At 57.7% G+C, this 57,671-nt stretch carries 46 protein-coding genes, 2 tRNA genes and 1 riboswitch (2 of these 49 running past the window's edge); of the genes, 25 read left to right on the top strand and 23 right to left on the bottom strand.

The genetic code is table 11. The features are described from left to right. The 3 genes from rfbB to GbCGDNIH8_RS00490 all read right to left on the bottom strand — a co-directional run. On the bottom strand, positions 1-1,005 hold the 5' portion of the coding sequence (gene rfbB / locus GbCGDNIH8_RS00500) for a dTDP-glucose 4,6-dehydratase (RefSeq protein WP_072571690.1). The gene continues 45 nt to the left of window position 1, outside the view; the window shows 1,005 of its 1,050 coding nt (coding positions 1-1,005); the start codon lies at positions 1,003-1,005; its stop codon lies beyond the left edge, outside the window. 323 nt (positions 1,006-1,328) lie between these two features. Next, a complete protein-coding gene (locus GbCGDNIH8_RS00495; RefSeq protein ID WP_072571689.1) occupies positions 1,329-2,003 on the bottom strand; it encodes an RluA family pseudouridine synthase in 675 nt (224 codons plus the stop codon). Beyond that, positions 2,000-2,470: a PH domain-containing protein gene (locus tag GbCGDNIH8_RS00490; protein WP_072571688.1), complete on the bottom strand. Its 471-nt coding sequence runs from the start codon at positions 2,468-2,470 to the stop codon at positions 2,000-2,002. Before GbCGDNIH8_RS00490 ends, GbCGDNIH8_RS00495 begins: the two co-directional genes overlap by 4 nt. 75 nt (positions 2,471-2,545) lie before the next feature. On the opposite strand from GbCGDNIH8_RS00490, the gene GbCGDNIH8_RS00485 reads away from it, so the two are divergent. From GbCGDNIH8_RS00485 to GbCGDNIH8_RS00470, 4 genes are all read left to right on the top strand, one after another. After that, on the top strand, positions 2,546-3,574 hold the full coding sequence (locus GbCGDNIH8_RS00485) for a zinc-dependent alcohol dehydrogenase family protein (RefSeq protein ID WP_072571687.1): 1,029 nt from the start codon (positions 2,546-2,548) through the stop codon (positions 3,572-3,574). 121 nt (positions 3,575-3,695) lie between these two features. Then, positions 3,696-4,613, top strand: coding sequence for a cation diffusion facilitator family transporter (locus GbCGDNIH8_RS00480; protein WP_072571686.1), 918 nt, complete (start codon positions 3,696-3,698; stop codon positions 4,611-4,613). 127 nt (positions 4,614-4,740) lie between these two features. Beyond that, positions 4,741-5,520, top strand: coding sequence for an energy transducer TonB (locus GbCGDNIH8_RS00475; protein ID WP_072571685.1), 780 nt, complete (start codon positions 4,741-4,743; stop codon positions 5,518-5,520). A gap of 27 nt (positions 5,521-5,547) precedes the next feature. After that, positions 5,548-6,123: a cob(I)yrinic acid a,c-diamide adenosyltransferase gene (locus tag GbCGDNIH8_RS00470; protein WP_072571684.1), complete on the top strand. Its 576-nt coding sequence runs from the start codon at positions 5,548-5,550 to the stop codon at positions 6,121-6,123. A 108-nt stretch (positions 6,124-6,231) separates the two neighbouring features. Here the strand turns inward: GbCGDNIH8_RS00470 and GbCGDNIH8_RS00465 are convergent, their stop codons facing one another. Then, positions 6,232-12,066 carry a Hint domain-containing protein gene (locus tag GbCGDNIH8_RS00465; protein WP_072612668.1) on the bottom strand — a complete coding sequence of 1,945 codons (5,835 nt, stop codon included), beginning with the start codon at positions 12,064-12,066 and terminating at the stop codon, positions 6,232-6,234. 655 nt (positions 12,067-12,721) lie between these two features. Between GbCGDNIH8_RS00465 and GbCGDNIH8_RS00460 the strand changes: the two genes are divergently transcribed. Next, on the top strand, positions 12,722-13,579 hold the full coding sequence (locus GbCGDNIH8_RS00460) for an SDR family oxidoreductase (RefSeq protein WP_072571682.1): 858 nt from the start codon (positions 12,722-12,724) through the stop codon (positions 13,577-13,579). 473 nt (positions 13,580-14,052) lie between these two features. Here the strand turns inward: GbCGDNIH8_RS00460 and GbCGDNIH8_RS00455 are convergent, their stop codons facing one another. Together GbCGDNIH8_RS00455 and GbCGDNIH8_RS00450 are read right to left on the bottom strand one after the other, a co-directional pair. After that, positions 14,053-14,562, bottom strand: a complete 510-nt coding sequence (locus GbCGDNIH8_RS00455) for a YciE/YciF ferroxidase family protein (RefSeq protein WP_072573470.1) — start codon at positions 14,560-14,562, stop codon at positions 14,053-14,055. Positions 14,563-15,540: 978 nt separating this feature from the next. Further along, positions 15,541-15,614, bottom strand: a tRNA-Gly gene (locus GbCGDNIH8_RS00450). A 56-nt stretch (positions 15,615-15,670) separates the two neighbouring features. After that, positions 15,671-15,750, top strand: a riboswitch (SAM riboswitch). A 51-nt stretch (positions 15,751-15,801) separates the two neighbouring features. Between GbCGDNIH8_RS00450 and metZ the strand changes: the two genes are divergently transcribed. The 3 genes from metZ (at position 15,802) to folE (ending at position 18,336) form a co-directional block, all read left to right on the top strand. Then, positions 15,802-17,007, top strand: a complete 1,206-nt coding sequence (gene metZ, locus GbCGDNIH8_RS00445) for an O-succinylhomoserine sulfhydrylase (RefSeq protein WP_072573469.1) — start codon at positions 15,802-15,804, stop codon at positions 17,005-17,007. Positions 17,008-17,136: 129 nt separating this feature from the next. Beyond that, positions 17,137-17,547: a Co2+/Mg2+ efflux protein ApaG gene (apaG, locus tag GbCGDNIH8_RS00440; RefSeq protein ID WP_072571681.1), complete on the top strand. Its 411-nt coding sequence runs from the start codon at positions 17,137-17,139 to the stop codon at positions 17,545-17,547. A 135-nt stretch (positions 17,548-17,682) separates the two neighbouring features. Beyond that, the gene (folE, locus tag GbCGDNIH8_RS00435) at positions 17,683-18,336 is read left to right on the top strand and encodes a GTP cyclohydrolase I FolE (RefSeq protein WP_072571680.1); all 654 of its coding nucleotides are present in this window, start codon (positions 17,683-17,685) and stop codon (positions 18,334-18,336) included. A 90-nt stretch (positions 18,337-18,426) separates the two neighbouring features. Here folE and choV read toward each other — a convergent pair whose 3' ends face one another. Genes choV through GbCGDNIH8_RS00420 form a run of 3 tightly spaced genes read right to left on the bottom strand, consistent with a single transcriptional unit; the run spans position 18,427 to position 21,516 of the window. Further along, a complete protein-coding gene (gene choV / locus GbCGDNIH8_RS00430; RefSeq protein WP_081368753.1) occupies positions 18,427-19,695 on the bottom strand; it encodes a choline ABC transporter ATP-binding protein in 1,269 nt (422 codons plus the stop codon). Next, positions 19,692-20,543, bottom strand: a complete 852-nt coding sequence (gene choW / locus GbCGDNIH8_RS00425; protein ID WP_072571678.1) for a choline ABC transporter permease subunit — start codon at positions 20,541-20,543, stop codon at positions 19,692-19,694. Before choW ends, choV begins: the two co-directional genes overlap by 4 nt. A gap of 19 nt (positions 20,544-20,562) precedes the next feature. Then, complete coding sequence (locus tag GbCGDNIH8_RS00420) at positions 20,563-21,516, bottom strand: choline ABC transporter substrate-binding protein (RefSeq protein WP_072573468.1); 954 nt, start codon at positions 21,514-21,516, stop codon at positions 20,563-20,565. A gap of 527 nt (positions 21,517-22,043) precedes the next feature. Between GbCGDNIH8_RS00420 and GbCGDNIH8_RS00415 the strand changes: the two genes are divergently transcribed. The 14 genes from GbCGDNIH8_RS00415 (at position 22,044) to GbCGDNIH8_RS00350 (ending at position 39,870) form a co-directional block, all read left to right on the top strand. Continuing rightward, a complete protein-coding gene (locus tag GbCGDNIH8_RS00415; protein ID WP_072571677.1) occupies positions 22,044-23,297 on the top strand; it encodes a sarcosine oxidase subunit beta family protein in 1,254 nt (417 codons plus the stop codon). Positions 23,298-23,330: 33 nt separating this feature from the next. After that, a complete protein-coding gene (locus tag GbCGDNIH8_RS00410; RefSeq protein WP_025285666.1) occupies positions 23,331-23,600 on the top strand; it encodes a sarcosine oxidase subunit delta in 270 nt (89 codons plus the stop codon). Then, the gene (locus GbCGDNIH8_RS00405) at positions 23,597-26,584 is read left to right on the top strand and encodes a sarcosine oxidase subunit alpha family protein (protein ID WP_072571676.1); all 2,988 of its coding nucleotides are present in this window, start codon (positions 23,597-23,599) and stop codon (positions 26,582-26,584) included. Before GbCGDNIH8_RS00410 ends, GbCGDNIH8_RS00405 begins: the two co-directional genes overlap by 4 nt. Then, positions 26,577-27,125 carry a sarcosine oxidase subunit gamma gene (locus GbCGDNIH8_RS00400; RefSeq protein ID WP_072571675.1) on the top strand — a complete coding sequence of 183 codons (549 nt, stop codon included), beginning with the start codon at positions 26,577-26,579 and terminating at the stop codon, positions 27,123-27,125. The genes GbCGDNIH8_RS00405 and GbCGDNIH8_RS00400 overlap by 8 nt, the downstream gene beginning before the upstream one ends. Positions 27,126-27,143: 18 nt before the next feature. Then, positions 27,144-28,508 (top strand): L-serine ammonia-lyase, encoded by a 1,365-nt coding sequence (locus GbCGDNIH8_RS00395; protein WP_072571674.1) that lies wholly within the window; start codon positions 27,144-27,146, stop codon positions 28,506-28,508. After that, complete coding sequence (locus GbCGDNIH8_RS00390; RefSeq protein WP_253736056.1) at positions 28,477-29,553, top strand: GlxA family transcriptional regulator; 1,077 nt, start codon at positions 28,477-28,479, stop codon at positions 29,551-29,553. Before GbCGDNIH8_RS00395 ends, GbCGDNIH8_RS00390 begins: the two co-directional genes overlap by 32 nt. A gap of 219 nt (positions 29,554-29,772) precedes the next feature. Then, positions 29,773-31,050, top strand: coding sequence for an aromatic ring-hydroxylating oxygenase subunit alpha (locus GbCGDNIH8_RS00385; protein ID WP_072571672.1), 1,278 nt, complete (start codon positions 29,773-29,775; stop codon positions 31,048-31,050). Further along, positions 31,047-32,135, top strand: a complete 1,089-nt coding sequence (locus GbCGDNIH8_RS00380) for an FAD-binding oxidoreductase (RefSeq protein WP_072571671.1) — start codon at positions 31,047-31,049, stop codon at positions 32,133-32,135. The genes GbCGDNIH8_RS00385 and GbCGDNIH8_RS00380 overlap by 4 nt, the downstream gene beginning before the upstream one ends. Next, positions 32,132-33,106 carry a GlxA family transcriptional regulator gene (locus tag GbCGDNIH8_RS00375; protein ID WP_072571670.1) on the top strand — a complete coding sequence of 325 codons (975 nt, stop codon included), beginning with the start codon at positions 32,132-32,134 and terminating at the stop codon, positions 33,104-33,106. The genes GbCGDNIH8_RS00380 and GbCGDNIH8_RS00375 overlap by 4 nt, the downstream gene beginning before the upstream one ends. A gap of 60 nt (positions 33,107-33,166) precedes the next feature. Continuing rightward, on the top strand, positions 33,167-35,206 hold the full coding sequence (locus tag GbCGDNIH8_RS00370) for an oxidoreductase (protein ID WP_072571669.1): 2,040 nt from the start codon (positions 33,167-33,169) through the stop codon (positions 35,204-35,206). A 24-nt stretch (positions 35,207-35,230) separates the two neighbouring features. Further along, on the top strand, positions 35,231-37,210 hold the full coding sequence (locus GbCGDNIH8_RS00365; RefSeq protein WP_072571668.1) for a (Fe-S)-binding protein: 1,980 nt from the start codon (positions 35,231-35,233) through the stop codon (positions 37,208-37,210). Next, positions 37,207-38,481: an electron transfer flavoprotein subunit alpha/FixB family protein gene (locus tag GbCGDNIH8_RS00360; protein WP_072571667.1), complete on the top strand. Its 1,275-nt coding sequence runs from the start codon at positions 37,207-37,209 to the stop codon at positions 38,479-38,481. The genes GbCGDNIH8_RS00365 and GbCGDNIH8_RS00360 overlap by 4 nt, the downstream gene beginning before the upstream one ends. Further along, positions 38,478-39,299, top strand: coding sequence for an adenine nucleotide alpha hydrolase family protein (locus GbCGDNIH8_RS00355; RefSeq protein ID WP_216634465.1), 822 nt, complete (start codon positions 38,478-38,480; stop codon positions 39,297-39,299). The genes GbCGDNIH8_RS00360 and GbCGDNIH8_RS00355 overlap by 4 nt, the downstream gene beginning before the upstream one ends. A gap of 7 nt (positions 39,300-39,306) precedes the next feature. Beyond that, complete coding sequence (locus GbCGDNIH8_RS00350) at positions 39,307-39,870, top strand: histidine phosphatase family protein (protein WP_072571666.1); 564 nt, start codon at positions 39,307-39,309, stop codon at positions 39,868-39,870. On the opposite strand, the gene GbCGDNIH8_RS00345 is transcribed toward GbCGDNIH8_RS00350, so the two are convergent. Both GbCGDNIH8_RS00345 and GbCGDNIH8_RS00340 read right to left on the bottom strand, forming a co-directional pair. Next, a complete protein-coding gene (locus tag GbCGDNIH8_RS00345; RefSeq protein WP_072571665.1) occupies positions 39,848-40,552 on the bottom strand; it encodes a glutamine amidotransferase-related protein in 705 nt (234 codons plus the stop codon). The two genes, GbCGDNIH8_RS00350 and GbCGDNIH8_RS00345, sit on opposite strands and share 23 nt — an antisense overlap. Before the next feature lie 27 nt (positions 40,553-40,579). Next, positions 40,580-41,005 carry an organic hydroperoxide resistance protein gene (locus tag GbCGDNIH8_RS00340; RefSeq protein WP_072571664.1) on the bottom strand — a complete coding sequence of 142 codons (426 nt, stop codon included), beginning with the start codon at positions 41,003-41,005 and terminating at the stop codon, positions 40,580-40,582. A 79-nt stretch (positions 41,006-41,084) separates the two neighbouring features. Here GbCGDNIH8_RS00340 and GbCGDNIH8_RS00335 point away from each other — a divergent pair, with 79 nt between their 5' ends. Next, on the top strand, positions 41,085-41,864 hold the full coding sequence (locus GbCGDNIH8_RS00335; protein ID WP_157692499.1) for a 4'-phosphopantetheinyl transferase family protein: 780 nt from the start codon (positions 41,085-41,087) through the stop codon (positions 41,862-41,864). A gap of 5 nt (positions 41,865-41,869) precedes the next feature. Here the strand turns inward: GbCGDNIH8_RS00335 and GbCGDNIH8_RS00330 are convergent. From GbCGDNIH8_RS00330 to rho, 8 genes are all read right to left on the bottom strand, one after another. Further along, positions 41,870-41,945 (bottom strand) — tRNA-Ala (locus GbCGDNIH8_RS00330). 64 nt (positions 41,946-42,009) lie between these two features. Further along, entirely contained in the window at positions 42,010-42,360 is a 351-nt protein-coding gene (locus tag GbCGDNIH8_RS00325; RefSeq protein ID WP_157692497.1) for a hypothetical protein, read from the bottom strand. Positions 42,361-42,731: 371 nt separating this feature from the next. Continuing rightward, on the bottom strand, positions 42,732-44,042 hold the full coding sequence (gene ahcY, locus GbCGDNIH8_RS00320; protein WP_072573466.1) for an adenosylhomocysteinase: 1,311 nt from the start codon (positions 44,040-44,042) through the stop codon (positions 42,732-42,734). A 102-nt stretch (positions 44,043-44,144) separates the two neighbouring features. Then, positions 44,145-44,636, bottom strand: a complete 492-nt coding sequence (gene rraA / locus GbCGDNIH8_RS00315; RefSeq protein ID WP_253736055.1) for a ribonuclease E activity regulator RraA — start codon at positions 44,634-44,636, stop codon at positions 44,145-44,147. A 101-nt stretch (positions 44,637-44,737) separates the two neighbouring features. Continuing rightward, entirely contained in the window at positions 44,738-45,547 is an 810-nt protein-coding gene (locus GbCGDNIH8_RS00310) for a glycosyltransferase family 2 protein (protein WP_072571661.1), read from the bottom strand. Positions 45,548-45,764: 217 nt separating this feature from the next. Continuing rightward, positions 45,765-47,393, bottom strand: a complete 1,629-nt coding sequence (locus tag GbCGDNIH8_RS00305) for a hypothetical protein (RefSeq protein WP_072571660.1) — start codon at positions 47,391-47,393, stop codon at positions 45,765-45,767. A gap of 19 nt (positions 47,394-47,412) precedes the next feature. Beyond that, positions 47,413-49,350 (bottom strand): glycosyltransferase family 2 protein, encoded by a 1,938-nt coding sequence (locus tag GbCGDNIH8_RS00300; protein ID WP_081368748.1) that lies wholly within the window; start codon positions 49,348-49,350, stop codon positions 47,413-47,415. Between the two features lie 4 nt (positions 49,351-49,354). Beyond that, positions 49,355-50,629, bottom strand: coding sequence for a transcription termination factor Rho (gene rho, locus GbCGDNIH8_RS00295; protein ID WP_072571658.1), 1,275 nt, complete (start codon positions 50,627-50,629; stop codon positions 49,355-49,357). 282 nt (positions 50,630-50,911) lie between these two features. Between rho and GbCGDNIH8_RS00290 the strand changes: the two genes are divergently transcribed. Continuing rightward, on the top strand, positions 50,912-52,150 hold the full coding sequence (locus tag GbCGDNIH8_RS00290; protein WP_072571657.1) for a multidrug effflux MFS transporter: 1,239 nt from the start codon (positions 50,912-50,914) through the stop codon (positions 52,148-52,150). On the opposite strand, the gene fabG is transcribed toward GbCGDNIH8_RS00290, so the two are convergent. Next, on the bottom strand, positions 52,131-52,871 hold the full coding sequence (fabG, locus tag GbCGDNIH8_RS00285) for a 3-oxoacyl-ACP reductase FabG (RefSeq protein WP_253736054.1): 741 nt from the start codon (positions 52,869-52,871) through the stop codon (positions 52,131-52,133). The genes GbCGDNIH8_RS00290 and fabG overlap by 20 nt on opposite strands. Before the next feature lie 77 nt (positions 52,872-52,948). Here fabG and GbCGDNIH8_RS00280 point away from each other — a divergent pair, with 77 nt between their 5' ends. Then, the gene (locus tag GbCGDNIH8_RS00280; protein WP_072571656.1) at positions 52,949-53,626 is read left to right on the top strand and encodes a carbonic anhydrase; all 678 of its coding nucleotides are present in this window, start codon (positions 52,949-52,951) and stop codon (positions 53,624-53,626) included. An 80-nt stretch (positions 53,627-53,706) separates the two neighbouring features. Here GbCGDNIH8_RS00280 and GbCGDNIH8_RS00275 read toward each other — a convergent pair whose 3' ends face one another. The 3 genes in view from GbCGDNIH8_RS00275 to sucD are tightly spaced (at most 37 nt apart) and all read right to left on the bottom strand, a layout consistent with a single transcriptional unit that may run on beyond the window. Further along, a complete protein-coding gene (locus GbCGDNIH8_RS00275; RefSeq protein WP_025285643.1) occupies positions 53,707-54,678 on the bottom strand; it encodes an HpcH/HpaI aldolase/citrate lyase family protein in 972 nt (323 codons plus the stop codon). A 37-nt stretch (positions 54,679-54,715) separates the two neighbouring features. After that, entirely contained in the window at positions 54,716-57,466 is a 2,751-nt protein-coding gene (locus GbCGDNIH8_RS00270; RefSeq protein WP_253736053.1) for a phosphoenolpyruvate carboxylase, read from the bottom strand. A gap of 33 nt (positions 57,467-57,499) precedes the next feature. Then, a protein-coding gene (gene sucD, locus GbCGDNIH8_RS00265) for a succinate--CoA ligase subunit alpha (RefSeq protein ID WP_011630761.1) crosses the window boundary here: on the bottom strand, positions 57,500-57,671 show its 3' end. 725 nt of this gene lie beyond the right edge of the window; 172 of the gene's 897 nt are visible here — the last part of the coding sequence; its start codon lies beyond the right edge, outside the window; it ends in the stop codon at positions 57,500-57,502.

The following is a 57,671-nucleotide window of genomic DNA, read 5'->3' as shown; positions in this document are numbered from 1 at the left end:
AATCCCTTCCCACCACGCCCGATGATCCAGATACCATTGCACGGTACGGCGGATGCCTTTTTCGAAATCATGCGGCGCTTTCCAGTCCAGCGCGGCCTCTGCACGGGAGGGATCGATCTCATACCGGAAATCATGGCCGGGCCGATCCGTCACGAACCGGATCAGGCGTTCACGCTTTCCGCCCACATCAGGGACCAGTTCATCCAGCACGGCACAGATGGTGCGCACGACCTCCAGATTACTACGCGGCTGACGGGCACCGATCGCGTATGTGCCGCCCGGTTCGCCCCGCTCCAGTGTCCGGACCAATGCCTCGGCATGGTCGTCCACATAAAGCCAGTCACGCTGGTTGGAACCATCGCCGTACACCGGCAGCTCCTTCCCTTCCAGCGCATTCAGCGTCACCAGCGGGATCAGCTTTTCCGGGAACTGCCAGGGGCCGTAATTATTGGTGGTGTTGGAAACAAAGGTCGGCATTCCATAGGTATGATGCCAGGCACGGACCAGATGATCCGACCCCGCCTTGCTCGCCGAATACGGGCTGCGAGGATCATAGGAAGTCGTTTCCGTGAACGGAGGATCGCCATTTTCCAGCGCTCCGAACACCTCATCAGTGGAAATGTGATGGAAGCGACCACCCCCTTCAGGGCGGTGTGCCGCCCAATGTTCACGGGCGGCCTCCAGCATGACGAGTGTGCCAACCACGTTGGTCTGCACAAACTGGGCCGGGCCATCGATGGAGCGGTCAACATGGGATTCCGCCGCCAGATGCATCACTGCATCCGGACGATGCGTTGCGAACACCTGTGCAATGGCCGTTGCATCACAGATATCGGCCTTCACCAGCGTATGGCGAGGATCGGTCAGAGCCTCCTCCAGCGCATCCTCGGAGGCAGCATACGTCATCTTGTCGACGTTCACCACGCTGTGGGCGGTATCACGGATCAGATGCCGTATGACGGCCGAGCCAATAAAGCCGCATCCACCCGTAACCAGAATCCGCATGAAGCCCGCACTCCTGAAAAGCCTTATTTAAACGGTTCTAGTCATTGCAGCCCTGACGGTCCCCGGCAAGCGAGCTTTTGCATTTTTTCATGATCTGAACGCAAACAGTCATGACAGTTCCAAATTTACAGCTCATAATCACTGAATGGTTTAAAAGTCTGACAGGCTTTTTCGTCTCTAGTATTCTTGCGTTTTTCAGAATTTGCATCCGGCGCCAAATGCTGAAAATCACAGAGTGCTTTGAAAGAGACGGATGTTATTGTAAATGATGTTAATGTTGCAGAGAGAAGGCTTACCAGGAATTACGTAATACTGTCTTACCTTTACGGAAAACTTAATCCGTACCGCCGCATATGCGCCGGCACAGGTGCCCGCACTATTATGACCGGATCCAGGGGCAGACGAATTTCGCATGCCAGCAAACAAAGCGGTGCATCCCTACCGTCGCCATAAACAGGATCCCCCAGAATCGGGCAGCCAAGCAGGGCGCAATGGACACGCAGCTGATGCGTCCGTCCGGTCAAGGGCGACAGTTCCAGCCAGCTAAGACCATGCTGCTGCTCCATGACACGCCATGATGTGGAGGCTGACTGACCCTGTGCGTCCTCCACCATACGCCAGCGCCCGCGCCCGGCTTCTCCACTCTCGCTACGACGGCTCAGCTTGCGGTCGATCCGGCCCTCTGCTGCCGGAGGAGCCCCCCGCACCACCGCCCAGTAGCGCTTGCCGGCCTGACCTTTCGTGAACATGGCCTGCGCCTCCAGCAACGGCGTCTTGCGCAGTGCGATGATCAGGCAGCCACTGGTATCCGTATCCAGCCGATGCGCCAGCCATGGCCCCTCCCGTCTGCGGGAAAGCAGGGGAAACCAGTCCTCCACACTCGGGCCGCCCGAAGGACCGGCATGCGCGGGCAGCCCGGCAGGCTTGTTGAGCACCACGAAATGCTGGTCCTGATAGAGAATATCGGGCCCCGCCCGGAGCAAATCCTGGGGTGTCATTCCGCCAGCGCCGCGTTACGCAGATCAAGCGGCCTCGCGACACGGCGGATGGTCTCCATACCGCCACCGGTGCCGCGTAACGTCACATCGCCATAGCCCAGCCAACGGCCCAACAGCCCCTGCTCCACATCCACGGATTCAATCCTGACGACATTGATATCAACGGTACGACGGACCAGAACACCCTGCTTGTGGATCACGCGACGATCCGTCACCACGATTTCCGTACCGAAACGCCTCCACCACGCCTTCAGCGCGGCATACAGGCCGAGTATCATAAGAACCAGACCGCCCCCCAGCGCGAGCGTACGCACACCCTGACTCTCCACTGCTCCGGCCAAGGTGCCCGACAGAAGTGGAGCCGCCATGATACAGACTATGGCCCGTGCATAGATCACCCAGTGCAAGCGGGTGACGAACAGCACATATTCGTCATCCTGCAGAATTGACCTGACATAAGTCGCCATTATCCGGCCCGCCTGCCATACTGCCCGATTGCCATACCGTCCCCTGCATGTCACCGCGAGAATCGGAGACGTCTTATGAAGCTATACCGCCTGCCCGGCCCGCACGGAATTGTCCCTCAGGGCGTTGACAGCCTTTACATGACCGAGGCTCCGGAACCGAAACCACGTCGAGGACAGGTACTGGTACGGCTGCGGGCGGCCTCCCTGAACTATCGTGATCTTCTGGTCGCACGCGGACAGTATTCGCTCAGTCCGGTACCGCCTGATCTGATCCCCCTCTCCGACGGGGCGGGCGAGGTCGTTGAAACCGGGGAGGATGTCACCCGCTTTCAGCCCGGCGACCGGGTAGCCGCCTGCTTTTTCCAGAGCTGGCATGATGGCCCGATCACCGAACGGGATAGGGCCAGCGCACTCGGAGGCGCCATTCACGGCGTGCTGACGGAATATGCGGTGTTCGAACAGGATGGGCTGGTGCGCATCCCGGACCAACTCTCCTGGGAAGAAGCAGCCTGTCTGCCCTGTGCGGCTGTAACGGCATGGCACGCCCTGTTCAGCGGCACGCCCGTTCAACCGGGCCAGACCGTCCTGACGCAGGGCACCGGGGGTGTCTCCATCTTTGCGATCCAGTTTGCCAAAGCCGCTGGTGCGCGCGTGATTGCCACCTCCTCCTCTGACAAAAAGCTGTCGCGCGCACAGGCTCTGGGGGCCGATGAAGGCATTAATTACCTCAGCCGGCCCGACTGGCATAAGGCCGCAACTGCCCTGACCGGAGGTCTCGGCGTCGATCACGTTGTGGAAGTCGGTGGCTCCGGCACGCTGCCGCAATCCATCCGCGCCACACGGCTGGGCGGGCAGATCCATCTGATTGGGGTGCTCACCGGTCAGAACGAGATCAATCCTCTGCCCCTGATGGCCCGGTCCCAGACCCTGCGCGGCATCTATGTCGGCTCCCGCGCGATGTTCGAGGCGATGAACCTCGCTATCAGCCAACACCGGATCAGGCCCGTGATCGACCGCGTCTTTCCTTTTGCCGAGGCAGTGGCAGCCTATCGCCATCTGGAAAGCGCCACCCATCTGGGCAAGGTCGTCATCCGCCTTGATTGAACAGCCGCCGCCGGTCACGCCCTCCCCTGCGTCAAGGTTGCACCCGCCACCTGTCCGCGATCGTTGATACAGAACAGAGGCGTCTGCTAAGGCGCTGCCCAAGGAGCAGGGGAAGCAGCTGATGGATCAGGCGGCGCATAACGAGGCTTCAAGCCGCCGGACGAAAATGGTCGCCTCTGGCACCATCGTGATCGGGATTGTCGTCCTGAGTCTGAAACTGCTCGCCTGGCGCATGACGAACAGCACGGCACTGTTTTCCGATGCCGTGGAAAGCATCGTGAATGTCGCCGCCTCCCTGATGGCCTTCGCGGCGCTGGTCTATGCACAGCGCCCGGCCGACGACAACCATCCCTATGGTCACGGCAAGATCGAATTCTTCGCGGCGGTTGGGGAAGGGGCACTGATTCTAGTCGCAGCCATGGCCATTTTTCAGGAAGCCTGGCAAGCGCTTCAGCAACCACGGAGTCTGGATGCTCCGTTTTCCGGCATAGCCCTGAACGGTGCCGCCACCCTGCTCAACGGCCTGTGGGGCTGGGTATTGATGAAAACGGCACGACGCACCCACTCTCCTTCGCTGAAGGCGGATGCCTCCCACCTGTTGAGTGACGTGGTCTCCTCCTCCGGTGTGGTGGCCGGATTGCTGGGGGCATGGCTGCTGGGGCAGCCGATTCTCGATCCTCTGTTGGCCGGACTGGTAGCCATCTATATCCTTTGGTCCGGCTTTCGACTGATCAGGGAATCAGTCGGAGGATTGATGGACGAGGCCCCCACCCCGGATGTGCTGGAGCGCATCCGATCCGTCGTCAGCCTGCATGCGGAAGGCGCGCTGGAAGCCCATGACCTGCGCACAAGACGCTCGGGACAGAGGACATTCCTCCAGTTTCACCTCGTTGTACCGGGCGATATGACGGTTTCCGAGGCGCACACCATATGCGACAAGGTGGAGGCCGCACTTCAGGCGGAAATCGCGCATCTGGTTACCACGATTCATGTCGAACCTGACAGCAAGGCAAAGCATAACGGCATCCTCGTCCTTTAGGACGGGGGCCTCATCGTCCTTTAGGACGGGGGCCTCATCGTCCTTTAGGACGGGGGCCTCATCGTCCTTTAGGAGGGAGGAATCGTCATTCTTTAGGCTGGGGACATCATCATCCTTCAGGACAAGGATGGGCTGGGCGCTGCTGGCCGGGCTGCTGCTGCATCTGCTGCTGCTCGCGGCCCTGACTGCGCCGGAATGGCTGCCGGCCGGCTGGATGGCTGCACTGGATCAGACACCGAAAACGCCCCCTTCACAGGCCCAGATTGAAATGGTGGTGCAGGACACGCCCAGCGTCGGCGATACCGCCCAGAAGGCTGGCGGTGCTCCACAACCCCCACCTCAACAGACATCGGATAAAACGGCTCCCGCGGCTCCGCCGCCTCCCCCTTTGGCAATGCCGCAGGCTGATCTGGCCGGTGATGTTCCAGAACCTCCTGCTGCCGTACAGGCCCCTTCCCCCAAGGATGCGCTGAAACAGCCTCAGAAAACCGCCAGCGCCCCTCCCTCCGCAACGCCGCCCCCGTCTTCATCCCCATCTTCGTCGCCATCATGGGAACAAACCGATCTCGGCAGCACAGAAGTCCGGCTGGGTGATCCTGACAGCGGTACCGGAATCGTGACAGGGCCGGTCATTCCTGCAAAACCGGATGCGAAGTTCCACAACAAACCCCCGGCCTATCCACGTGAAGCCGCGTTGAGGGGAGAACATGGTACGGTCGATACCATCATCCACATTCAACCGGATGGTTCGGTTGGAGAGGTCGAGATCGTCTCCAGCTCCGGTTACGCGATGCTGGATGTAGCAACCTTACAGGCCCTGAAGAAATGGCGGTTCCATCCTGCCATGCAGGATGGTCACCCTATTGCCGCCATTTTCCCTTTTTCCGTCAATTTCGTGACGCATTGAAGCCTGTATAAGCAAGGGAGAACGACCATGAGCATTAGAATAGACCGGGTCACGACACGCGGCGGTGATGGCGGCATGACCTCGCTCGCCGATGGCAGCCGCCTGCCAAAAGACGCAGCCAGAATCGAGGCTCTTGGCGCGGTCGATGAACTCAACGCCGTGCTGGGCGTGCTGGCGCTGCATGTGCCGGAAGCAGAGCGCACCATCTTGCAGATTATCCAGAATGATCTGTTCGACCTTGGAGCTGTGCTATGTTTTCCTTCACCCGAGAACAATGCATCCCCCGCACGAGGCATAGGCGAAGACGCAGTCACCAGACTGGACACATGGTCCACGGACTGGAACCAGAGCCTGTCTCCTCTTCGCAGTTTTATCCTGCCGGGTGGTACAGAGGGGGCAGCTCATGCTCATCTCGCCCGCACGGTGGCCAGACGGGCTGAACGGCGGGTCATGAGTCTCACCAGAACCGAGACCGTGGATGGAGACATCATCCGCTATCTCAACCGTCTTTCCGATCTTCTTTTTATTCTGGCGCGCCGCCTGAACGCAGGCACTGATATTCTGTGGCAGCCGGGCGATCGACCACAGAAAACAGGTTTGTAAAAAACAGGCAAAAAGAAAACAGGCTGACCAGACAATCAGCCTGTTTCAGAAAGATCAGCAGGGCCGAACATGATAGCCACTCTTTTCTGTTGATCTGATCACACAGGATCAGGCACTCAGACTGACTGTATTCTGACGATTTACCTGTGCCATGATTTTCTGCCGGATACTTTCCAGCATCATTCCATCGATGACACGCCGAGCACAGTAGCGTGCAGTAACAACACCGTTCCGCTTTCTGAAAGGTTTCCTGATCTGCGAGGCCACCTCACCAGCGTAGGTGTGCGCATTGTGGAACATGTTCCGGTTGTTGTCCTCCACATAGGTTTCGGAGGCAGCACCCTCGGCCAACACCACATCATGCGTATCCAGCTCGATATGCACGTAGCTCAATGTCTCCACATGCTGTTCCTGAATGATGGAGACACCGTTCACCAGACGCCCCGCCGGAACCAGAACACCCTCAATGAACATCGCATGCAGCGGCGACACCAGCAGGTCACGCTTCGGCAGAACCCCGTCCAAAGCTCCCTGCCGGATACGAACCGGCAGCACATCCTGACGACCCTGAATGAAGCGACCGTTGTAGCTCCGGCGCCCAAGCCAGCGGATCGGACGAACCGCCCCACTCGCCGTGATCACGTTGTCACCGATCTTCAGATATTCAACCGGAACTTCGCCACGATCCGTCAGGATCAGCGTGCCATGCACATAGCAGGGTGTGCCGTCATCATAGATCGTCACGCCGTTTGCGCCTGAAGACTGATAAATCGTCGCGCGGTTGCTGCCTGACGCCTGACGTATCTTGTAGTTCTGATCATACGCGTTGGGGTCAAGCTTGATCGAATAATACTGGGTCTTTGTCCCGTCACTGGCCACATGAGACAGTATCAGAAAGACATTCCCGCCATTGTCCACCACATTCGCCACATCGGAAGCCTGATAGGCCAATCCGGTCAGGGTGATGGATTGACCATTGCCAAAATTGGCAACGGTTGCAGCCAATGCCGTGCCCGGCGTGCTGATGATGATATTTCCTGAGGCAGTACCGGCAGAGCTGGTTCCACCCATGGTGATGGTATTGGATGCATCCAGCGTCTGCGAGATCGTCAACGTGCCGGTCGTCTGCATCAGGATATTAGTGTTGGTCAGCGTATCGGCCAACACCCAGCCATTACCCTTCACGTTGATGGTCTGGAAGCCGGTATATTGTGTACCAAACCCGCTCAGCGTGGTGCCAGCGCCATCCAGCTCCAGCACGTTGCCAGTACCAGCCGCGCTAACCTGACCAGTTATACTGCTGCTGCCGCTGATGGCCAGACGGCTGTTTCCAGCCGAAAAAACAATCGCTTTGGCATTGCTTCCACCAGCATCAATCGTGCCGGTATTGATGACGGTTCCTCCTGCAGCCAGATTGATTCCTACCCCAAGAGATCCAGCGGCACTAATAATTCCAGAATTGGTTACCGTCCCGCTCTGATCAAGACGAACACCGACTGCTGACGTATTGACGACACCGATGGAGCCGCTGTTGACAACAACGCCACCTTTGCCAAGGCGCACTGCCGCCAGACTGCCGGCACCCACATCAGTTCCGGTTTCCAGGATAGTGCCAGAATTACTCAGATAATCTGCAGTATCAGCGTTCAGATAAACACCGTAAGTGGCCGCTGAAGTCCCGCCATGATCAATGATCAGGCCATGATTGATAACAGTGCCCGAGAAAATCGAACCAGACGCATACAGGTTGGTGACCTCAACCCCACAACCATTCCCGGAGATCGTGCCACCACCAAGGTTCGTGATGGCGCCGCCAACACCAAAAAACACCCCGATACCGCTATCACCAGATGCAATGACAGTACCGCTATTAACCAGAACGCCTGTGTAATTGTTGGCACCAAGCTGCACACCAACACCATTGGGACCATCGGCAATAACAGTACCAGCATTATTGACTGTGCCGCCGCCGTATATGCCAATCCCTGGGAAATTACCCTTGATCAATCCGCCTGCGGTATTCGTAATAACGTTCCCGCCACCAAGCAGGTACAAACCACCCATATTGCTGTTCGTCGACAGGATCGTTCCGGAATTCACCACGGTGAGACCGGTCCCGTCTATGCCATCCTCGGCAGAACTGATGAGACCAGAGTTGAGGATGACCGCACCGCTGCCCGCACTGATACCACCCGCAGCATCACCACCCGCAGTATTGATCAGCGTGCCTGCATTATTGATCGTCACGCGATCGCCAGAAGCAGCAGAAACAGCATACGCGTTCATGCCGGCAGAGATGATACCGCCAGCAGCGTTGCTCACCGTCCCGCTGCCCGACAGCACAATCCCCGCGCCTTCACCACTATTGCCAATACTGCCAGCATTGAGGATGAAAGCATTGGTACCGGAAGCAGATACAACCGCACTGCTATTATCGGCCAGGATCACCGCATCTGCCGCATTCGTCAGCGTAGCGGCATTGGTATTCAGCGTTATGCCACTATCCGCACTCAACGTGCCGGCATTCACCAGCTGGCTGAAAAGACCCGTCCCCTGCATCGTCCAGATCGCACCGGAATCAATCGAACCACGCTGGAAACCAATGAACTGATCAATGTTCAGAGTGCCAGTTGAGCTCCCCGACAGAAGCTCAAGAGTATTCGTGCCGGCGCTGTTCGCCACCGCCAAACCGCTCATCGACGCGTTGACACCAACCTGCAGCAGGTTTGCAGCCGTACCGTTCAACGCAATTGCCGTGCCGGTTGCAGACACCGTGCCAGAATTGGTTACCGTCCCGCTCTGATCAAGACGAACACCGACTGCTGACGTATTGACGACACCGATGGAGCCGCTGTTGACAACAACGCCACCTTTGCCAAGGCGCACAGCCGCCACACTGCCGGCACCAGCATCAGTTCCGGTTTCCAGGATAGTGCCAGAATTACTCAGATAATCTGCAGTATCAGCGTTCAGATAAACACCGTAAGCGGCCGCTGAAGTCCCGCCATGATCAATGATCAGGCCATGATTGATAACAGTGCCCGAGAAAATCGAACCAGACGCATACAGGTTGGTGACCTCAACCCCACAACCATTCCCGGAGATCGTGCCACCACCAAGGTTCGTGATGGCGCCGCCAACACCAAAAAACACCCCGATACCGCTGTCACCAGATGCAATGACAGTACCGCTATTAACCAGAACGCCTGTGTAATTGTTGGCACCAAGCTGCACACCAACACCATTGGGACCATCGGCAATAACAGTACCAGCATTATTGACTGTGCCGCCGCCGTATATGCCAATCCCTGGGAAATTACCCTTGATCAATCCGCCTGCGGTATTCGTAATAATGTTCCCGCCACCAAGCAGGTACAAACCACCCATATTGCTGTTCGTCGACAGGATCGTTCCGGAATTCACCACGGTGAGACCGGTCCCGTCTATGCCATCCTCGGCAGAACTGATGAGACCAGAGTTGAGGATGACCGCACCGCTGCCCGCACTGATGCCACCCGCAGCATCACCACCCGCAGTATTGATCAGCGTGCCTGCATTATTGATCGTCACGCGATCGCCAGAAGCAGCAGAAACAGCATACGCGTTCATGCCGGCAGAGATGATACCGCCAGCAGCGTTGCTCACCGTCCCGCTGCCCGACAGCACAATCCCCGCGCCTTCACCACTATTGCCAATACTGCCAGCATTGAGGATGAAAGCATTGGTACCGGAAGCAGATACAACCGCACTGCTATTATCGGCCAGGATCACCGCATCTGCCGCATTCGTCAGCGTAGCGGCATTGGTATTCAGCGTTATGCCACTATCCGCACTCAACGTGCCGGCATTCACCAGCTGGCTGAAAAGACCCGTCCCCTGCATCGTCCAGATCGCACCGGAATCAATCGAACCACGCTGGAAACCAATGAACTGATCAATGTTCAGAGTGCCAGTTGAGCTCCCCGACAGAAGCTCAAGAGTATTCGTGCCGGCGCTGTTCGCCACCGCCAAACCGCTCATCGACGCGTTGACACCAACCTGCAGCAGGTTTTCAGCCGTACCGTTCAACGCAATTGCCGTGCCGGTTGCAGACACCGTGCCAAAATTGGTTACCGTCCCGCTCTGATCAAGACGAACACCGACTGCTGACGTATTGACGACACCGATGGAGCCGCTGTTGACAACAACGCCACCTTTGCCAAGGCGCACAGCCGCCAGACTGCCGGCACCAGCATCAGTTCCGGTTTCCAGGATAGTGCCAGAATTACTCAGATAATCTGCAGTATCAGCGTTCAGATAAACACCGTAAGCGGCCGCTGAAGTCCCGCCATGATCAATGATCAGGCCATGATTGATAACAGTGCCCGAGAAAATCGAACCAGACGCATACAGGTTGGTGACCTCAACCCCACAACCATTCCCGGAGATCGTGCCACCACCAAGGTTCGTGATGGCACCGCCAACACCAAAAAACACCCCGATACCGCTGTCACCAGATGCAATGACAGTACCGCTATTAACCAGAACGCCTGTGTAATTGTTGGCACCAAGCTGCACACCAACACCATTGGAACCATCGGCAATAACAGTACCAGCATTATTGACTGTGCCGCCGCCGTATATGCCAATCCCTGGGAAATTACCCTTGATCAATCCGCCTGCGGTATTCGTAATAACGTTCCCGCCACCAAGCAGGTACAAACCACCCATATTGCTGTTCGTCGACAGGATCGTTCCGGAATTCACCACGGTGAGACCGGTCCCGTCTATGCCATCCTCGGCAGAACTGATGAGACCAGAGTTGAGGATGACCGCACCGCTGCCCGCACTGATGCCACCCGCAGCATCACCACCCGCAGTATTGATCAGCGTGCCTGCATTATTGATCGTCACGCGATCGCCAGAAGCAGCAGAAACAGCATACGCGTTCATGCCGGCAGAGATGATACCGCCAGCAGCGTTGCTCACCGTCCCGCTGCCCGACAGCGCAATGCCCGCGCCTTCACCACTATTACCAATGCTGCCAGCATTGAGGATGAAAGCATTGGTACCGGAAGCAGATACAACCGCACTGCTATTATCGGCCAGGATCACCGCATCTGCCGCATTCGTCAGCGTAGCGGCATTGGTATTCAGCGTTATGCCACTATCCGCACTCAACGTGCCGGCATTCACCAGCTGGCTGAAAAGACCCGTCCCCTGCATCGTCCAGATCGCACCGGAATCAATCGAACCACGCTGGAAACCAATGAACTGATCAATGTTCAGAGTGCCAGTTGAGCTCCCCGACAGAAGTTCAAGAGTATTTCTACCCAAAGAATTCGCAGCTGCCGTACCAATAATTTGAGAATGCACACCCATTTGCAGCAGATTCGTACCTGCACCCGCCATATAGATGGCAGCACCATTCATACCATTACTAGCATCTGCTGTACCGGCCGCCGAGACAGTACCAAAATTGGTTATGGTCCCACCGTAGTAAATACGAATACCAAAAGCAGAACCATTTCCACCGATAAATCCAGAATTGAGAATACTACCACCTGAAACAATATTGACAGCAGCGCGCTGAGCATTGTTGTCAACAATATTGCCAGTTTCCAGAATAGTGCCGGTATTCTGGAGATAGTTAAATCCAGGCGTGTTAGCATCGCCCATATAGATGCCGAAAGCCGAGTCCTGCTCAGGGGCCCCTCCAGTGGTACCGCCTTGATCAGTGATCAGCCCATCATTGATAATAGTCCCTGTCGGAGCATTGAAGGAAATACCTTTATAGGTGCCCGAAATCATCCCGCCTGAATGATTGATGATTGCACCGCCACCCAACATCCGTACAGCAGTGCCTTGCGGGCCAATGGATTGAATAGTCCCTGTATTATCAATGGTCGCACCAATGCTGATATCGAGACCAGCATCATATCCACTGATAAGGCCGCCGGACATATTGGTGAGAGAACTGCTCCCGGCGAGGCTGATTCCCTCAGAAGAACCCTCAATAACGCCTCTGTTGCTGATTGCCCAACTATAGTTAGTCAACGAGCTTTGAATTCCAATGCCATTCGTGTTCGCAACCCTAACACGAGTGTCAATTATAATTGGATTGGAATAATCAGCTGTGTTGAGAATAACACCAGAAACTGTAGAAGTGAGAGTTGTCATATCATCAATTGGTTAAAAATAATTCAGGAATTTGTAGGCAAACATTCATTCTGACTTAGCAACGCTTTAAAATGCGCCGGTATCCCTATCAAAAAATTTATGCAAAATGTAGCAAAATTTTCAAAATATGCCATTTTTAATGTTAAATTCATTAACTCGATAAAATTCCAATTTCTGACACACGCCACGAAATCTCTGTCATCGCCTCCAGGCAGAGGAAAGTAGGAGGAAGGCTGTAACAATTGTTTGACACCTCATGGAATGAATGGTGCCTTTTCCCGAAAAATTTTCAATTAACAAAACTATCCTGATCTTTCCGTGTTAACTGAACTGGTCCGTCGCGTGCCATCCGTCATGGATGGCTCACGGCATACACAGTGTCGGCCCCTTTATATTCAAATTTATGGCCGGACTTATTCTCACCTCCATGGAGAGACCAATGACCGGAAACAGCCAAGACTCATTTGCCGTACAGACGCAGGAACCACCGGGTCGGACTGATGCCATGCAGCCAAAACCCGACCACGGTGAAACCACCTACAAAGGTTCGGGACGACTAGCCGGTAAAAAAGCCCTGATTACAGGAGGAGATTCCGGAATTGGTCGAGCAGTCGCGATTGCCTTCGCACGCGAGGGAGCGGATGTCGCCATTTCCTACTATAACGAACATGATGATGCGAAAGAAACAGCATCATGGGTGGAGCAGGCCGGGCGCAAGGCACTCTTACTCTCTGGTGATGTGGCAGACAGGCAGCATTGCCTCACGTTGATTCAGAGGACGGTGGATGAGTTAGGCGGCATTGACATTCTTGTCAACAACGCTGCCCATCAGAAAAGCATCGAAAAACTCGATGACATTGATGAAACTGAGTGGGACACTACGTTCCGCACTAATATCTATAGTATGTTCTTTCTTTCACAGGCCGCGGTAGCACATATGAAACCGGGCTCCTCCATTATCAACACCACCTCGATCAATGCAGATTCTCCATCTGCTCATCTGCTGGCATATGCAACAACCAAGGGTGCCATTGCAAATTTCACAGCAGGTCTTGGAGAACTCCTTGCTGCACAGGGTATCCGTGTCAATGCTGTGGCCCCCGGGCCAATCTGGACGCCGCTGATCCCCTCGACAATGCCTCCAGAAGCCGTGCGGACATTCGGGCAGAATACACCGATGGGACGAGCAGGACAGCCGGCTGAGGTTGCTCCACCTTATGTTCTGCTGGCATCTGACGAAGCGAGTTATATCACCGCTGCCATTATCCCTGTCACTGGCGGCAGACCCATGCTGTAAATCAGCATGCATGTCTCATACTACCACCATACCTCCTGTAACAAACAAATAAATCACGAAAGCATTTGTATAGTAGGGCAAAAGTAAAATCCTCTATCAGCGCATTCCCAAACCGGTTGTACAAAGACAACCGAAAATGTGGCGGCTTTGAAAGCGTAGATCGTATCACCCTCCTGCGTACAATGCTTTCCCTATCAGAAGAATTTTTATTTTGGGTGAGACCTGAATGGGGGCTATTTACCAGCCCGTTGAATTCCGTGATGGATGACAGAACTCAAGCCAGTATTTGGCTTATGGTCTGTTTCAGGCCTTGTATGAAGGTTTTATGAAGGCGCAATGAAACCTGTTGGAATGGCAATTTTAGCTTTCCTTTATTCGTTCACTCCGTCGTTGGCTTTTTCTATAAACTGGCGCTGTCAAACTGGCTATTGACAAAATTTCCTACAGCGCCAGTTGTTTTTCTTCTTTACATACTATTTCGTTGGCTGGGAATTGGCCCGTTGATTGCTAAGCTTATTGGCAATTTCGGTAAGCAGGGAATCAGTCCTCTTTTCTTCTTCTAGCGTTTTATCTAACAATTCCTCTGCTTCAGAAAGACCAAGATTAGCTGCCCATGTTTTTAGCGTGCCATAGCGGGTAATTTCATAATGCTCAATTGCCTGAGCAGTGCCAATCAACACTGCGTCGGAAGAATCTGATCCACCAAATTCTTCCAAATCCTCCTCCATCTCGGCAAGGATACCTTGTATTGCTTCACAAGTTTTGGAGCGTGGGGACTTACCGATAAGCTCGAAGATCTGATTGAGACGCTCTATTTGCTGCATCGACTCACCTCGATGCGTTTCAAAGGCTCTCTGCAACTCTGCTTCCTGCGCTACTTGCTCGGATTTTTTGAGCGCCTTTACAATCTGCTTTTCAGCAAAATAGACATCTTTCAGCGTTTCATAAAACGCATCAGACAAAGTCTTTTCCTTTGTCGGCATGATTTTCTCCATTTCGCTTTTTCGATTTAAATCGTAACGGCGGCCAAACTCTGCCCCGATTGCACCTGCTTTCTCACCAGAGAGAAACAGGGCCCGCGACTCCTAACAACCCCGTCCGAGCGAAGTTTCGTCGCGGCAACCCTTTAGTTTCCATTCCCTGAAACGGGAATCCAAAAAATGCTGTATATGTAACTATCCTGCTTGTGGCAGGCATCTTTTCCTTCTTATATCTTTGATTATTTTCATAAAATCATGTCAGCTTCTGGAATATTTTTACATTGTGCACGTCTTTTGTCCGGCGATGATACAGATCGACTGCCTTGTGTGACTTCCAGGTAAATTGCGGCAAAACCGTTGCAAAGGAATCTGGACCATGAGCAAGACACTCCATTCAGACATGCATGCCCTGCACAACGTGAAATGATAAGGACGTTTCTGGCCCGTCACAGCACACAAACCGGCACTGCAAGACAATAAGCTTAATCCTGCCGCCAAAGCAGAACGCCAGAACCATGCAGGATAGGGTCAAAACGGCGCTGGACAAAAACCGAACCCTGATCCTGGGGTCACAGACTCTGCCTGGCTTCCAGTGTTGGGTCGCCTTTCAGGATCGGCGAACCGGATTCCATTTTCGGCAACATGGTGTTGGAACAGTTCGGGTACCAACAGCGAATTTGCGACAGTCATGGAATCTCTGGTGGCCCGGTAATGCTGGACCCACGGCCCCTGCAATGGCCACTGCTCGGCACATCTGCAAAAATATAGCTGACCAGCGCCACAGCAGGACCAATCCTAGTGAAGGCACCTGTGCAGGCTCAGCAATCATCGCCTTCTTTTCCCGCGGAACATCTCGTAAGCACGATGCTCATTGGAGAAAGCGCTTGCCACGTCCCTGAAACAGTCTTTGGAACACCAGAACAGATTATGGCGGCAACGGCCGCCCCGGCGCACACATGCTATTGATTTATCAGGAAATTTTGGAGCGGGTGAAGGGAATCGAACCCTCGTATGCAGCTTGGGAAGCTGCCGTTCTACCATTGAACTACACCCGCCTCTGTCTTTCCTATACGGCGGAGACGTTGACGACGCAATCCGGTGGGCATTAAGAAGTCTCCTCCCTCGCGATTTGTCCGGCCAGCTTGCGGCGAGGTTAAATAATCGCGCTAAAGAGGCCTGGGGAGCGTTGTTCGCACCCCTATGGCTGTCGAGGCCGGGCCAATGAAGGAGGCCCGCAAGGTCATGACACAGTTCAAAAAGCAGTCTGGATCTCATCCCGCATGGCGTCCCGCCACCACCCTTGTGCATGGCGGCACCGAGCGCAGCCATTTCGGGGAAACGGCGGAGGTTCCTTTCCTCAGCTCCGGCTTTGTCTATGACAGCGCAGAGCAGGCCGAAAACACCTTTCTGGGCACCGAGCAGCATTATCAGTACTCCCGCTTCGGCAACCCGACCATTTCCGTGCTGGAAAAACGTCTGACACTGCTGGAAGGCGCTGAGGCCTGCCGGGTCACAGCCAGCGGTATGGCCGCGGTCAATGCAGCCCTGCTGAGCCATCTGAAAGCCGGTGACAGGGTTGTCGCCAGCCGTGCCCTGTTCGGCTCCTGCTACTGGATTGTCGCCAATCTCCTGCCTCGTTTCGGGATCGAGGCCGTGTTCGTCGATGGCGGAGACCTCGATCAATGGCGCGATGCGCTGGCCACACCGACACAGCTGGTTCTGCTGGAGACCCCCTCCAATCCCATGCTGGATGTGCTTGACCTGCGGGCCATTGCCGATCTGGCCCATGCATCCGGCGCCATCGTTGTGGTGGATAATGTCTTTGCCACGCCATTGCTGCAAAAGCCGCTGGAGCTGGGGGCAGATGTCGTCGTCTATTCCCTGACCAAGCACGCGGATGGACAGGGGCGCGTGCTGGGGGGGGCTGTGCTCGGCAGCAATGACTGGGTGGAAAACGTGTTGCAGCCGTTCACCCGCAATACCGGCCCTACCCTGTCCGCTTTCAATGCATGGGTGATCACGAAGGGGCTGGAAACGCTGTCACTGCGTGTCCATGCAGCCTCCGCTTCCGCTGCTCGCGTGGCGGATTTTCTGGCCACCCGTCGGGAGGTGGCACGGGTGCTCTATCCGTTCCGCGAGGATCACCCGCAAAGCACATTGGCCCGACAGCAGATGAGCGCGGGCGGCACGCTGGTCACCGCCGATCTGGGAGATAAGGAAACCGCCTTCCGGGTGCTGAACAGGCTGCAACTGATTGCGATCTCCAACAATCTGGGCGACAGCAAATCTCTCGTTACCCATCCGGCCACCACAACCCACATGCGGATCGGAGAGGCAGAACGGGCCCGGCTGGGAATCGGGGAGGGCGTCATCCGCCTTTCTGTCGGACTGGAGGATGCAGAGGATCTGTGCGCCGATCTGGCTCAGGCCCTGGACGGGGCTGCATGAAAGCCCACCGCGCCTAGCGAGCAGGCCGGATTGTGCCGCCCCAATCCGGCCTGCCGCCATTGCGATCAGAGGCAAGCCTCCTCATTCTATAGGCATGTCTGCAAGCACCACACGATTGATGATCCACTCATGAGCGATGACAACGCCTATGTCTGCGTGACCCGGCACATCCGCGTGACTGTGCAGCCAATCTATCTGGCCGATCAGTCCCGCCCTGATGACCACCATTTCGTATGGGCCTATCGGGTATGTATTGCCAACGAGGGTTCTTCCACGGTTCAACTGCTCCAGCGTACCTGGCACATCACCAATGCGCTGGGCCATACCCAGCATATTCATGGTGACGGCGTGGTAGGAGAACAGCCTGTGCTGGAACCCGGGGAAGAATTCAATTATACTTCCGGCACGCCTCTCGATACGCCCTCAGGCTTTATGCACGGAACGTATCATATGATCGAAACATCCTCCGGTGAGGCCTTCGATACCACCATTCCGGCCTTCAGCCTCGACAGCCCCCATCAGAACACAAAGCTGCATTGATATGACTGCCTGACTGAAAGCCCCGTTCCGCATCTTCCGGCATTGGCGTAACGCCCTCATCATCCCATAAACGATCATGACCGCGTGTCATCGCGGTGCCGACATCCCCTGCCCTTCCGCAAGAGGACTACCGAGTTGACCGATGCGCCTTCGCTCCGCCCCTCTGATCTCCCTGCCGAGACGGACAGGCCGGAGACCAGTCGCCCGAGCCGCCAGGAAGCCGAACAGGCTGTACGTACCCTGCTGCGTTGGACCTGTGATGATCCAGACCGCGAAGGGCTTCAGGAAACTCCTTCCCGCGTGGTTCGTGCGTATGAGGAGTGGTTTGCAGGCTATCACGATGATCCGGTGAAAGTGCTGGAACGGACATTCTCGGAAACCGAGGGATATGATGAGATCATCCTGCTTCGGGGTATCCGTATCGAGAGCTTCTGCGAACATCACATGGCTCCGATCATCGGCCGTGCCCATGTTGCCTATCTGCCGCGCCATCGCGTCGTGGGCATCAGCAAACTGGCGCGGGTGGTGGAGGCTTTCTCCAAGCGCCTGCAAATTCAGGAAAAGCTGACCGCCCAGATCGCCAATACGATCGACTCAGTTCTTCAGCCGCACGGCGTGGCCGTTATCGTCGAGGCTGCGCATCAATGCATGACGACTCGTGGCGTACACAAGACCGGCGTCAGCATGGTCACCAGCCGCATGCTGGGTGTGTTCCGCACCAATCCCGAAACACGGCGGGAGTTGATGGCAATGATCAATAATCCGGTCCAGCCCAGCGCCCTCGGCTGATCGCGCGCACCAATCCCGAACATAAAACGGGCCCCCTGATAGTCATCAGGGGGCCCGTTTTATGTTGAAAGAAGCCACGGATCAGGCAGATCAGACCAGTTCCGGCAGGACGCCCTGATTGCTGCGTCGCTCCAGCCCACTGAACGCCTTGAGAATTTCACCATCATCGCACACACCCCGCAGATGGCCCTGATCCACCAGCAGCACGGGATAACCGGTTGCCTGACGCAGATTGACGACCATCCGCAGCCCGGCCGACAGCGGCACAGCCGCGATTCCTTGCGGTACCTGTCCATCATTCTCCGGATCGAAGGACTCAATCTCGTGGACGGGAACCTGGACGTCATTCAACGAAGCAGAGAGAATGACATCGCCCCCACCCAATGCGACTTTCAAAGTGCGGGCGCCATCCAGCAGCACTCCATCGCCTTCCCGCGCGAATGTCGAGAGCGGCCGCATCAGCGTCTCGGCACACAGCACATTCAGCGGGTTCATGTGCCGAACGAATTCCTCGACATAATGGTCAGCAGGACGCAGGACGATATCCTCCGGCGTACCGGTCTGCACGATTCGACCACCTTCCATGATTGTGATGTGATTACCAAGCTTCAGTGCCTCATCCAGATCATGACTGACGAACACAATGGTCTTTTTGACGCGGCTTTGCAGCTGAAGCAGCTCATCCTGCAATTTGGCGCGGATCAGCGGATCCAACGCGCTGAACGGCTCATCCATCAGCAGGATATCAGCATCGGTGGCAAAGGCGCGGGCCAGCCCCACACGCTGCTGCATACCGCCGGACAGTTCATGGGCATAGCGATCAGCCCATGCGCTCAGACCCACCAGTTCCAGCTTCTCATCCACCACCACCCGGCGATCGGCAGTGGAAACACCACGTAGTTCCAGACCGATGCCGACATTTTCCCGCACTGTGCGCCAGGGCAACAAAGCGAATTGCTGAAAGACCATTGCTACCCGTTCCATACGGGCCTGACGAAGTGTTTTGGCATCGCAACTGGCAATATCGATCACGTCGTTATCGCCATGACGCAGCAGGACGGAGCCGCGGGTTACCTTGTTCAAACCATTGGCGGCGCGCAGCAGGGTAGACTTGCCGGAACCCGACAAACCCATCAACACACTGATTTCACCGTGACCGACCTTCAGATTAGCCCCTGCGACACCGACGACAACCCCGGTGCGTTCCAGAATATCTGCCCGGCTGACACCGGAATCGACCAAACCGATCGCCTCGCGCCGGGTTTGCGTCGATCCGCCGAAAAGGATGTCAACATCCCGAAACTCGACGGCCGGAACGGAAACAGCATCCAGGCTGTCCTGTTTATCGCTGCTCATCATGATTGATCCTCAGACGGGCGGAACACACGGTCCAGCATAATGGCCAGCAGCACAATCGCCAGCCCGGCTTCAAACCCGGTATCCACACGCACCGTATTGAGTGCCCGCACGACCGGCACACCAAGACCGCCGGCACCCACCAGCGCCGCGATCACCACCATGGACAGACTGAGCATGATGCACTGGGTCAGACCGGCCAGAATCATGGTCTTCGCCCCCGGCAATTCCACTTTCCACAGCAATTGCCACCGTGTTGCGCCAAACGCTTCACCGGCCTCGATCAACGGTCTCGGCACGGAGGAAATGCCCAGCTGCGTCAGACGGATTGGAGCCGGCAGTGCGAAAATCACTGTGGAAATCAAACCTGGCACCGCCCCCAGCCCGAACAGAACCAGAGTCGGAATCAGATAAACGAATGTCGGCAGGGTCTGCATCAGATCCAGCACCGGCCGCATCCCCTGCGCCAACCATGGGCGATGCGCCGCCGCAATACCCAGCGGCACCCCGATCAGGGTGGAGACCAGCGCGGAACTCAGGACCAGCGCCAGAGTCTGCATCGTCTCATCCCAATAGCCCTGATTCAGAATGAAAAGCAGGGCCGCTGCAGTGAACACGGCAATGGAAACAGATCGTCGCATCACATAGGCCAGCACCGCCAGCAGCACGATCATCAGCGGACCGGGCACACTCAACAGCAGAGAAGAAAAGCCATTGATAACAGCACTGACCGCGATAGAGATCGCGTCAAACAGGCCCTGACTATGCTGCTTTAACAGGTCGATCAGACGGGCAATCCATGCGCCGACAGGAATTTTCCTGTCGCTGATCCAGTCGGTAATCCATTCCATCGCCGCGTTTCCTTACTGATCAGTCGCCCAGTTTGGCCTTGACGGCTTCCCAGCCCGGCGAACCATCATAAGTCGTAACGCCATCCAGCCATGTTTTGACAGTGTCGGGATTGCTGCGGAGCCAGGCTTTCGCAGCCTTCGGTGGATCGACATGATGATTCATGATCGCATCCATCATTTTATTCTCACCATCCAGTGAGAAATGCATATTGTGCAGCAGCTTCCCGACATTCGGGCATTTTTCTGAATAGCCCTTCCAGGTGTTGGTGAAGATCTCGGCACCACCGTAATTCGGGCCGAATTCCTTGTCACCGCCGGTCAGATATTTGATCTTGTAAAGCGTGTTCATCGGATGAGGCTCCCATCCCAGAAACACGATTGGTTCCTTGTTCCGGATTTTGCGGTCTATTTCCGCCAGCATGCCCTGCTCGCTGCTTTCGACCAGCTTGAACTTGCCGAGATTGTTGGCGTTCCTGTCGATCATTTCCAGGATGTGACGGTTGCCGTCATTGCCCGGCTCGATGCCATAAATCTTGTTGCCCAGCTTGTCGGCGAATTTGCTGATATCGGCGAAATCATGCAGCCCGGCATCATAGAGATACGCGGGCACCGCCAACGTATATTTCGCTCCCGCCAGATTGGGGCCGATAATATCAAGGGACGCTTCATAAGGTTTCCGGTCAGCCGCGCCGGAAGGCATCCAGTTGCCGGTGAAAACATCCAGTTGTTTGTCTGCAAGCGACCGGTATGTAACCGGGAGCGACAGAAGCGCTACATCCGGGCGATAACCAAGATCTTTCAGCAACACCGCCGTAACCGCTGTTGTGGCGGAAACATCCGTCCATCCGATATCGGACAGGCGCACCTTACGACAGGAAGAGGGATCAGCCTGGGCCGCAGTAGTGGCAAACAGGCCAAAACCCACACTGGCCATCAAGACCGCGCGCAAGCGTGCAGTCACGGAATTCCGCATGTTCATTCCTCCATCGATACAAAGGGCAAGACTATCTCCTACCCCGGCCATGAACCGTCGCAATCGCCATGTTCAGCCGGAAGTCTGAATGCCCCCGATCCCCCCAGGGGAAAGAAGCAAGCTTCATCTTCCGTTTCCTCATCAGCCTTCCATTCGCTTATGCAATGGGAGACCCCCTTTTGTTGCAGCCTTTGCCTCCGGTGTGTCGGAAAAATCAGGACTGCTTTATTTTATAGAAGGCGGTTTGTTTTATGATCCGCCCTTACGCCGGACTTCACCATACCCTGGAAACCCGTTCCTTTTATCATTTCAGGAAGATGGCAGGGTCGGCATGCTTATGCACGACAAAAAACATGAATGTTAGCGACATGACGCCTCCGACACAAAAAGGCGTCTGTCGCAATCATTCAAGAAAATGTTCTGTTTCATACCTGCATGACGCAACCCCGTTATGCGAATACAAGGATGCACCGCCTCTGCGACCGCGCTGAAACCGCCGATATCGCAAGACGCGCCAGGAGTTCGTCATGCAGAAATTCTCCGCTTTTTCCCTGATCCGGAACACGCTGGGCGGCCATCGCGGCTGGCAGCGGCAGTGGCGGGATCCTGAGCCGAAAGCAGCCTATGACGCCGTTATCATCGGCGGGGGCGGCCATGGTCTCGGCGCCGCATATTATCTGGCCAAGGAACATGGGCTGCGTAACATCGCCGTCCTGGAAAAAGGATGGATTGGCGGCGGTAATACCGGCCGTAACACGACGATCATCCGTTCCAACTACCTGTTCGATGAAAGCGCTGCCCTGTATGATCATGCGCTGAAGCTCTGGGAAGGGCTGACGCAGGAACTGAACTATAATGTGATGTTCAGCCAGCGCGGCGTGCTGATGCTGGCCCATAACGTTCACGACGTGCAGAGCTTCAAGCGACATGTTCACGCCAATCGTCTGAACGGCGTCGATAATGAATGGCTGACGGCGGAAGAAGCGAAAGAATTCTGCCCGCCGCTGAATATCTCCAACAATATGCGCCATCCCGTACTGGGGGCCGCGTTGCAGCGCCGGGCGGGAACGGCCCGCCATGATGCGGTGGCCTGGGGTTATGCACGCGCGGCTGATGCCCTTGGTGTCGATATTATACAAAACTGTGAAGTCACCGGGATCCGCCGGAATGCATCCGGCGCGGTAGAGGCGGTGGAAACGACACGCGGCGTGATTCGCACCCCGAAAATCGGCGTGTCCGCCGCGGGTCATACCAGTATGGTGCTGGGCATGGCCGGTGTTCGCCTGCCTCTCGAAAGTTATCCGTTGCAGGCGCTGGTGTCGGAACCCGTTAAACCCGTCTTCCCCTGCGTGGTGATGAGCAACACCATTCACGCCTATATCAGCCAGTCCGACAAAGGTGAGCTGGTGATCGGGGCAGGCACTGATGCCTATACCAGCTACACCCAGCGCGGCGGCCTGCATATCGCCACCCATACGCTGGATGCCATCTGCGAGCTGTTCCCGATGTTCCGCCGCATGCGGATGCTGCGCAACTGGGGGGGCATCGTCGATGTGACGCCGGACCGTTCTCCCATCATCGCGAAAACCTCGGTACCCGGCCTGTATGTGAATTGCGGCTGGGGCACAGGCGGGTTCAAGGCCACACCAGGCGCGGCCCATCTGCTGGCCTACACCATCGCCCGTGACGAGCCTCACAAAATCAACGCCCCGTTCACCATCGAGCGGTTCCGGGACGGATTCCTGATCGACGAAGCGGCCGCTGCTGCGGTTGCGCATTAATTCATTCCCATCCCGGCACGGAAGGGCGACACGATGCTGCTGATTACCTGTCCTTATTGCGGTCAGCGACCCGAACTCGAATTCACCTATGGCGGGGAAGCGCATCTGGTTCGCCCAGCCGATCCCGCCCTGCTCAGTGATGAGGAATGGACCGCCTATCTCTACATGCGCTCCAACCCCAAGGGAGAGCACGCGGAACGGTGGCGGCATGCTCATGGCTGCGGCCGCTTCTTCAACGCGGTGCGTGATACCCGCACCGACGTCATCCTCAGCACCTACAAGATCGGCGAGTCCCGCTCATGACGAGCCCCAGCATCCATTCCGCGCCCTTCCGCCTGCCGCAGGGCGGCCGCATCCGGCGCGACAAACCGCTTTCCTTCACGTTTGACGGCAAGACCTATCAGGGTGCGCAGGGCGATACGCTCGCCTCCGCACTGCTCGCCAATGGCGTGCATCTGATGGGCCGGTCGTTCAAATATCACCGTCCACGCGGTGTGCTGAGCGCCGGAGCCGATGAGCCGAATGCTCTGGTGGGCGTGGGCGCCGAACAGAGCCGCTACACCCCCAATCTGCGCGCAACGCAGGTGGAGCTGTATGACGGTCTGGTGGCGGAAAGCCAGAATCGCAACCCGTCCCTGTCTTTCGACATCGGCGCGATCAACAACGCGCTGGGACCGTTCTTCCCGGCCGGGTTCTACTACAAGACCTTCAAATGGCCGCGCAAAGCCTGGGACAAGCTCTATGAGCCGGTGATCCGTCGCGCCGCCGGTCTGGGCAAGGCCCCGACCGCCCCGGATGCCGATCACTACGCCCAGCGTTACGCCCATTGTGACGTGCTGATCGTCGGCGCCGGTCCGGCCGGTCTCGCTGCCGCTCTGGCCGCCGCCGATGCCGGCGCCAGAGTGATCCTGTGCGACGAACAGTCGGAAATGGGTGGCTCCCTGCTGGCACCGAACGGTGCGCAGATCGACGGCAAGCCTGCCGAGCTGTGGCTGTCCGACACGCTGGCGCAGCTTGCGGCCGACCCGCGCGTGACCCTGCTGCCCCGCACCACGGCGTTCGGTTACTATGCCCATAATTTCGTGGGGCTGGCACAGCGCATCACCGATCATCTGCCCGCCATCCTGCCCAACACTCCGCGTGAGCGGATGTGGCATGTCCGGGCCGGACAGGTGGTGCTTGCCACCGGATCCCTCGAACGGCCGCTGGTATTCCCGGAAAATGACCGTCCCGGCATCATGCTGGCCGATTCCGCCCGTATTTATGCCCAGCGTTATGGCGTGAAGCCAGGCACGAAAGCGGTGATCACCACCGCCAACGACGAAGCCTACAGCACGGCGGTCGCGCTTGCGAAAGCGGGGGTCGAGATCGCCGCCATCGCCGATCTGCGTGAGCATGCGGACGGCGAGCGTATTGCCGCGGCTCGTGATGCCCGTCTGCCGATCCGGATGGGATCGGCCGTGATCGGCACCGGTGGCCATCTGCGCGTCTCCTCCGCCCGCATTGGCGGCAAACAGGGACGTGATGAGCATATCCGCTGCGATCTGGTGCTGATGTGTGGCGGGTTCACCCCCACCGTGCATCTGTTCAGCCAGTCCCGTGGCCAGCTGGTCTATGATGCGGAACGACAGATTTACGTGCCCGGCACACATGCGGAGCATGAACGCTCTGCCGGTGCCTGTGCGGGTCATTTCGGCCTCGCTGTAGCACTGGAAGACGGGTATTCCGCCGGTCTGGACGCTGCGAAGGGCGGCAACAGCCGTATTTTCCAGGTCAGTGCTCCCGCAGCGGGAACGGGCGGCTTCATCGGTGAGGTACCGCATAACCGCCGCTCCCCCTATGCCAAGGCGTTCGTGGACTTCCAGAACGACGCAACCGCCAAGGACATCAAACTGGCCGTGCGGGAGGGCTTCCGCTCCATCGAGCATGTGAAGCGCTACACCACCACCGGCATGGCCACCGATCAGGGCAAGACCTCCAACATGAACGCGCTGGGCATCGTGTCCGGTGCGCTGGATACACCAGTGCCGCAGATCGGCCTGACCACGTTCCGCCCGCCCTACACCCCGGTCACTTTCGGCTCGTTCGCAGGCACGGCACGCGGCGACCTGTTCGATCCACTGCGCAAGACGCCGATCCATAGCTGGGCCGAAGAACATGGCGCGGTGTTCGAGGATGTCGGCATCTGGAAACGGGCCCGCTACTTCCCGCAGGATGGCGAGGATATGGATGCGGCGGTGCTGCGTGAATGCGCCCGGGCCCGTGCCGCAGCCGGTATTTTCGATGCGTCCACGCTTGGCAAGATCGAAGTGGTCGGACCGGATGCGGCAGAGTTCCTCAACCGTCTGTATGTCAACGCGTGGGACAAGCTGAAACCCGGCAAATGCCGTTATGGCCTGCTGCTGCGTGAAGACGGGTTCATCACCGATGACGGCGTGATCGGGCGTATCGCGCAGGATCGTTTCCACGTCACCACCACCACCAGCGGCGCACCGCGCGTGCTGGCGATGATGGAGGATTACCGCCAGACCGAGTGGCCTGAACTCAATGTCTGGCTGACCTCCACCACCGAACAATGGGCGGTGATCGCAGTGCAGGGTCCGAAGGCCCGCGACATCATCGCACCCCTGATCGAGGGTGTGGATCTGAGCGACTTCGCGCATATGAGCGTCGCCGACGCCACCATTGCCGGGGTGCCGGGCCGTCTGTTCCGCGTCAGCTTCACCGGTGAGCTGGGCTACGAACTGAACGTTCCGGCGGATTACGGCCGGGCGGTCTGGGAAGCAGTGTATGAGCGCGGGCAGGCCTTCGGCATCGTGCCGTACGGCACGGAAACGATGCATGTGCTGCGTGCCGAAAAAGGCTATGTGATCGTCGGTCAGGAAACCGATGGCACCGCCACACCGGACGATGTCGGGCTGGCCTGGGCCATTGGCAAGGCGAAGAAGGATTTCGTCGGCAAACGCTCGCTTGAGCGCACATCGATGAAAGACCCGAATCGCAAGCAACTTGTCGGTCTGTTGACAGATGATCCGACCATCGTGCTGGAAGAAGGCGCGCAGATCGTGGCCGATCCGGCGCATCCGCTGCCGATGCCCATGATCGGGCACGTCACCAGCGCCTATCGCAGCGCTACGTTGGGCCGCTCCATTGCGCTGGCCATGATCAAAGGCGGACGGTCCAGAATCGGGCAGACCGTATATATTCCGATGCCCGGTCGAACGATCGCCGCGAAAATCACCGAGTTTGTGTTCTATGATCCGGAAGGAGTGCGGCTCAATGGCTGACGTGACCTTTCCACCGCGCCTTGCCCCGCTGACCGGGATCAGCACCGGCATTGCCTCCATGAGCGTAACGGCCCCCCGCCGTCGCCTCACCCTTCATCTGCGTGAGGGCGCCCGTGCCAATGCTGATGGCGCATTGGGCTTCTCCCTGCCACAGGCTCTGCGCGCCACTGTGCAGGGTGAACGCGCCGCCCTGTGGATGGGGCCGGAAGAAACGCTGATCCTGAGTGATGAGGCGGACGACCTCGCCCCGGCTCTGGAAGCAGCGCTGAAGGATGTGCCGCATGCGCTGGTCGATGTATCCCATCGGCAGATTGGCCTGCTGATTGAGGGAGAGAGGGCGGCAGACGCACTGAACACCGGTTGCCCGCTCGATCTGTCCGAGGCGGCTTTTCCGGTCGGCATGTGCACGCGCACCATCTACCACAAGGCGGAAATCGTGCTCTGGCGTCTCTCATCCACTCAGTTTCATGTGGAAGTTTGGCGGTCTTTCGCCCCTTATGTGTGGGAATTGCTTGACGAAGCCCGCCGCGAGGCGGCTTGACAACCTGAAGAGATCAGCATGATCAGCGTTTCCGAACTCTTCAAGGTCGGTATCGGCCCCTCCTCTTCCCACACTGTCGGACCGATGAAGGCTGCCTATGCCTTCATTCTGGGTCTCGGAGACCGGCTGGAGCAGGTGGTGCGGGTTCGCGTCGATCTGTTCGGGTCGCTGGCATGGACCGGAAAGGGCCACGGCACTGAAAAAGCCGTGCTGCTTGGTCTGGCCGGGGAACAACCCGATACGGTTGATCCCGATGCCGCCGAATCCCTGATTGCCCGGATTGAGGCGCATCGGATGTTGTCGCTGGGCGGACGGCATCCCATCTGTCTGGTGCCGGAGCGTGACGTGATCTTCGACATGCTCACGGAAACGCCCGAGCATCCCAACACGCTTGCCTTCACCGCCTATGATGCGGCAGGGGAAACCCTGTGCCATGAACGCTGGTGCTCGATCGGCGGCGGCTTTGTGGTGCGGGAGGCTTTTGCCCCGGCGGCGGTCATTGACGGACCCTCCGCACCCTATGAATTCCGCTCCGGCATTGATCTGCTCCGCATCGGTGAAGAAACCGGGCTGCGTATTCCGGAGATCGTACGCACCAACGAATATGCCGTGCGCCCGAAAGAAGAGGTCGATGCCCATATCACCCGCGTCATCGACACGATGATGCGCTGCATTGACCGTGGACTGAGCACCGAAGGAATTTTGCCGGGTGGCCTGAACGTGCGCCGCCGCGCCGTTTCCCTGCTGCGCAAAATGGAATCCGAACAGGCCCGCAACGATCGTCCGCCAACCGAAGCGATGGATCGCGTCAGCCTGTTCGCCATTGCGGTGAATGAGGAAAACGCTGCCGGTGGGCGGGTAGTCACCGCCCCGACCAATGGCGCGGCAGGCGTGGTACCAGCCGTGCTGCGTTATTACCGTGATATGGTGCCTGGTTCATCGGAAGCGGGCATGCAGGATTTCATCCTGGCCGCCTGCGCCATCGGGGCGCTGTTCAAGATGAACGCCTCCATCTCCGGTGCTGAAGTCGGCTGTCAGGGAGAAGTCGGCGTGGCCTGCTCCATGGCCGCCGCAGGGCTCGCTGCCGCGATGGGGGCCGATAATGCCCGCATCGAAAATGCCGCTGAAATCGGGATGGAACATCATCTTGGCATGACATGCGACCCGGTGGCAGGGCTTGTGCAGATTCCCTGTATCGAGCGGAACGCTTTCGGCGCGATCAAGGCGATCAACGCCGCGTCTCTGGCCATGCGCGGCGACGGGACGCACCATATCTCCCTCGACCGTGTGATTGCGACGATGCGTCAGACCGGTGCCGACATGCAAAGCAAATACAAGGAGACCAGCCAAGGTGGCCTTGCGGTTAACTTCACCGAGTGCTGATCCTCCACGCCGACGGGCGTTGACGGTCGGCTTCGTCATGGCGGACAGCTTTACGCTGGCGCCATTCTCCCTGTTCGTCGATCACCTGCGCCTTGCGGCGGATGAGGGCGATATGAGCCGCCCGATCCGCTGCCAATGGTCCATCATGGGCAGCCGCCCGGGCACGATCTCGGCCAGTTGCGGCATCACCATCGGCCCGACCACCGGTTTCATCGATCCCAGACAACTGGACTATATCGTCGTTGTCGGTGGCCTGCTGCATGCGGGGCGTCCTTTCGATCAGGAGACGGTTGCCTACCTCCAATCCGCCGCCAGAGCCGGCACAACGCTGGTCGGTCTGTGCACCGGCAGCTTTCTGCTGTGCCGGGCAGGATTGATGAAAGACCGCACCACCTGCGTCAGCTGGTATCATCATCAGGATTTCACCGACGAATTTCCCGATCAGGCCGTGCTGGCCGACCGGCTGTTTCTGGTCGATGGCGACCGCATCACCTGCGCGGGCGGGGGCGGAGCAGCCGATCTGGCGACCTGGATCGTCGAAAAACATCTCGGCCGCTCTACCGCCATGAAAAGCCGCCAGGTGCTGCTGCTGGATGAAGCCCGCGGTGAAACCGCCGCCCAGCCACACCCGCCGCTGGCCGCGGGCGTGACTGATCCGCGCGTGCGCCGTGCCCTGCTGATCATGGAGCAGAACATGGCGGAGCCTCTGCCAGTCAGCGCCATTGCTGAACGGCTGGATCTGTCTGCACGCCAGCTGGAACGGTTGTTTGCCGCTGCGATGCAACAGAAACCGGCTGCCGTATACCGCTCATTACGGCTTCGTTTTGCCCGCTTCCTGCTGGACAATACCCAGCGTAGCGTGACGGAAATTGCTCTGGATGCCGGTTTTTCAGACTGCGCCCATTTCTCCCGCCTCTACAAGGCTGCGCATGGCGTGGCCCCCAGCGCAGCCCGGCGCAATGCGCCCCCCGCCGCAGAATCCAATGATCCGCTGCCGGATCGGGACAGCCTGACGTCTACCCGGATTTACGCCGATTCCCTGTAAGAAAAACAGAACCGGCCCGCGCTGAAAAACCGTCGCTTTCCATAAAGCGCCTCTCCTGACCGGCAGCAGGACAAAGCTCTATTCTTTCCGGCCCTTTCTGACCTCTGCGCAAAACGCATAGATACCGGGATTGATAAAAAAAATGTCGCTTATGATGAATTTCGGAATAAACTCGGCTTTTAAGTAGGAGTTAACGCCACCTCCCTCAAGGTTCGTCCCATGCCCGACGATCTCCGCTTTACCCTGGATTCTCTCCCTTCCCTGCTGGCACGGCGCAAGCGTGGCTATACGCTGGAAGCGCCGTTCTATACCTCACCCGACATTCTTCAGGCCGATATCGAGACGATTTTCGGCAAGCACTGGATTTATGTCGGTGTCGAGCCGGATATTGCCGAACCGGGCGATGTCATGGCCCTGCAGATCGGTCGCTTCAGCGCCATTGTCGTGCGCAGCGACGATATGGAAATTCGCGCTTTCCACAATGTCTGCCGCCATCGCGGTGCCCGCATTGTTCCCGAAGGCAAGCGAAGCGTTGGCAATCTGGTCTGCCCGTATCATATGTGGACCTACTCCACCGAAGGCCCTCTGCTGTATGCCGATCATATGGGGGCGGATTTCGATCCGTCCTGTCATGGTCTGAAGCCGGTTCATGTGCGCAATGTCGCAGGGTTGATCTTCCTGTGTTTCGCCGATGAACCGCCTGCCGATATCGAGGATATGGCGCGGGAGATGACACCGTATCTGGCCCCTCACGCCATTCCCGACACCAAGATCGCCTTCGAGATGGACATCATCGAGCGCGGCAACTGGAAGCTGGTGATGGAAAACAACCGCGAGTGCTATCACTGCGCCGGTTCCCATCCCGAACTGACCGCCTCCATTTTCGAATTCGGGTTTGGTTTTGCGCCTGAATCACTGGATGAGGACGGACAGAAAGCCGCCGAGGAATATAACTGCCTCGTCAACAACAATACCGCCGAGTGGGAAGCGCGTGGCCTTCCCTCCCGCGAGATCGACCATCTTGATGACCGCGTGACCGGTTTCCGCACCCAGCGTCTGCCGATTTCCGGTGCCGGCGAAAGCGAAACCTCCGACACCAAGGTCGCCTGCACGAAATTGCTGGGTGAATTGACGGAACGCAGGCTGGGCGCTCTGTCCTTCTGGACCCAGCCGAATTCCTGGCATCATTTCATGAGCGATCATATCGTAACTTTCGCGGTGTTCCCGATTGATGCGGAAACCGCTCTGCTGCGCACCAAATGGCTGGTGCACAAGGATGCGCGTGAAGGCATTGATTATAACCTCGATCATCTGAAAAGTGTGTGGGAAGCTACCAACCAGCAGGATAGCGATCTGGTCGGGATCACCCAGCAAGGTGTGCGCACCCCGGGCTATCAGCCCGGCCCATACTCCCCTTATACCGAGATGCTGGTTGAGAAATTCAGCAACTGGTACGTCTCCCGCATGAAAGCAGCGCAGCAGGATGGCGCACAGTGAACGCTTTCTCACCCCTCTCCGCCCTGCCGGCGCAGTGGAATGCCGATGCGGATGATGTGCTGATCTGCCGCGCCGTGCGGCAGGAAACACATGATGTGCGCACGTTTTTCTTCTCGCCGGCCAATCCGTGTCTGTTCCGGCATCTGCCCGGTCAGTTCGTGACGCTGGATCTGGAAATCGGCGGGCAGAAGATCAATCGCTGCTATACGATCTCCTCTGCTCCTACACGCCCGGACCTGCTCAGCATCACCGTCAAGCGGGTGCCGAACGGGCCGGTATCGAACTGGCTGCATGACAACCTGAAACCGGGCATGCGCATTCGTGCCGTTGGTCCGATGGGCGATTTCACGAACGCCCATCATCCGGCGCCGAAATATCTGTTCCTGTCCGGCGGCAGCGGCATCACGCCGCTGATGGCCATGGCCCGCACACAATACGATCTGGCGGCCGAGGCCGATACAGTGTTCGTACATGCCGCACGCAGCCCGGCAGACATCATCTTCCGTGACGAGCTGTCCCTGATGGCGCGCGCACGGCCTGGATTCAACGTCGCCTTCCTGTGCGAGGCAGATTCCGCCGGTGAAGTATGGAACGGATATCGCGGTCGTCTGAACACCGCGCTGCTGACCCGGATCGCTCCGGACTTCATGGAGCGCGAAGTGTTCGTCTGCGGTCCCGCCCCGTTCATGGCAGCCGCCAAAGCGATCCTGGCCGAAGCCGGATTCGACATGCGTCGCCACCACGAGGAAAGTTTCGATTTCGGCATACTGGCACAGGAAGAACCCGAAGCCGCCGCCGAAGCAGAGGCTGTCGCTGCATCGGGTGGTTTTTCCATCACCTTCAGCAAAAGCGACAGGCAGATCGACTGCGATCCGGATACCACCGTGTTGCAGGCCGGTCGCCGGGCCGGGCTGAAACTGCCTGCCTCCTGCTCCAAGGGCGTGTGCGGCACGTGCAAGTCGAAGCTGGTCTCCGGCCGGGTCGAGATGAAGCATAATGGTGGCATCCGGCAGAAAGAAGTCGATCAGGGCATGTTCCTGCCCTGCTGCTCCAGGCCACTGACGGATCTGGTCGTCGAGCGATGATCGACACGCCTGCACGCCTCCCTGCGGAAATCGGCAGAATCGGTTTTTTGACTCTGCCGAATTACTCGATGATTGCGATGAGTTCCGCGATCGAGGCGTGCCGGATGGCCAATCGTGTCACCAGCAGTGATGCCTATTCATGGCAGGTGCTGACGCTGGATGGCGAACCGGCACAGGCCAGCAATGGCCTGTCGCTGGGACCGACGGTCAGACTGGCCGATGCCGCACCGATCGACCTGCTGCTGATCTGCGGCGGTGTCGATATCCGACGGACCACCAGCCGTCGCCTGTTCCCCGCACTGCAACGTCATATCCGTCGCGGCGGCGCACTCGGTGCGTTATGCACCGGCAGTTTCGTGCTGGCCGAGGCCGGGATGCTGTCGGGCTATGCCTGCGCCATTCACTGGGAAGATCTGGCGGCCATCCGTGAGGAATTTCCCGACATCGTATTCCGGGATGAGTTGTTCGTGATCGATCGCGACCGCTTCACCAGCACCGGCGGTACTGCGCCACTGGATATGATGCTGGCGCTGATCGCTGCCCGTCTCGGTCCGCGCGCGGCCGATGCCGTGGCGCGCCAGTTCCTGATCAAACCCCGTCAGGGCGGAGAGAGGCAGCATCTGCCCCGCACCGCTGCACGGCATCCGCGGCTGGCCCATGCCGTGGCGCTGCTGGAAGCCAATGCGCAGAACCCGTCCGATGATCCCCTGTCCATCGCCGATGCCGCCTCCCTCGCCGGTCTGTCGTCACGCCAGCTGGAGCGATTGTTCAAGCAGCACCTGAACATGACGCCCGCCGCCTATGCTGCCTCCGTCCGGCTGGAGCGCGCCCAGTTGCTGCTGCGCCAGACCGCCATGCCCATCACTGAAATCGGCGTCGCCTGCGGCTTTTCCTCCGGCGCGTCCTTCAGCAACGCCTACCGGCTGCGATACGGGCATTCGCCGCGCCATGAGCGCGTGAGTATACCCTGACGCGCCTGACTCACCGCCGACGCCTTCCCTCCTCCCACCCGCCTGCCCCGGAATGTGCCGATGATCGCCAATGCCGACGCCCTGTTGAAACCGTTAACCATTCGCGGTGTCACCTTCCGCAACCGCGTGATGAGCACCAGCCACGCCCCCGGTTATGGTCAGGATGGCAAGCCCAAAGAGCGCTATCAGCTCTATCACGAGGAAAAGGCGAAAGGCGGAATCGGCCTGACCATGTTTGGCGGCTCCTCCTCCGTCTCGGCTGACAGCCCGGCGACGCCGTGGAACCAGATTGCCGTTACGGATGACAGCATCATTCCGTATTTTCAGGAGTTCTCCGAGCGGATTCACCGCCATGGCGCAAAGCTGATGATCCAGCTGACGCATATGGGCCGCCGCACGAAATGGGATACGGATCAGTGGCTGCCGGTGATGGCGCCCTCCGTCCGTCGTGAACCGGCCAGCCGTTCTCTGCCCAAGGCGATGGAGCAGGAGGATATTGATCGCGTCATCGCCGATTTCGCGCAGGCGGCGCGCCGCTGCAAGGAAGGCGGCCTGGACGGATTCGAGATTTCCGGGGCCCATGGCCATCTGCTGGACCAGTTCTGGAGTCCGGACGTCAACAAACGCACTGACCGTTACGGCGGCTCGCTGGAAAACCGCATGCGCTTTGGCATCGAGGTGCTGCGTGCCATGCGGGAAGCCGCCGGGGACGATCTGCTGATCGGCATGCGCATGTCCGGCGACGAGCTGTATGCACAAGGCCTGTCTCAGGAAGAATGCGTGGCCATTGCCTCCGAATATGCGCGGCAGGGGCTGGTGGATTTCCTGAACATTCTGGGCGGTCAGGCACGCGATGACATGGCGCATGCGGTCAGCCTGCCGAACATGGCCTTTCCGGTCGCACCGTTCCTGCATCTGGCCAGCGCGATCAAGCGGGAGGTCGATGTCCCTGTTTTCCATGCCCAGCGCGTGACCGATCTGGCCACCGCCGCCCGTGCCGTGGCCGAAGGCCATGTGGATATGGTGGCAATGACACGGGCGCATATCGCCGATCCGCATCTGGTCCGCAAGCTCAGCGAGGGACGGGAAGACGATATCCGCCAATGCGTCGGGGCGGGATATTGTATTGACCGCATCTATGTCGGTGGTGATGCGCTGTGTTTGCAGAATGCGGCGACAGGGCGGGAAGCCACCATGCCGCATGTCATCGCAAAAGCAGATCGACAGAAGAAAATTGTTGTCGTCGGCGCCGGTCCCGGCGGGCTGGAGGCGGCACGGGTCTGTGCCGAGCGTGGTCATCAGGTCGTGCTGTTCGAGCGCTCCGGCGAAGTGGGCGGTCAGATCAACATCGCTGCCAAAGGAACATGGCGTGAAGCCCTGTCCGGCATTCCCCGCTGGCTGCTGAGCCAGATCCGCCGCCTGAACGTCGATCTGCGCCTGAACACCGAAGCCACCGCCGCGCTGATCCAGGCGGAGCGACCGGATACGGTGATCATCGCAACCGGCGGGCTGCCCAATCCCGGCCATATTCCGGGGGCAGAACATATTATTTCAAGCTGGGACATTCTGACCGGACGGGTCCAGCCCGCCGGAAGTGTCCTGCTGTATGACGAAATGGGTCAGCATAATGCCGCCTCCGTCGCCGAGGTAATGTCCCAGCGCGGCGCACTGGTGGAATTCGTCACTCATGACCGGATGATCGCGCAGGAGGTCGGTACCACCAATCAGCCCGTGCATCTGCGGGAACTTTACAAACTTGGTGTTATTCTCTCGCCCAATCTGGAACTGATGGAAGTCTATCGTGAGGGCAACCGTCTGGTGGCAGTGCTGCGCAACACGATGACGGATGCCGAGGAAGAGCGCGTGATCGATCAGGTGGTGGCCGATTTTGGCACGCTGCCGGTCGAGGACACCTATTTTGCGCTGAAAGACCAGTCCAGCAACCACGGCGTCACGGATCTTCCATCCCTGCTGCGGGGCGCATCGCAGGCGGAAGCACAAACAGGACGTTTCAGCCTGTTCCGGATTGGCGACGCCGTGGCTGGCCGCAACATCCATGCGGCGATGTACGACGCGCTCCGACTCTGCAAGGATCTGTAAGCAGGTACGGAAGGAGTCCCCGCCATGCATCCGGGCACACCGCTGTTGCTGGTTATCTGGTTTCTGATCCTGCTGGTCTTGGTTCAGGCACTACGCATCGTCCTGCGCTGGCGGGTCGGACAGAAAACGGATGTGGATTGGGTTCGCGGGCTGATTGCCATGCCCCGCCGCTATCTGGTTGATGTGCATCACGTCGTCGAGCGCAGGCCGGAGAACGCCCGGATGCACAAGCTGGTGGCGGGCGGGCTGCTGGCCGGATCGGTGCTGACGCTGCTCTCCACCATCCTGCCAGTGCTGCATCGGGACGGCGTGATTGCTTCCCTGTTCTGGATCGTCACCGCCGCATTCTACGCCATCGGTCTGAACGGTGTGCGTCACGTCGCGGCACGGCGCAGCCCGACAACACCGCCGCATCTGTCAGCCGGTCGCTTTCTGACTTTGCCGCTCTGGCTTGGGCTTTATCTGACCGGCGGGTTGACCGCCTCGGTCGGTGCGGCGTTGCATGGCATGCTGCCGGATGTTTTGTCCCACGCGTCAGGAGCCGCCGGAGCAGTGATGACACTGACCGGTGGTCTGGCACTGGTGGCACATCTGCCGAACGGACCAATGCGACATGCCGTCGCCGGATCGCTGCATCTGGCGGCGCATCCGCGTCCGGGCCGTTTCAAGGGGGGCCGTTTCGAGGGGGACCGTGATACAGCGCTGCTTGCGCTCGATCTGGAAGCAGGGCAGTCGGGTGTTTCAACACCTGCCGATTTCACCTGGAATCGTCTGGCAAGTTTCGATGCCTGCATTCAATGCGGGCGCTGCGAACAGGCCTGTCCCGCCTTTGCCGCCGGACAACCACTCAACCCCAAAAAGCTGATTCAGGACCTGACGTTCGCCCTGCATGGCGGCGACGCCTATACAGGCAGCCCCTATCCACAAGCGCGTCCGGTGGCGGGGCATGGCGGTGCGCATCGCCCGATCATCGGCGCGGAGGCGGTGATTCATCCGGATACGCTGTGGTCCTGCACCACCTGCCGCGCCTGTGTGCATGAATGCCCGATGCTGATCGAGCATGTGGACGCCATCGTCGATATGCGCCGCTTCCAGACGCTGGAACTGGGGGCTATTCCGGAAAAAGCCGCCCAGCCACTGCATCATCTGCGTTACGCCGATGATGCGGGCGGACGGGCGCTGGCATCACGAACTGATTTCGCCGCCGGGATGACCCTGCCAGTGCTGGAGGAACAGGGAGAAACCGATATCCTGCTATGGCTGGGCGAAGGTGCGTTCGATCTGCGCTATGGCCGGAGCCTGCGGGCACTGATCGCGCTGATGCGGCAGGCTGGCGTTGATTTCGCCGTCCTGGGCGCGGAGGAACGGGACTGCGGCGATCTGGCGCGGCGGCTGGGTGATGAGGCCAGTTTCCAGCGTCTGGCGCAGGACAATATCGCCACGCTGAAGCGCCGTCGCTTCCGCCGCATCGTCACCGCGGACCCGCATGCGCTGCACACGTTGCGCAACGAATACCGGGCTTTCGGGGCAACATGGCCAGTGCTGCATCACACCGCGCTGCTGGATGAGTTGATTGCAACGGGCAAACTGAATCCTGTGAAATCCGAAAACCGTCCCGTCACCTATCATGATCCCTGCTATCTGGCGCGCTACAATGGTGAGGTGGATGCCCCCCGTCGCATTCTGGATCGTCTCACCACCCATCGTGTCGAGATGGAGCGGCATGGGGAACGCGCCATGTGCTGCGGCGGTGGCGGTGGTGCGCCGGTCAGCGATATTGCGGGAGAAAAGCGTATCCCCGATATCCGCATGAGCCATGCTCAGGGCGTGGGCGCCTCCATCGTCGCGGTTGGATGTCCCGGCTGCACCGCCATGCTGGAAGGCGTCACCGGAGACCGCCCCGAGGTCAAGGATATTGCTGAATTGCTGCTGGACAGCATCGAGCATGCCAAAACCCGGGTGCCGCCGCCGTCACAAACCGCCCTGCCGGAGGTTGTGGCATGACTCGCCCCCGTCTCGATCCTCGCGCCCTGCGAGAGGCACGCCGTGTGAGCGGAGGGGAGCGGCCACGTTACCAGCTGGCAGCGGTCACACTTGATGCCGGAGCCTCTCCCTTTGGGTCTCCCTTTGGCCGCCGCCGTCGCAACCCGCGAACCGAAACGCTGGCACAGGCCGTGCCCTCTCCTGCTTCCCGCCCGCGTCTGGATCGCGCCTGGCAGGGGGGAGCTTCCTCCACCGCCTCTCCTGCCGCACGCATGCAGGAAACCGCACCGCGCATCCGTATAATCGAGGATCCCGCTTTCCTGATCCTCGCCGTGCCTGATGCGGCAGGGGGACGCCTGTCACCGCATGACCGGCAGATACTGGGCGCCGCCCGGACCCTTGCTGACAAAGCGGGTTCCGCCGGACAAGGCGCCGTCGTGCTGTTCGGCCCCCCGCTGGCCGATGCGGGTGACAACGGCGCCGACCGCCTCATTCAGTGCGAGGATGATTCTGTCGAGTCGCGTGCTGCCGCTCTGGCCGCCGCGATTGCCCACCTGCACCCGAAACACGTTCTGTTCCCGGAAAGCCCTGATGGCGGCGATCTGGCACGCCGTGTCGCCGCCCTGTCGGGGCTGGACATCGCCACCGATATCGAGGCCCTGTCCGCGTCTCAGGCAATCCGCCCCAGCCATGCCCGCCGGCGTGAGCAACGGATGGTGCCGCCGCCTCTGCTGGCATTGAGCGCCGATCGTGCCGCACCCCATACCGGCATCCGGCATGAAGCGCGCCCTATCCCGCTGGAACTGCCTCAGGTGGAGGCCAGTGCCCTGACGGGCTGGCGCGACATTCCCCCCGATGCAGGGAAGCTGGCTCTGACAGAAGCATCGTTCGTCGTCTCCGCCGGGAATGGCATCACCGATTTTGCAACCTTCCACGCTCTGACCGCTGCACTCGGCGCGACGCCAGGGGCCAGCCGGGTGATTTGCGATGCCGGGCTGATGCCACGCGACCGGCAGGTCGGGGCAACCGGCAGCATCCTTGATGCCACCTGTTATTTCGCGCTCGGCATTGCCGGGGCGCCGCAGCACCTTCAGGGTGTGGCGGGCGTGGAGCATGTCGTTGCAGTCAATACCGATCTGCACGCCGCCATGATCGCCCGGGCCGGGCTTGCCATCGTCGCCGATGCACAGGACATCATGCCGGCCATCCTCGCTGCCCTGGCAGCAGAGCGCGATGCCAGCCGGGAAAGGGTTAACCCGGACGATCACAGCCCAGGCAGGGAAACGCCATGACCCAGTCAGACATATCCAATACCAACCGTCTGAACGTGCTGGTGCTGCTCTCGGCCGGGTGCCATCCCGTCTCAGGCCGGGCCGCCCCCGTGATGGAAGAAACGCAGGCCATCGCCCTTGCCCACCAGCTCGGGGCCCATGTCTCCGGTCTGCATGCAGGGCCGGAGGCCACGCCGTTGCGTGACGTGCCCGGCCATGGGCTGAACCGGATCGTCATGCTGCGTCAGGACGCCGATATTGATCCACTGCCCGCGCTGCTGGCTTTCATCCGCCGCAACCCGCCCGATCTGATCCTGACAGGCCGCCGCGCACAAGGCGGCATGGATAGCGGCACATTGCCCTATCGTCTGGCACAGGCGCTGGGCTGGCCGATTGCCGCCGATATTGCCGCCATTGATCGTGATACGGCAGCGGGGACCACACTTCATCTGCTTCAGGCCAGGCCAAAAGGCGCCAGGCGGGCCGTCAGCATCCAACTGCCCTGCGTGCTGACCGTGCATCCGGCAGCGCCACGGCCGCTGCCTTTCGCATTTGCCGCTATGCGGAAAGGCGTGATCGAGACTATCGAAGCCTCCACCCTGTTGCCGGAGCATGAAGGCATGGTGAAGGCACCCTCCTCTGATATCGAGGAACGCCCCTATCGTGCCCGTCCTCGTCTGATTGCGAAAGCCGGAGCGCAAGGAAATGGGCAGTTGATGGTGCATCCCTCCGCCGAGGATGCGGCCAGGGCAGTCATCACCTATCTTCGGGAGATCGGTGTCTTGCAGGCACCGTCCTCCAACAGCGATGCAACGCCACACGAGCCAGCCGGATCATAAACGCATCATGCAGCTGGCCCTGATCCGCCATACCAGACCAGCCATTGCTGGCGGACTTTGCTATGGCCGCCTTGATGTCCCTCTGGCTGATGATCGGGAAGAGGCTGCCCGCGCCATTCTGGCGCAGCTGACAGAGATGCAGGATGCCATCATCATCAGCAGCCCGGCCTTGCGCTGCCAGTGGCTGGCCAACTGGTTGGCCGGGCAAATGCATTCCCCCCCGATCATGATCGATCCACGACTTCAGGAGCTTGATTTCGGCGACTGGGAAGGAAGTCGCTGGGACGATATCGACCGCACCGCACTGGATCGCTGGGCGGCATCACCCGATGATTTTACGCCCCCCAACGGCGAGAGCATGCGGGCGCTGCGCCATCGGATCGACCAGATCTGGGCGGAATGGATGTGCGATCGGCACAACCGAATTGTTGTGACTCATGGCGGCCCGCTGCGCATTCTCTGCGCCCATGCAGCTGCCCGAGCAGTGGACCTCACGGTATTTTCTCCCTCCTTCGGCAGTGTGATGCGCGCGGATATTCCGCCGGATGTCAGGACGCCAGAAAGCGATTGATCCAATGTCCCAGACGGGCATTGTCATGCGGCCTATGCAGGGAAGCCAGGGCCTGATCCCGCTGTTTCTGATCCACCTGCTCCGGCGGGCGGATATGCACCAGTTCGGCTGCGAAATCCGGATCGAATTCCGGATGACACTGGAATGATACCGCCCCGAGCGACGGATATTCCAGCACGGCAAACGGGGTGAAATGGCTGGATGCTATGATCCTCGCTGAAGGCGGTTTTTCCACCACCTGATCCTGATGAGAAACCGGAATGGCAATCTCCTCCACCGGATCCGTCCAGACGGTCTGGCAACGCAGCCGATAACGATGCAGCCCGAGCCCCCAGCCAACCCTGGCCCGCTGCACCCTGCCCCCGAACGCTTCCGCCATGATCTGATGGCCGAAGCAGATGCCGACAAGTTTGCTCCTTCCTGCCCGCTCCCGCAGGAAATCCTCCAGCGCTTTTATCCATGGCTGGTCATCATGCACACCGGCCGCCGAGCCCGTGATCACATAGGCATCGCAGCCACCGCGATCGGCCTCTCTTTCCTGCGGCCACTGATTCGCCTGAACGTCGAAAAGGGAATAATCATGCCGATCCCCCAGCAGCCGACAAACCATCGCCGGATAATCACCATAGTCGGCCACCAGATGAGCAGGCGGCAGGCCGGTCTGGAGAATTCCTATTTTCATGCGCTTTTCCGGAACGGACAGGCAGTCTTATGCGACCACCAGTCCTACATCGACATTACCCCGTGTCGCATTGGAATAAGGGCAGATCTGATGAGCCGTTTCCACCAGTTTTTGCGCCTCTGCCGCCTCGACACCCGGCAGATGGATCGAAAGCTGCGCCGTAATGCCAAACCCGCCTTCAGAACGTGGACCAATCCCGATCGTGGCGGTGACAGAAGCGGCATCTGGAATTTTCTGTTTCAGTTGCTGCCCCGCCACCTTGAGCGCACCCAGAAAACAGGCCGCATAACCGGAGGCAAAAAGCTGTTCGGGATTGGTGCCTTCTCCGCCCGCGCCACCAAGCTCCCGGGGGGTCGATAATGCCACTTCAAACCGCCCATCTGCCGTGCTGGCCCTGCCATCCCGGCCGCCAGTCGCAGTTGCCGTCGTCTGGTATTTCACATCCACTGACATTGTGACACCTCTGTTCCATGATCAGAATCGCTGCCATCCTATATGGCTGCACATGGTACGCCAGACTGGAAAATCCAGAGTGAAATCCTCTTTCTGTCTCAGCACGCCCTGGACCACTTCGCCTGTCACATCGGCCTTATTTCCGTTTTCCCTGACAAACGACACCATGGTTGTAGCCACGCTCCCGGTCGAGGCGGCATTGGGCTTTCCACCATCCTGGCTGAGCCAGGAGGAAATGACCCGCCGGGATACCTACCGGCTTCCAGCGGATCGAAACCGTCATCAGGCGGCCCATACCCTGAAACGCTGGTTGCTGGCCGGATTCCTCAATCTGCATCCCACAGATCTTGTTTTTGATGTGGATGCAAACGGCAAACCCTCCCTCACCCATGGCAATCTTCATTTCAACATCAGCCATAGCGGGCAGCATGTGGTGATCGCTGTGCGGGCAGGAAATCCGGTCGGCATCGATGTAGAAGAAAGACCACCATCGGATACGATATTGCCCTGGTCCATCCTGTGTCACGCACAGGACAATAGAGAAGGCGATATCGATGATTTTCTGGCGCTCTGGACAGTGAAAGAGGCCATGGCCAAATCTTCAGGTGAAGGGCTTGGGCTGGATTTTACGCGCCTGTCCCTGCACCAGTATTCCGATCTCTACATGCGCGGCTGTGACGGTTTACGCCAATGGCATGCCCTTCATACCATCCTTGATGATGGCGCGCATATTGCCGTGGCATCCGTCGATCCCTGGCAGCAGACATACTGGCTATCTGTCAGTATGAGCGACGATGAGAATAAAACATCCATGCGGCTGACAATAAAAAAACTCCAACCAGAGATGGCTGGAGTTTAAATATTTGGTGGAGCCAATCGGAATCGAACCGACGACCTCCTGAATGCCATTCAGGCGCTCTCCCAACTGAGCTATGGCCCCATCCTTGCCGGTTCAATCAGGCCCGAACCAGCGGCTGGCGGGCATATAGCTTGGTCATCAAACTTTAGCAAGAGGGGCTTTTCTGTTTCCTGAGAGAGGCGCGTTCTTCATCCGTCAGTGGCCTGCCATTCGCAATTTCCGCCCGGATTTCCGCGGCGAGTTCAGGGTTGGCACGACGAATCTGGTTCACGCGCAATGCAAAGGCCATTGCCATGGTGGGGGAGCGCTCCCATCGCTCCAGAAACAGCCAATCCTTGACCACCTCTGCGGCCGGCATCCGTGCCAAAGCACGCTGCAAGGCCTGGGTATAAGCCACCACAGGCATCTCCCTCATTGCAGGCAGACCTGGTGTCACCAACCCTATCTGGGCCGATGCAGCATGAATCTGCACCGTATTACGTGGCGTATTCATCATCCTGGACATCTCTGTGAGCAATTTTTGCCACACTGTTTATTGGTGACGTTCCCGAGTGGACGCCTCGCGCAGAACGCAGGACGTCACGAAAAAGTCGCATGCTGAAAGCAGTTTATTTTTCATTACCTCTGCCCTTTTTCTCTCGCTGCACGATGCGCTTGGGGGAGGCTCTTAAGTCATCGCTTCAGGCTGAACGTGCATCCTTTTATGAAGCTTTATAAAGGAAATTTTTATCGTTCCATAGAATAAAATTATGATTCTTTTGCGTCAAGCCGCAAATGGCTTTCAAAACAGCCTGCAATAATAAAGGCGGCCTCTGAAAGGCCGCCTTTACCAAATAATCCAATAAAAATATCAGATATCAATAATATTCAATACCGGTATAGGTCATGCTTGAACGGACCAGCCTGAGAAACACCGATATACTCGGCCTGTTTGTCAGAAAGCTTCGTCAGCTTCGCTCCAACCTTGGTCAGATGCAGGGCCGCCACCTTTTCATCAAGGTGCTTCGGCAGCGTGTAGACATGGTTCGGCAGATATTGGCCCGGCTTCGCCTGCCAGAGTTCAATCTGAGCCAGAACCTGATTGGTGAAGCTCGCGCTCATCACGAAGCTCGGATGGCCCGTTGCATTACCCAGATTCACCAGACGACCTTCCGACAGGATGATCAGACGCTTGCCATCGGGGAACACGACCTCGTCCACCTGGGGCTTCACGTTTTCCCAACGATAGTTACGCAGGCTCTCAATCTGGATCTCGGAATCGAAGTGGCCAATGTTGCAGACGATGGCCCGGTTCTTCATGGCGCGCATATGGTCGATGGTGATGACATCCACATTGCCGGTGGCAGTCACGAACAGATCACCACGCGGAGCGGCCTCATCCATGGTGACAACTTCATAGCCTTCCATCGCCGCCTGCAATGCACAGATCGGATCAATCTCGGTCACCAGAACGCGACAACCCGCATTACGCAGTGACGCCGCCGAGCCTTTGCCAACATCGCCGAATCCGGCAACGACCGCGATCTTGCCCGCCATCATGACGTCAGTGCCGCGGCGGATACCATCCACCAGGCTTTCACGGCAGCCATACAGATTATCGAATTTCGACTTGGTAACACTGTCATTGACGTTGATCGCAGGGGTCAGCAGCTTGCCAGCCTTGGCCATTTCCCACAGACGATGCACCCCGGTTGTCGTTTCTTCCGACAGACCACGGACATCCTTCAGCATCTCGGGATATTTGTCGTGCATCAGCACGGTCAGATCGCCGCCATCATCCAGAATCATGTTCGGGGTCCAGCCATCCGGGCCACGGACAGTCTGTTCAATGCACCACCAGAATTCTTCTTCCGACAGACCTTTCCAGGCAAAAACCGGGATACCAGCCGCCGCAATAGCTGCCGCCGCATGATCCTGCGTCGAGAAAATATTACAGGAGGACCAGCGCACAGTCGCCCCCAGCGCCGTCAGCGTTTCGATCAGCACAGCGGTCTGGATGGTCATGTGCAGACAGCCGGCAATACGCGCGCCTGCCAGAGGCTTGCTGTTGCCATACTCTTCCCGCAGCGCCATCAGGCCGGGCATTTCATCCTCGGCCATCCGGATTTCCTTCCGGCCCCAATCGGCCAGACCAATATCGCGAACCTTGTAGTCTTCAGCGACCGCTGTATCGGGCATGCTGCTCTCCATGACATATAAGGATATATTTATATCTTGAGGCGGACCCTAGCCGTTTGCACCCGTCAGATGCAAGCGCATCCCTGTGTCAGTCCTATAATATTAAAGCTGAGGCAGCGCCCCACCCGCGCTGACAAGGAGTCCATCCTCATCGGCGTAAACCCAGTCACCGGTTGCAAAGGTCACACCGCCAAAAGAAACAGGCGCATCCAGTACGCCGGAACCGGCCTTGCCGCTTTTCCACGGATTGGTTCCCAATGCCTTGATTCCGAGCGGCAAGGTTTTGAGCGCCACACTATCCCGCACCACGCCCCAGACAATGATGCCAGCCCAGCCATTTTGGACCGCTAACCCGGCAATCACATCTCCCACAAGGGCAGAGCGCAGTGACCCACCCCCATCAATGACCAGCACAGCGCCCTGACCGGGGGAAGAGAGCGTCGCCTTGATCAGGGCATTATCTTCATAGGTGCGGATGGTGCGAACCGGCCCGCTGAAACCTGCATGGCCGCCATAACTGGCAAACTGAATAAAGCAGGAGCCGAGACGATCCTGATAGGCATCCACCAGATCAGCCGTTGCAAACACCATCATGCTCCTGCCATTGCCGTAAGGGGCGCACCCGCCACAATCGTCTAGCCATGCGCCCTATCTACAGCAAGCCCTTCCCCTTCTGATCGCATGGCAATCAAACGTCAGGGATTACCAATACGATCAAGAATTTTCAGGGCATTGTGCATGTATCGAACAGCAATCGGATCTTCAATTTCATTTCTGTTATAGTATTCAAATTCTTCCATTTTACGGATGGCAATATCCGCTGGATACCCACGATTAACCTTGCGCTTCCAATGCGCCAGAGAACGGGTGAAATAATGATTGATTCTTGCCCCCTTATAATCAGGGATCGCTTTCGTCAGCCCTTTCACCACTTCACCCTGGTCTGAAACATACCATTCCAGGGGATTACCGACTGCATCCACATAAGGAGCATCCAGATTGAACCAGTGTGGGTTATCACAGGATATGACTGACAGTGGACGAACAATAGACTTGATATGCCGATTGGGGAAAAAATCTGCGCTGGAACGTCTGGTGAAACTTTCCGCAATCAGTCCGGAAGGAAAATCGACCAATCCGTTGGACCCGTACGTGGCCCAGTTGACGCCGATTCCCCCCACCTCCCGGTCTTTGAACCCATCCAGATATTCCGCCATGTGAACAGGCAATTCCGGGATCAGATACTCATCGGAATCAACAAAAGCGATCCAGTCGAATTCATGCCGATAGACATGGCAGGCTGTAAAATAGGCATCCACCTGATATCGTGAATCGATACGATCCCAATGGTGATACCGCACATCAAGCACTTTCGATGCCGCCCTGATTATATCAGGGGTCGAATCGGTGGAACAATTATCGAAAATAATCTGTGAGTGAAAACCAACAGCGCCGTGAAACGCGATCCATTCCGCAATATCACGGGCCTCATCGCGGACATTCATGCATAAGGCAATTCTGCTCATGACCATTTGTCTGTCAGTACCGCGATAATCTCAAAAAACGAACTCCCAGCATGTGCGTACCACCAATGATGGTAAAGAAAAGGCGTTCAAATGCCGATCCCTTTCATCGCGTCATAAATTATCTTTACCACTGTTGGGTGTGGAAACAAGAGGAGCAGAATTTTATGATAAGAATAAATTCCAAAAAACTTTCCGATCACGGATGTGTCACAATCTCCGCATCATAAACAGCCTGCCAGACCGTTAAAGCCGCACTGTCCGATGAAACCTGAACAGATGCCTGCATGCCAGTGCTCCCCGGTACACATGCGACATGCATCCCTGCAACAGCGCTGGATGGCAGAAAAGGTGTAAGGCTCTGCCCATGAATCGTAATCGCCTTGCCTTCCCTTGTGTAGAGGCAGCGCAGTTCCCACGCGCCTGATTTTTTGTCTTCCGGTTGATAGGCCTGCACGGTTGCATGCAGAAGCATTTGTGATTTGTCCGGCAATACAACCAGAAGAGACTTTGAGGACGGTGATTTTCCATCACGTGTTAATTCAATGGCTGCTTGAGACTGAGTTTTTCCAGACACCGTGCAATGCTGACTTTCCTGCCCGACCATTGCCGAACTTGTGATGCATCCATTGGCGGCATTCACTTCAAAAGGCCGTTCACCCGTCACCGCATGCAGACGGGATGCAGGTCTGACGGAAAAAGCCCTTCCATCCTCCTGCTGAGTGACAAAGCCACCTTCCTGAGGATGCCTGTCCCCGGCATGCAGAAACCCTGCATATTCACCTGCATTGTGTCCTGTCACAAACCCTTTGTCCCAGTGATTTTGCGCCAGAAATGCACTGCCCTGCAGATTGCCATCTGCACTGAGATAAATGCCGACCATATTCGGTCTGTCGGCATCAGGGTTGAATTCATCCCTTTTAATGTCTGGCCCCCAGTTGATATTGGAGCCTTCATAATTGATGCAGGAAGGTGGATATTTTTCACGCTGTAGAAAAGCATCTTTCTGACAGCGTGTGATGGTATTGATTCCATAAACCCGACTTGTGATGCCGACACTGATCGGAATCGTCCCGTTCCCGGAGACCGGACGGAATCCGATGAGGGTCATTTTTCCGGTGGAGGCTACCCAGCTATCGACATCAAGCCAATGCCCTGCTGGATCCCAACCAACGAGAGCAGCACTCCATCCTTTTCCTGCCTCGACATACATACCGGTCTGTAGCTGTCTGACCTGATCTGCTGAAAGGTTGGTCACAATTCTTGTCCCCTGCGCGACGGAGGGTGACATGATTTTTTTTGCTCTGGTAGTCACATCCTTGATATATTTTTTGCTGGGTGTGCCATCCATCAGGGTCGGGTTGGTCTGATCTTCCAGATGGGCATCAGGCAAAAAAATCAGTGGCGGCAAAGCAGTATTGGTCACATAAATCCCGGCCGTATCCCGTCCCCCATATTCTGCACGCATCTCTGGCCTGGAATAAAAACCCCCTGTGATTCCGGCTGCTGTCACAGGCGAACGTGGCTGGTTGGCCATAAAAGCCGCTGCCACACCATAATCCTCAGCACCGGAAACATGTTTCGAGACGATGAAAGGGCCTGATAAAATTCTTACCTCCTCCGGACTTTGGAAAAGCGTATTTTTCCTGTTCTCCAGATCATGTAATACTGGCAATAAACTGGCATTCTCGATCATTTTAGCCAGATTGGCATGATTCTCGGCATCTACAGCAGCGGCATGCTGTGCTGAGGCAGGACCAGAACAAAGCAGAATTCCTCCACACATCCATACCAGCGCAAAATTGTTCAACACAGCGTTTGCCTGCATGAGACCCATTCCTGATTTTTCAATTCAGTAATTCAAGCAAAGATCTGCAAACAGAATTTGCCATGAATGATGGATCATTTTTAAAAAGCTGTATTGTTTTATTTATATTTTGCTGAAAAATTCCCTCGATATCATTATTTATGCTTCTAACGGATTTGATATTAAGTAAATTTTCTTTTTTGTGATAAATTTCATCAACAAAATAGCCTGTATAAACTGCATCTTTTTCATTATTCGAATTGTATAGAGTCAGATACCTCTGGGCCACTTCAGGGGTAACATTTTGTGTCGTTTGTTCTGTTTTCATCGGCCGGTTTCCCCGGTTTCTGGACGCTTTCCAGAGAAATTCTTCCACAGATTTATGCCAGTAATGATTGAGCGAAGCATACCGTTCATGCAAATTGGCATTGGCAGCCGTCGCCTCATCCGAGGGTACATAGGGTAATTCATTGCCACCGGCATCCCTTCTCCGGATTGGCCTGTTCCGTTCCACGACAGGGAAATGCGGTTGGGAATGAAAAAATCTGTGCGGTTTAATCAGTGATTTGACAGCAGGGAGTGCATTGGCCGGGCGTTTTTGAAAACGCTCCATCAAAGGCCGGTTGTTCCACCTGCTCTGGCCATTGGGACCAAACTCAACCCAGTTGACCGCAATCAGATCGGTTGGAAATGTTTCCTGCCATTCAAGATAATCCTGAATGCCCGAGAAGCATTCACGATCGAGAATGAGAAACTCATCCAAATCACACAGCAATGCCCATCGAAAATCAAGGATATAAGGCGCCTGACTGAGGGCATGCCCGAATGCTTTTGACTGGGCACTGCAACCGGCCCCAAGGACATTGTCAATATAGGTAATAATCCCTTCATGGGCGAGCGCTTTCAGAAGCTGCTCTGATCCATCATCGTTATTGTTGGAATAAAAGAATATATGCTCAAAACCCAGTGCCTGATAATGGGCGATCCATTCCAGAATATAGACGCCTTCATTACGCGCCGTTGTCACCACGCAGGCATTTTTCCTTGGTTCTATCTGCGATCTTCCAGAAAAATTACAAAGAAATCCTACGGAATGCGGATGAGAATTCTGACCCGTCCGTTGCAAATAATCCCTGTCCGGTCCGATACGGAGCGTTTCCGGTAGTGACCGTTGATCAATTTCCCATTTTTTTAAATCCGGCAGTGCAGTCTGCAACCAGAAATCATCAGGAAAGATGGCTCTTACTGCATTGAGAAGATTCAGATCGCCTGCAATCCGACGCGATAGCGTATCAATATCATCGTAAGGCAGCAGGAAAAACAGAGCCTGAAAAACAGTTCTGACCAAAGTGATGTCAGACACATCTGGCGGATATATACTCTGTATCAGGCGCTCAACAGAAAGTGGTCTGGACAGAATTTTTTCAAGACAGGCCAAACACTGCGCCACATCATCAGATGGCTGTATATCGGCCATTTTTTCCAGCGTGTAGATTTCCCATCCACCTCTGGCAGCAGCACAACCATTCTGCTTTCCTCCCAGGACCGAGGAGAAATAATAGCCAGGAAAAGAAAAAAGTGTAAATTTCCCTGTATCAGCCTGATAGATTTTCGTACCGACAAGACTGGATTGTGCAGCCTGATTCCCGATGAAGGAAAGACTGATCGGCCCGGATAGGCGAAAAGCAAATCCATAAAGCGGTGCAGTCGTGAACCGCGCGATATAAACGGGTTCATGTTCAGAACCGTCTATCTGATCAATCGGAAGATGAGACAATTGCCCGTCACTGGTGCTTGCGCAGACAATAGTACCGTGGGCTGAACGAAGTCTGTAAAATACAACCACTGCGCGAATAACCCCCGTATTTACGGATATACTAAGGGATACTTCGCATAACGGAATAAAATTAGAAATAAGAAATTTTTCGCAGTCTTGATTCGGCATAAAGACAAAAAAAATGGCCCGTTTCCGGGCCATTTTATCAAGTGTTCATCGCATCGAAGAAATCCTGATTCGTTTTGCTGTATTTCAGCTTGTCGAGCAGGAAATCCATCGCATCAGTGGTACCCATCGGGTTGAGGATACGCCGCAACACCCACATCTTCGACAAAGTAGCCTTATCCACCAGCATCTCTTCCTTACGGGTACCACTCTTGGTGATATCGATCGCCGGGAAAGTGCGCTTGTCGGACAGCTTGCGATCCAGCACCAGTTCACTGTTGCCGGTGCCCTTGAACTCTTCGAAGATAACTTCGTCCATACGGCTGCCCGTATCGATCAAAGCCGTCGCAATAATCGTGAGGCTGCCGCCTTCCTCAATATTACGCGCCGCACCAAAGAAGCGCTTTGGCCGCTGCAATGCATTGGCATCGACGCCACCGGTCAGCACCTTGCCCGATGATGGCACGACGGTGTTGTAGGCACGGGCCAGACGGGTGATGCTGTCCAGCAGGATCACGACATCCCGCTTGTGCTCCACCAGACGCTTGGCCTTTTCCAGCACCATTTCGGAGACCTGCACGTGCCGGGTGGCCGGCTCGTCGAAAGTGGAAGCGATGACCTCCCCCTTTACGCTGCGGGCCATATCGGTCACTTCTTCCGGCCGCTCGTCGATCAGCAGCACCATCAGGAAGGCTTCCGGATGATTTTCTGCGATGGCGGTGGCGATGTTCTGCAACATCACCGTCTTGCCGGTACGCGGCGGCGCCACGATCAGGGCACGCTGGCCTTTGCCGATCGGGGCGATCAGATCAATCACCCTTGGAGTGCAATCCTTGCCCGGCCCCTTGGCGACGGACTGAAAGTTCTCCACCTCCATCTTAAGGCGCTGATCGGGGTAGAGCGGGGTGAGGTTGTCGAAGTTGATGCGGTGGCGTACGGATTCCGGCGCCTCGAAATTGACCGTATCCAGCTTCAGCAGGGCGAAATAACGCTCCCCATCCTTGGGCGCACGGATTTGTCCACCGACCGTATCGCCATTGCGCAGGCCGAAGCGGCGCACCTGGCTGGGGGAAACATAGATATCATCCGGGCCGGGAAGGAAATTCGCTTCCGGGCTACGCAGAAAGCCGAAGCCATCCGGCAGGATTTCCAGCGTTCCTTCGCCATGGATTGCCTGATCGTTTTCGGCCAGATTTTTGAGAATGGCGAACATCATGTCCTGTTTACGCAGGGATGATGCGTTTTCGATCTGCAGGCTTTCAGCAAAGCTGAGCAGATCCGCGGGGGATTTAGCCTTTAATTCGGCGAGGTGCATGGGCGCCCGAAGTATATATAAAAGAGGAACAGCATCAGAAGGGGGAATGTCACCAGATCGACCGTCCACACACGCACCGCACGGATAAACCGGCGAAGGAGACAGGAATGGAGGATCATGCGCCGGCGTGGAGAATTGCCGGTTTCAGGATGAAACTAAGCCGTTTATATCCATCCTGTCAAGGAGATCACCTTTAAATGGTCAAGGAACAAAGTTCCTGCATTCCTGCCCCTGCGAAGTTTTCGCTGCTCCTGATCGACCGGGAGGAGTACGGGCAGCGTTATGCCTTCTGCGCGTCTTTCCGTCCCCCTGATCATCCTGCTGGGTCTGGTTACCTCTGTCGGGCCAATGTCCACCGACATGTATCTACCGGCCTTCCCTCAGTTGCAGGCCGATATTGGCGGCCATTATCAAGGTGCCGCCCAGATTACGCTGGCAGCATGGTTTGTCGGCCTGGCGATCGGGCATCTGACCAACGGAACCCTGTCCGACCGGTTTGGCCGTCGCGTTCCGCTGATTGCCGGGATGCTGATCTATACGCTGGCTTCAACGGGTTGCGCCCTGGCCACGGATTTATGGAGCTTCACCCTGTTCAGACTGATCGCCGCCCTTGGCGGATCGGCCGGCATGGTGACACCCCGCGCTATCGTGCGGGACATGTCCGACGGCCATGAAGCCGCACGCCTGATCTCCCGTCTGATGCTGATCATGGGTGTGGTGCCGTTGTTGGCGCCCACGCTCGGGGGGATGATGCTGTCTGTGATGTCATGGCGGGCCATTTTCTGGCTTGGCAGCCTCTATGGCGCGGTTTGCGTCGTGCTGGTGATCGTGTTCCTGCCTGACACCCTGCCGCCGGAAAAGAGACTGATGCTGTCACCCGGCAGCATTATGATCCGTTACGGCACCATCCTGCGCGAACGGGTCTTCATTACTCATGCCATGCTCAGCGGCTTCTGTGTGGCAGCCCTGTTCACCTATCTGGCCGGGTCACCTTCCGCCTTTATCCAGTATTACCATATCAGCCCGACCGTCTATGGCATGATCTTCGGGATGAACGCAGTCGGCTATATCGGGTGCAGCCAGCTTAATAATCTGGCCCTGCCGCGGTTGGGAATGCACCTTGTCTTACGGATCGGCACCACACTCTATCTTGGGCTGGTCTCGCTGCTGATGGTGAATGTCTATACCGGGCTGGGTGGTCTGGTCGGGATGATGATCCTGCTGTTTCTTGCCCAGTCTATTCAGGGTTTCCTGACCCCGACCGCCGCAGTCGGTGCGCTCAGCCCGCACGCAGCCCATGCCGGCAGCGCCTCTGCCCTGATGGGCACGCTTCAATATGTGCTGGGCGCGCTGTTTGGCACAGGCGTTGCGGTGCTGGCCGATGGTACACCACGCCCCATGGTTGTCTTCATGTTGTTGGGAGGGATATGCTCCCTGATTGGCGACAGACTCCGGCCAGGATCAAGGGGCGGAGGCCTGCCTCTTTTCAGACTGCGCCAGTCTATGCCATCCCGCCATTGACGGAGAGAGTCTGCCCGGTGATGTAACCCGCGTTCGGGCCGCACAGGAACGAGACCGCCGACGCCACCTCCTCCGGTTTTCCGGCTCGACGCGCTGGAACGGCCCGGCGGATCATCTCCGCATCCATTCCCGCCGTCGCAGGGCTTTCAATAATGCCGGGAGCCACTGCATTGACTGTAATGCCTCGCGCCGCCACTTCCATCGACAGGGATTTGACCGCCCCGATCAGACCCGCCTTCGCGGCCGCATAATTAGCCTGTCCGCGATTGCCAATCAGCGCCGAAACCGATGAAATCGCCACGATTCGTCCCCAGCGCGTCGCCATCATGGGCAGCAGCAATGGTCTGACACAGGCGAAAAATCCATTCAGCGAGACATCAATCACCGAACGCCACTGCTCGATTTCCATCCCTGCCAGCGGAACATCATCATGCGTCCCGGCGTTGTGCACCAGCACCTGGATGGGTTTACGCTCAACCAGGGCCGAGAATGCCGTGTTCGCCGCCTCATAATCCGACAGGTCCAGGGTCAGTGTCTCCGCGCTGCCACCATCCTCACGAATCGCGTCCACCAGAGCCTGAGCCTTATTCAGACCTGAATGCGCATGAACCAGAACGTGATACCCATCCGCCGCGAGTTGACGGCTGATCGCCTGCCCCAGAGGGCTTGCCCCCCCGGTGACAAGGGCATGGATTGCCTGATCACTGGCATAATACGTCACACTCTGGTTCCTTGTTTGCAATCGACATAAGCCATACTGATACCACTTCCTCTATTTTTCAGGAGAGCGTCCCAGCGATGAAGAGTAACGGCCGACTCAAAAGACTGTTACAAGGTGCCAGACATTTCCGGGAGCGCGTTTTTCCGATCCGGAAAAGTCAGTTCGAGGCGCTGGCCAAGGGGCAGAATCCGGTAGCCCTGTTCATTACCTGCGCTGACAGCCGCATCAGTCCTGAAATGATCACCCATGCCGAACCGGGCGACCTGTTCGTCTGCCGTAATATCGGCAACATCGTCCCGCAATATGGTGACATGCTGGGTGGTGTTTCTGCAGTGATTGAATATGCCGTCACAGCCCTGAAAGTAGATACGATCATCATCTGCGGCCATTCCGATTGCGGGGCAATGAAGGCACTGCGTGATCCTGAAGCCAAAGAACTGGACAGTATGCCCACCGTGCGCAACTGGCTGAGCAATGCGCTGGAAGCCCGCGATATGGTCCATGAACATCACGGCCATCTGGAAGGTGATCATTACACGCAGGCGCTGGTTGAGCAGAACGTGCTGTTGCAGATGAAGCATCTGAGATCCCACCCTGCTGTTGCTGCCGGAATCGAGAAAGGCAAACTTCAGATATACGGCTGGGTCTATGGGATCGAGGATGGACGTATCGAGGTGTTCGACCACGGCACCACACGCTTTATCCCGATCGAGAAATTATCAGCCCGTTTCTCGGGTCGTAATTACCGCATCTGATCTCTCCACAGTTTTCACCAACAAAAATGGCCGGTTCAGACTGAACCGGCCATTTTCTTTGATAGCAGCGATCAATATTCTCAGCCGGAGATCTGGTTGGCCTTGGCCAGCAGCGCTTCCGCCATACGGATGGAAGCGATATCGATCAGACGGCCATCCAGCGACACCGCACCCCGACCTTCCTTGGCCGCCTGTTCCATGGCTTCCAGAATCCGGCGCGCCTTGGTCACTTCCGCTTCGGACGGAGAAAACACTTCATTCGCCAGCGCGATCTGGCTCGGATGGATCGCCCACTTGCCTTCATAACCGAGCACAGCGGCCCGGCGAGCAGCAGCGCGATAGCCTTCCGGATCGTTGAAATCACCGAACGGACCATCGATCGGACGCAGACCATAGGCACGGCAGGCCACCATCATGCGGCTCTGTGCGAAATGCCACTGATCCATCCAGTAATAATCACGATTGCCGCTCTCATCACGATCGGTCAGCACGCCATAATCGGGATTGACGCCACCGATCACGGTGGTGCGGGCGCGCGTGCTGGCAGCATAATCGGCCACGCCGAAGCTCATGGCTTCCAGACGCTTCGAGGACTGGGCAATGGCTTCCACATTCGCCATGCCGAGCGCGGTTTCGATCAGAACCTCGAAACCGATTTTCTTCTCACGCTTCTTCGCCTGCTCGATCTGCGTGACCAGCATGTCCACAGCATAGACATCGGCGGCCGTGCCGACTTTGGGGATCAGGATCATGTCGAGACGCGGACAGGCTTCGACGATATCGACCACATCGCGATACATATAGTGGGTGTCGAGACCATTGATGCGTACCATCATGGTCTTGTTGCCCCAGTCGATTTCGTTCAGGGCCTGAATGATGTTCTTGCGGGCCTGATCTTTCTCATCCGGCGCCACCGCGTCCTCGCAATCGAGGAAAATGATGTCAGCGGCGGAGCGGGCCGATTTCTCGAACAGGGCAGTGTTGGAACCCGGCACCGCCAGTTCAGAGCGATGCAGGCGCGGCGTTGCTTGTTCGACCAGCGTGAAGCTCATGGCTTCCTCCCCTTTTATTGGACAATAAGCGACGGGTTCAGCCCGTGGTGCCGAAGCCGCCAGCGATACAATTGATGGATAACAGCAGGGCCGATTTCACCGCGTCATCAGGGGCATCCCGGAAGCGCCGCAGCAGCTCCACCTGCTCCCGATTCGCAGCATTGATCACCGGCAGGCGCTCGGCCAGCCGGGTGCGATAACGGTGGAACCGCTCGCCCACCTGCGTATCACCGCTGATCCGGGTGATCATGGCGCAGGTCAGCTGATATTCAGCCTCGACCAAGGGCAGGATGGCCTGCCTCGCATCCTCTTCCGGCACCAGACCGGCATAGAGGCGGGCAATCTCAAGGTCGACAAACAGCAGTGCCTTTTCCACCTCATCCGCAATCAGGCGGAACAGCGGATAATCCGCAAACATGCGACGCAGCACCTCTTCACCGCGCTCACCCCGCACATCAAGGAAAGTGGCGATGGCGCTGCCGACACCATACCAGCTGGTGATCAGATGGCGGTTCTGCGTCCAGGCGAAAACGAAGGGAATGGCGCGCAGATCGGACAGCGAACGCGCACCGAAACGACGGGCTGGACGACTGCCGATATTCAGCAGCGCGAATTCTTCCAGCGGGCTGGCCGACTGGAAATATCCGACCATGTGCGGATTACCGATCAGACTGCGGTAGGCCGCATTGGCTGCCCCTGACAGAGCTTCCATCGCATCTTCATATTCCGGACGGACACCGGCGATGGAATCAGCCAGTCTTTCGCTGCGCAAAGCATGATCCAGCACACTCGCCGCCAGCAGTTCCGCCTGATAGGAAGCCGTGCCTTTATTGGCATATTTGGCGCTGACCACCTCACCCTGTTCCGTCACGCGGAAACGCCCGCGGATAGAGCCGGGCGGCTGGGCGGCAATAGCCCGGCGGGTGGGTGCCCCACCACGGCTGACACTGCCGCCACGGCCATGGAAGAACGCAATGGCAATGCCCGCATCCTGCCCGACCTGCGCCAGACGGGATTGCGCACGGAACAGCTCCCAGTTGGCGGAAATGAAGCCGCCATCCTTGTTACTGTCAGAGTAACCGATCATGACTTCCTGCACATTGCCCTGACGGCGGGCCGAACGCCGGATGACCGGAATGTTCAGCAGGCGGCGCATGATCAGCGGTGCGGCACGCAGATCGTCGATCGTCTCGAACAGTGGCACAATCGGCAGCTCGCACAGCTCCATGCCGACGGAATCAAGGAACAGGCCAGCCTGTTTCGCCATGACATAGGCACCGAGAATATCGGCCACTGAACGGGTCATGGACAGGATAAAGCTGCCGAATGCCTCCCGATCCAGCCTGCCGCGCATTTCGGCGACCAGCTGGAACATCTCCAGCACTTCCCGCGCATCCTCCGGCCATGTCTGAGGGGTCAAGCGGGCCAGTCTGGGCTGCTGAAGGGCATCCAGCAGGAATTCCTCCCATTCAGCGCTATCATCAGTCGGCGGCTCGCTTTGCGTCCCTTGCCCGGTGACGTCCCGCCAGTACGCATGCAGCGCATTGGTCAGACGTGTGGAGTTCTGCCGCAGATCCAGCCGCACTGTGCTGAAACGGAAAATCTCGGCACTGCACCGCAACGGCCGGACCAGATCGGTGGCAATTTCGGGGCTGCCCGCCTCTTCCAGCGCCTTTTCCATCGCGCGCAGGTCGTCGATCAATATATCGGCGTTGGAATAAGCATGCGTCGTGGCATCAGAGTCCGCATCGCCTGTCTGGCGAAGCAGAGTGTTCTCAAGACGCCGATCCATCACGGTCAGGAACTGACGAAAGGGTTCCCCCGGATTGCGCTGCGCCAGAGCCGAGCCATCCCCCATCGCCTCCAACCGCTCCCTCACCAGCGCGGTGAACCATGATGGCAGCGCCATCGCATGTTCGGTGATCGAGAGAGATTTGATAAGCCGGGCGACCTGCTTGCGATAATGCTCCAGACTGGCCTGCGCATTTTCCCGCAAAGTCCAGCGCGTGACGTCATTCGTCACATAAGGATTGCCATCGCGATCGCCGCCGACCCAGGAGCCGAATTGAAGGAAACCTCCCGCATCGCGGCGCGGGGATGGGGCCGGAGCACCCGGATATTGTGCGGCCACGGCTTCTTCGAGCGATGCCGCCACCTGTGGCACGATCTCGAACAGGCTTTCGCGGAAAAAATGGAGACCCCAATGGACTTCCTGCTGCACGGAGACCTTCTCCAGACGCAGCTCACCGGTCAGCCAGAGCAATTCGATCTGATCACGCAGACGGCGCACCAGACGTGTCCGCTCCCGCTCGGTCCAGCGCGGGTTATCCAGCTCCAGCAGCAGCAGATAAATCTCACGGTGCTTTTCCAGCACCGTCACACGCTTGGCCTCAGTCGGGTGGGCGGTCACCACCGGACGGATACGCAAGGTGGCCAGCGTATCGGACAAAGTATCCGCCGAAATACCGGCGGCTTTCGCTTCCGCCAGCACGGCATCAAAGGTGCCGCGCACATCGGCGCGGCTGCCCTGTTTTTCCACCGCCCGGCGCTGGCGCATGGCTTCTTTCTGTTCGGCAATCGACAGAAGCTGAAACCAGATGCCCTGCGCCTGCAACGCCCTGCCGAGCGCCTGCGGTGTCATGGTGGAGAGGGACCAGCGCCCCTCCCCCGTCAAAGCCGGCACGATATCGGGATGATGACGTGCCGCCACTTCCAGCAGCAGATCTCGCAGAAGGCGGGCCGTTCCCTGGCCGGCTGCCGAAGCATCCGCCCGGGAAGTGCCTGTCATGATGTCAGACCGCTGCATGTTCGTCATACCGGATCAGGCTGCCTGACGGCCGGCCAGCACCGCGGCAACGGTCGAACCGAGTTCACCCGGGCTGGGAGCAACAGTCAGACCGTAGGAGCGCATGATCTCGCTCTTTTCGGCGGCGCTGTCGCCCTCGCCAGAGATGATCGCACCGGCATGGCCCATACGACGGCCCTTCGGAGCG

This window comes from Granulibacter bethesdensis (assembly GCF_001889545.1).
Taxonomy (GTDB): Bacteria; Pseudomonadota; Alphaproteobacteria; order Acetobacterales; family Acetobacteraceae; genus Granulibacter; species Granulibacter bethesdensis_B.
The sequence above is the reverse complement of the archived record's forward strand: the minus strand, read 5'-3'. Positions and strand labels throughout refer to the sequence as shown.

Coding starts and splice junctions, on each gene's coding strand:
- GbCGDNIH8_RS00350 (WP_072571666.1), top strand. CDS start 39,307: ATGCAGCTGGCCCTGATCCGCCATACCAGACCAGCCATTGCTGGCGGA.
- GbCGDNIH8_RS00395 (WP_072571674.1), top strand. CDS start 27,144: ATGATCAGCGTTTCCGAACTCTTCAAGGTCGGTATCGGCCCCTCCTCT.
- GbCGDNIH8_RS00465 (WP_072612668.1), bottom strand. CDS start 12,066: ATGTCCGGCGGCCTTATCAGTGGATATGATGCTGGTCTCGATATCAGC.
- GbCGDNIH8_RS00420 (WP_072573468.1), bottom strand. CDS start 21,516: ATGCGGAATTCCGTGACTGCACGCTTGCGCGCGGTCTTGATGGCCAGT.
- GbCGDNIH8_RS00280 (WP_072571656.1), top strand. CDS start 52,949: ATGAAGAGTAACGGCCGACTCAAAAGACTGTTACAAGGTGCCAGACAT.
- ahcY (WP_072573466.1), bottom strand. CDS start 44,042: ATGCCCGATACAGCGGTCGCTGAAGACTACAAGGTTCGCGATATTGGT.
- GbCGDNIH8_RS00490 (WP_072571688.1), bottom strand. CDS start 2,470: ATGGCGACTTATGTCAGGTCAATTCTGCAGGATGACGAATATGTGCTG.
- GbCGDNIH8_RS00355 (WP_216634465.1), top strand. CDS start 38,478: ATGACCCAGTCAGACATATCCAATACCAACCGTCTGAACGTGCTGGTG.
- GbCGDNIH8_RS00300 (WP_081368748.1), bottom strand. CDS start 49,350: ATGGCCCGGAAACGGGCCATTTTTTTTGTCTTTATGCCGAATCAAGAC.
- GbCGDNIH8_RS00375 (WP_072571670.1), top strand. CDS start 32,132: ATGATCGACACGCCTGCACGCCTCCCTGCGGAAATCGGCAGAATCGGT.
- metZ (WP_072573469.1), top strand. CDS start 15,802: ATGACACAGTTCAAAAAGCAGTCTGGATCTCATCCCGCATGGCGTCCC.
- GbCGDNIH8_RS00270 (WP_253736053.1), bottom strand. CDS start 57,466: ATGACAGGCACTTCCCGGGCGGATGCTTCGGCAGCCGGCCAGGGAACG.
- GbCGDNIH8_RS00495 (WP_072571689.1), bottom strand. CDS start 2,003: ATGACACCCCAGGATTTGCTCCGGGCGGGGCCCGATATTCTCTATCAG.
- GbCGDNIH8_RS00290 (WP_072571657.1), top strand. CDS start 50,912: ATGCCTTCTGCGCGTCTTTCCGTCCCCCTGATCATCCTGCTGGGTCTG.
- GbCGDNIH8_RS00470 (WP_072571684.1), top strand. CDS start 5,548: ATGAGCATTAGAATAGACCGGGTCACGACACGCGGCGGTGATGGCGGC.
- GbCGDNIH8_RS00410 (WP_025285666.1), top strand. CDS start 23,331: ATGCTGCTGATTACCTGTCCTTATTGCGGTCAGCGACCCGAACTCGAA.
- GbCGDNIH8_RS00415 (WP_072571677.1), top strand. CDS start 22,044: ATGCAGAAATTCTCCGCTTTTTCCCTGATCCGGAACACGCTGGGCGGC.
- GbCGDNIH8_RS00370 (WP_072571669.1), top strand. CDS start 33,167: ATGATCGCCAATGCCGACGCCCTGTTGAAACCGTTAACCATTCGCGGT.
- GbCGDNIH8_RS00480 (WP_072571686.1), top strand. CDS start 3,696: ATGGATCAGGCGGCGCATAACGAGGCTTCAAGCCGCCGGACGAAAATG.
- GbCGDNIH8_RS00310 (WP_072571661.1), bottom strand. CDS start 45,547: ATGAATGTCCGCGATGAGGCCCGTGATATTGCGGAATGGATCGCGTTT.
- choW (WP_072571678.1), bottom strand. CDS start 20,543: ATGGAATGGATTACCGACTGGATCAGCGACAGGAAAATTCCTGTCGGC.
- GbCGDNIH8_RS00305 (WP_072571660.1), bottom strand. CDS start 47,393: ATGCAGGCAAACGCTGTGTTGAACAATTTTGCGCTGGTATGGATGTGT.
- GbCGDNIH8_RS00325 (WP_157692497.1), bottom strand. CDS start 42,360: ATGATGAATACGCCACGTAATACGGTGCAGATTCATGCTGCATCGGCC.
- GbCGDNIH8_RS00365 (WP_072571668.1), top strand. CDS start 35,231: ATGCATCCGGGCACACCGCTGTTGCTGGTTATCTGGTTTCTGATCCTG.
- GbCGDNIH8_RS00405 (WP_072571676.1), top strand. CDS start 23,597: ATGACGAGCCCCAGCATCCATTCCGCGCCCTTCCGCCTGCCGCAGGGC.
- GbCGDNIH8_RS00345 (WP_072571665.1), bottom strand. CDS start 40,552: ATGAAAATAGGAATTCTCCAGACCGGCCTGCCGCCTGCTCATCTGGTG.
- GbCGDNIH8_RS00460 (WP_072571682.1), top strand. CDS start 12,722: ATGACCGGAAACAGCCAAGACTCATTTGCCGTACAGACGCAGGAACCA.
- GbCGDNIH8_RS00340 (WP_072571664.1), bottom strand. CDS start 41,005: ATGTCAGTGGATGTGAAATACCAGACGACGGCAACTGCGACTGGCGGC.
- choV (WP_081368753.1), bottom strand. CDS start 19,695: ATGATGAGCAGCGATAAACAGGACAGCCTGGATGCTGTTTCCGTTCCG.
- GbCGDNIH8_RS00485 (WP_072571687.1), top strand. CDS start 2,546: ATGAAGCTATACCGCCTGCCCGGCCCGCACGGAATTGTCCCTCAGGGC.
- rho (WP_072571658.1), bottom strand. CDS start 50,629: ATGCACCTCGCCGAATTAAAGGCTAAATCCCCCGCGGATCTGCTCAGC.
- apaG (WP_072571681.1), top strand. CDS start 17,137: ATGAGCGATGACAACGCCTATGTCTGCGTGACCCGGCACATCCGCGTG.
- GbCGDNIH8_RS00475 (WP_072571685.1), top strand. CDS start 4,741: ATGGGCTGGGCGCTGCTGGCCGGGCTGCTGCTGCATCTGCTGCTGCTC.
- GbCGDNIH8_RS00385 (WP_072571672.1), top strand. CDS start 29,773: ATGCCCGACGATCTCCGCTTTACCCTGGATTCTCTCCCTTCCCTGCTG.
- GbCGDNIH8_RS00275 (WP_025285643.1), bottom strand. CDS start 54,678: ATGAGCTTCACGCTGGTCGAACAAGCAACGCCGCGCCTGCATCGCTCT.
- GbCGDNIH8_RS00360 (WP_072571667.1), top strand. CDS start 37,207: ATGACTCGCCCCCGTCTCGATCCTCGCGCCCTGCGAGAGGCACGCCGT.
- rraA (WP_253736055.1), bottom strand. CDS start 44,636: ATGATGGTGTTTGCAACGGCTGATCTGGTGGATGCCTATCAGGATCGT.
- GbCGDNIH8_RS00455 (WP_072573470.1), bottom strand. CDS start 14,562: ATGCCGACAAAGGAAAAGACTTTGTCTGATGCGTTTTATGAAACGCTG.
- GbCGDNIH8_RS00400 (WP_072571675.1), top strand. CDS start 26,577: ATGGCTGACGTGACCTTTCCACCGCGCCTTGCCCCGCTGACCGGGATC.